Source organism: Actinokineospora sp. NPDC004072, assembly GCF_053604195.1.
The window spans coordinates 278,246-334,050 of the sequence record NZ_JBSGHB010000005.1 but is presented as its reverse complement, the minus strand read 5'-3'; the positions used below and the strand labels follow the sequence as shown (position 1 = coordinate 334,050).

Genomic DNA, 55,805 nt, shown 5'->3' with positions numbered 1-55,805 from the left:
AGCGGGGTGGTCAGGTCGACCAGCGCGCCGTCCGGATGCCGCAGGGGTCGCGTCACGATGGCCACGTGCCCGCCGGAGCGCAGCAGCGGCTCGCAGTAGAGCAGCGTCGTGGCGAGGTCGGCGAGGGCGGACTCGACCGGGTCGCGGTCCGGACCGTTCGCGCGGTCCGGCGCGGTGCGCAGGGTGGTCAGGACGAGTCCGACTCGCCCGATCAACCCGGCGGCCCGGACGGTCGCGAGCACCTTCGGTCGGGCGTCGAGGACCGAGCCGTCGCGCCACGCGCCCGCGGTCTTGGCGGCGGTGACGTTGGCGCGAGCGAGGGTCCACCACCGGGTGCGGGCGGTGAGTCCGAGCGCGTGACGGCCGGCGCGCAGCGCCTCAACGAGGACGGCGCCCGCGCCGCAGTCCGGGTCGAGAACGAGGTCGCCGGGACGGGTGTAGGTGGCGATCGCGTGGGCGGCGACGGCGGGCGGAATCCGGTCGATGTCGGTCTCGGTGCCGAACACACAGCCGGCGTCGCGCAGCTGCGCGAGCGGGTCGCGCTGGCCGGTCGGCCAGACCGACAGCGGCGGCATCGGCGGCTCCTCCCCCGGCGGCAGGGGGAGCGGCCAAGGCGACGTGGGGCGGTCATTCATCGGAGGTCTCCTCCCCGTCGGCGGCGTCGGTCAGGGCCGGCTGGCGAGTGAACACCAAGAGGTCGTCATGCACCTGGGTGTGCCGAGCGGGCGTCGCGAGCGGTCGCGCTGGCCCCTGCGATCGGGGGTGCGAGGCCGGGGTCGCGACCGCGAGGGCGCCGTCGCGGACGGGGACGCGCAGCAGGGCGATGCGATCGAGGTAGCGCAGTCCGGCGTGCTGCGCGGCGCGCACCAACGAGCCGGCGGGGTCGGTGAGCCGATCACGGGAACGGTCACCGTGAGTGATGACGGCGAGGGTGCCGGTCGGGGTGAGCAGACCGGCCCAGTCGGCCGGACGGAACCAGTCGAGGGTGCGCGGGTCGGCCGCGGTGATGACGAGGTCGTAGCGGTCCGGACCCGCGCCGGTCGCGGTCGAGTCCGGTCCGGGACGGCGGTGTGTCGACGGCCCGGCGGGCTGGTCGGTGGTCGGACTGTCGGTGCGCGGTCGGGGTCCGGACTCGGACTCGACCGACCCGTCAGCGGAGTGTTCGTCTACCGGGTCGGGGTGCGCGACGGCGGTCTGGGTTTGGACGCCGCGGCCGAGTCGGACCACCGTCCAGCCCGCTTCGTGTAGTCCGGCGTACGGGCCGGGCCGGGACTGGTTGCGGCCCCCGGTTGGCGACCACGACGAGGGTGGGGCGAGGTAGGGCGCGGGGTCGAGCAGGAGCACCCGCTGGCCGGGCTGGGTGTAGGTGGTGACGAGCTTGATGACCGCGGTCAGCAGCCAGTTGGCGAGCAGTCCGGTGCCCTCGCGGAGGTCGTCCTGAGCGCACGGCCAGACGGTGCTCGGCCGAGCGGGACGCGGGTGGCGCAGGTTGAGGCGCAGGGCGCGCAGGCGCGGTGTTCGCCGCCTCTGCGGTAGAGGGATCCGGACGGTTGGGGGGTCGGTCGGGCCGTGCTCCTGGGAGCCGTCTCCCGGTGAGTCGTGGCCGTGTGTCGGGGTCATCGCGGGTCTCCTCCGACGGATGGGTGCCGTGCGTTCTGACGCCCCTTAACTCCGTATTTCGACCCCGTTTTGGACACGCCCCGCCAAATTTCCTTGCACCGCGCCCACTCGGGTCAATCGCGACTCGACGCGATTCGAACAGTTCTGTCAAAGCCGTGACTGAGGAACCGCTTGTCCGGTCACCTCACGCCGCCGCAAGTCGCTTCCTGGACCAGTCGCGGCCAGATTTTTCAAGATTTTTTCGGCGCTGCGGCGTGGATCTTGCCGTCGGCCCGCATCGGAGCCGGCCGTGGCTACTAGCGCTGTACTAGCGAACGACTAGAGCCGCAGGTCAGCAGCTACTAGTCTCGATCAACACTCGTAGGCCGCTAAGCCCTCTTTTTGATCTTGACTCGACGCTTTCGCGGGGCGAAATAGTAGTTCGCTAGTAGCCTCGATGCGGTTCGCTAGTTGGCGCCTAGTAATGGCGTGGTATTTCCGTGGTATCGGTCGTGGCTTCCTGACGTCGTTGTTGTTCGCATCGACGCCGTGGGAGTCACGACATGGCAGCACAATCCGTTTTTCGTCGCCGTGGCGACGAGGCTGTCCCGAACTCATTGGATATCGCGCGGGACACGTTTACCTGGCTGGTGACCGGGCCGCATCCGGTGTCGCTGAACGGCCGGCTCTTCCCCGGCCTGCCCGACCGGTACATCCCGCTGGACGAGGTCCGCGACCGGCTGCTGGCGCGCCGGTGCCCGCAGGCGACGCGGGACGCGGTGTGGGCGCATCTGGTGCTGCGCTCCCGTACTGAAGGAGCGACCTGGACGGTCGCCGCGGTCGGGGTCGCACTGCCCGCGCTGACCTCGGTCGCGGCCACCCTGTCCGATCGGTTCGCCGGCGATCCGGCCGATGTTCACGCCGAGGTGTTGCGCGGCTTCCTGACCGCGTTGTCGACCATCGATCTGCGTCCGCCGCGGATCATGCTGCGACTGCGGTGGGCCGCCTACCGGTCCGGCTACGACGCGCTCGCCGAGGCGCTGGCGGGTCCGACTCCAGTCGCGCCGGGCTTCCGATCCACCCCGCCGCACACGCCGTGGGGACACCCGGATCTGGTCCTCGCTCGCGCGGTCGCGGACGGAGTCCTGACCCAGACCGAGGCCGCACTCATCGGGGCGACCCGGTTGGAAGAGGTGCCCGTCGCGGACTGGGCCGCGGCGCACCAGACCGGCGAGTGGGCGGTCTACAAGACGCGCAAACGCGCCGAGCTCCGGCTCGCCGCGTACCTGCGCGACGGTGCCGCCGAGACCGATCCGACCGACCCGCTGACCGACCAGGTAGCCACCGCGGTGGCCCTCGCGCGCCCGGTCTCGCCGGTCCGCGACTTGCCGCGGTCGTCACTTTCCGTGTCCGTTGCTGACGCGGAATCGGGGCAGAAAGTTCAGGGTCGCGTGTCCAAAACGGACGCGAAATCCGGAGTTCAGGGCTGCGGGACACACCCGCGCTCAGCCCGACCTTCGGAGGTGCCCCAATGCGCCTGATCGATCGATTCTTCCCCGCCGCGAGCGGACCGCGCAGCGCCCGCCTCGACGGCAATCCGCAGCCGCCAGCCGAGGCCCCAGCGTCGAGCACGCCGGACGAGGTCACCGGCAGCGAGCCGACCAGTGCTCCGATCATTACGCCGGAGGACTGGACCCCGGTCCGCCCCCGCCGCTGGTCGCACGTGGTGCTGATCGTCGAGCTGGCGATCCTCGCGCTGTTGGCGTCGGCGTCGGCGGCGCACGCCGACACGATGGTCGTCGCCCTCGCGGACTCGGTGACCACTGTCCTGAACAACGTCCGCAACTGGATCATGGGCATCTTGGCCGGTCTGGCCACGGTGTTCCTGTCCATCGGCGGCGTCCGCTACGTGATGGGCGGCGGCGACCCCGGCGAGGTCGAGAAGGCCAAGACCGCGTTCAAGTCCGCCGGGTGGGGCTACGGCCTTGCGGCGCTCGCGCCCCTGGTCGTGGAGATCCTCAAAGGGATCGTGGGGGCCTGACCGATGGCCGTCAGCACCCCGCCCACGGTTCGCCCGTACCGCCGGTCCGGCGGCCCGGTCGCGACCGCTGCCGCCGGACGAATCGACGGGGACCGAGCGATGCTCTCCCCGGTCTCCGACGCCAGCGCCGCGGCCGACCGGCCGCCGGCCGGTCGGCCGCGGCGCTGGCGCGCGGGCTGGATGCTGGCGCTGAGCATCGTCGTGCTCCTGGTCGGCGTCCTCGCGGTCAGCGCGTGGGCCTCGCCCACTGCTCCGCAGCAGCCCCCGCCGCAACCACCGCTCCCGATCCCGACGGTGGATCCCTGCACGCCGGGTTCGCCGCTGCCGGTCTGCCAACTGCCCGCACCGACCACCACCAAGCCGCTGCCCACCGCGCCGCTGCCACTCCCGACCGGGGTGCCCGCGCCGACGACATGCAGCTTCCCCGGCCAGGTCGGCTGCACCTCGTCCACGCCGACCACGACGCCGAGCCAGCCGTGCACGGGTGAGGACTGCATCCCGCAGCCGACCACGCCACCACCGAGCACTGGCCCGCAGCAGCCGGGCACGGGCAGCGGCGAGGGCGACTCGGACTGTGGGATCACCGACATCGGGGCCTGCATCACCGAGGCCATCAACGGCGCGTTCCGCAGCATCGTCGACGCCGCACTCTCGCCAATCCTGGAGCTGATCGGGCACACCGCACTGTCCACGCCGACGATCAGCGACCTGCCCGGCATCGGCGAGTTGTGGAACAACTCGTGGGAGCTCGTGGTCGCCGCCTACGGCCTGCTCATCCTCCTCGGCGGCATCGTCGTCATGGGCCACGAGAGCGTCCAGGCGCGCTACTCAATCAAGGAGATCGGGCCCAGGATCCCGCTCGCGTTCATGGCCTCGGCGCTGTCGCTGTTCTTCACCGACAAGCTCATCCGACTGGCCAACGGCCTGACCCTGGGCATCCTCGGCGACGGGGTCAACGCGCCCTCGCTGGGCAACACCCTCAAGGACGCCGTCGCCGGCATCCAGACCGGCGGACTGTTCATCATCCTGGTCGGCCTCGTGCTCGTCGTGGTCGGCCTGGGCCTACTGGTCGTCTACGTGGTCCGGATCGTCATCACCCTCGTCCTGATCATCTCGGGCCCCTTGTTCCTGATGTTCCACGCGCTGCCGCACACCGACCCGCTGGCCCGCTGGTGGTGGAAGGCGCTCACCGCGACGCTGTCGATCCAGGTCGCTCAGGCGCTGGTGCTGATCACCGCGGTCCGCACGTTCCTGTCCGGCGGCGTGAATCTGTTCGGCTCGACGCTGTCCGCGCTCGGCACGCTGGTCGCCGCGATCGCGCTCTTTTTCATCCTGTTCAAGATCCCGTTCTGGCTCTTGAAGGCGGTCAAGGTCAGCTCGGGCCGCTCGTTCCTCGGCGGCTTGGCCCGCGCCTACATCGCGGCGAAGACCTTCGGCATGGTCGCCGGGAAGACCGGCGCGCTCGGCAAGGTCGGCGGCGCCGTCGGCGCGAAGAGCGGCGGCGGCGGAGGCGGGGGCGGCGGAGGTGGCCGCGGTGGCGGATCGGCAGACCCGCCGTGGCCCGCCCAGCCGCGCCTCGCACCCACCCCGGAGATGGTCAACAAGCGGCTCAAAGCGGCCCATGACGCCGAGCGCGCCCGCGCGGCCCGCCGGTCCCGGCTGCCCTCGCAGGCACCGCAGTTCCTGCAGCCCTCGCCCCAAGACACCACCCACGACCCCGCCGTCACCCCGGCGAACCAGGGACCAGCCATGCCTCCTGAGTTCAGTTCCGCACCCACGCCCGCCACGCCGATCTCCCCGCCGAGGCGGGGACCTCGGCCCGGATCTGCGCCGCAGTTCCAAGCCGCCGGAGGGCCGCGTCGACGCGGCGCCACCCCACCCCCGGCCCGCCCAATCCGGACTGCGGCGGTGCCCCCGCAGTTGCAGTTCCGGCCCGCCACGCCACCCGCGCCGCGGCCGTCCTCGCCACCCAGGCCGGCGTCCGCTCCTACCGCGCCGGTGTTCCGGCAAGCCCAACCCGAGCCGCGCATCGGAGACGCCTACCGGCGCACCCAGTCCGTTCCGCCACCGGTGTTCCGCGCACCGAAACCGGCCCCAGGAGGTGAAGGGAAATGAGTCAGCCGGTAAGGATTCCCGCCGACGTCGATCGCGAGGACCGCGTCATCGGCCCGCTGACCGCACGGCAGCTGCTCATCCTCGCCGTCACCGGGATCGTGCTGTACGGGGCGTACACGATCACCCGCGAGTTCGTGCCGCTGGTGGCGTTCCTCATCGTCGCCATCCCGATCGGGGTGACCGCCGCGTTCCTCGCGCTGGGTCAGCGCGACGGCGTCACCATGGACCGGTTGGTGCTGGCGGCTTTGCGGCAGCGGATGAGCCCACAGCACCGAGTAGCCGCACCGGAAGGCATCCGCCCCGTCCCCGAGTGGCTGGGCAGCCAGGTCGCGAACACCAGCAGCAAGGGCCGTGCCAAGGGGAAGGACAGCGCGGGCGGCACGGATGCCGCGGCATCGACGGTCTCGCCGGCCGCGCTGCGGCTGCCCGCCGAAGCGGTCACCGACACCGGTGTCATCGACCTCGGTAAAGACGGCGTCGCCGTGGTCGCGGTCTGCTCCACGATCAACTTCGGGCTGCGCACCCCGGCCGAGCAGGAGTCCCTCGTCGCCTCCTTCGGACGCTACCTGCACAGCTTGACGGCACCGGTGCAGGTGCTGGTGCGGGCGGAACGGCTGGACCTGTCCGGGCAGATCGCCGAGCTCCGTGAACAGGCCGGCGGCCTGCCGCACCCGGCGCTGGAACGGGCGGCGCGCGAGCACGCCGAGTACCTCGACCAGCTTGGCCGCGCCACCGACCTGCTGCGCCGTCAGGTGTTGTTGATCCTGCGCGAACCGCTGCTGACCACGGGTCCGACCGATGGGCTCGGTGGCGCCTCGCCGCTGGCGGCGTTGACGGCGAAACGCCGGGCCGCCAAGCAAGCCGCCTTGGTTGACGACGCCACCCGCCGCGCGGCCGAAGCCCGGCTGGTCCGCCGGCTCGGCGAGGCGGTCGAGCTGCTGTCCCCTTCGGGAATCGTGGTCACCCCGCTGGACGCCGGACAGGCCACCGCGGTGCTCGCCGCGGCCTGCAACCCCGACAGCGTGATCCCGCCGAACTCCGGTCTCGCCGGCTCGGACGAGGTCATTACCACCGCCCCGGACGAGGGCTGGGACGCGGGCGCGTTCGGCCGCGCCGCGTTCCCCACCGACGACGAGTTCGGCGAGGCCGAGGACGCCTGGGACGACGACGCCGAGGACCCCGACGACTACGCCAATTCCGCGGGGAGGTACCGCTGATGAAGACCAAGGACAAGCGCCGCGGCCGGAAGGCCCAGGCCGTGCAGCCGCCGCTCGGGCGGGCCAGCGCGTTCACCCCGGACGCCATCTCCGTGCGCCCCCGCGCGCTGGAAGTCGGTGGCGAATGGGTCGCGAGCTTCGCCGTCGTCGGCTACCCGCGCGAGGTCCACCCCGGCTGGTTGCAGCCGCTGCTGACCTACCCCGGACGCGTCGACGTCTCGCTGCACATCGAGCCGATCGACCCGGTCACCGCGGCCAACCGCCTCAAGAAACAGCTGTCGAAATTGGAGTCCGGCAGGCGGCACACGAGCGAGAAAGGCCGGCTGGTCGACCCGCACGTCGAAGCAGCCACTGAGGACGCCTACGACCTGTCCGCACGGGTCGCCCGCGGCGAGGGCAAGCTCTACCGGCTCGGGCTGTACCTGACCGTGCACGCCCCCACCGAGGAAGCCCTCAGCGACGAAGTCGCCGCGATCCGATCGCTGGCAGCGTCGCTGCTACTGGACTGCAAACCCACCACCTACCGCAGCCTGCAGGGCTGGATCACCAGCCTGCCCCTGGGCCTCGATCTCGTGGGCATGAGGAGGACGTTCGACACCAGCGCGCTGTCCGCGGCGTTCCCGTTCACCTCGCCGGACCTGCCGCCGCCGGACCCGACCTCGGTCGGCGCACCGAGCGGCGTGCTCTACGGCTTCAACGTCGGCAGCCAGGGCCTCGTGCACCATGACCGGTTCTCTCTGGACAACCACAACAGCGTGATCCTGGGCCGCTCCGGCGCGGGCAAGAGCTACCTGGTGAAGCTGGAGTTGCTGCGGTCGCTGTACCGCGGGATCGAGATCCACGTCATCGACCCCGAGGACGAGTACGCCCGGCTCGCCGCTGCGGTCGGCGGGACGTATGTCCACCTCGGCGCCGAGCAGGTCCGGCTCAACCCGATGGACTTGCCAATCCACACCCGTCCGGACGGGCGCCGCACCGCGCCGCGCGACGCGCTGATTCGCCGGTCGCTGTTCCTGCACACCGTGATCTCGGTGCTGCTGGGCAGCGAGCTCGAAGCGACCGAACGCGCAGCGCTGGACCGGGCGATCACCGCCACCTACCAACGCGTCGGGATCACCTCCGACCCGCGGACCTGGACCCGCCCGGCACCACTGCTGGCCGACCTCGCTGAGGTCCTCGCCGACGCCGGTGATCCCGCCGGGGTCGAACTCGCGGCCCGGCTGCACCCGTACGTCACCGGCGCGTTCTCCGGGCTGTTCTCCGGCCCGACCTCGACCCGCCCGGAGGGACACCTGGTGGTGTTCTCGCTGCGGGATCTCGCCGACGAGCTCAAGCCGATCGGCACGCTGCTGACGCTCGACGCGGTCTGGCGGCAGGTCTCCAACCCGGCCATTCGCAAGCCGCGGTTGGTCGTCGTGGACGAGGCATGGCTGCTGATGAAGGAGCCCGCCGGTGCCGAGTTCTTGTTCCGGATGGCCAAGGCGAGCCGCAAGCAGTGGGCGGGCCTCACAGTCGCCACGCAGGACACCGCGGACGTTCTGGGTTCGGACCTGGGCAAGGCGGTTGTCGCGAACGCGGCGACGCAGATCCTGCTGCGGCAAGCCTCGCAGGCGATCGACGAGATCACCCGCACCTTCGACCTCTCGATGGGTGAGCGCCAGTTCCTGCTCTCCGCCGACCGTGGTCAGGGACTCTTGTCGACCGGAACGCAGCGGGTGGCATTCCAGTCCATCGCCTCACCGGTCGAGCACGAATTGGTCACGTCCAACCCCGCAGAAATCGCCGGATATTCCGACACCGCGTCGGGAATCGAGTCCTCCTTCGTCGAACTCGGCGGAGACGACGACGCCGCAGGAATCGCGGACTCGTTCGACGACGGCGAGGCGTCGCAGATCGAACTCGACGCCGCCTGACCACCCCAATCGCAAGCACTAATCCGTTCACGCCGAATCGCACCCAGGGGATACCCATGTCTACGTCACTGCCCATTTCCGCCACTGTCCACCGACCCGCTCGGCTCCTGACGCAAAACAGCGAAATGCGCCAGATCGGCGTGTGGAACTGGTCGCTGCCCGCCTGGGCCGGACGACTGCCCGACGGCCGCACCTACAACACGTGCCCGAGCGCCGGAATCTGTGCACAGGCGTGCTACGCCCGGCACGGCGCCTACACCTGGCCGGTCGTCCGCGCCAAGCACCAGTCAAATCTGATGTACGTCCTCGACGACCCGACCGGCTGGCGGCAAGCGATGGTCGCCGAACTCGGCGCGGCGAAGTTCCGCGGCGCTTGGATCAGAATTCACGACTCCGGCGATTTCTTTTCCGACTCATATCTTCAGGCTTGGCTGGACATCTGCCGGGCTCGCCCGGACACGAATTTCTATGCCTATACAAAAGAGGTGTCTCGGTTCCGGGCGCTCGTCGAGCCTGACCCGCCGCCAAATTTTCTGTGGGTCTATTCCTACGGCGGGACACAGGACGCCGCGCTGAATCCCGCCGCCGATCGGGTCGCTGATGTGTTTCCCGACGAGTCCGCGATCGCCGAGGCGGGCTGGGCCTCGCAGGAAGCCAGCGACCTGCTCGCGGTCCTGGGCCCGCGGCTGGTCGGTGTGCCGGCCAACCGCATTCCCGCCTACCTCAAGCGGCTGGCCGGGCGCCGGTTCTCCGAGTGGCAAGCCGAGGTCGACGTCGAACGCGCTGCCCGCCGGGACCGCCGGCATCTGCGGCTCGTGGTCGACAACACCCGCCCTGACCGCAGCCAGCAGCCCACGGGCGAGCCGGCTGACCAGTCACGGGCGGCCTGACCGCTGCTCACACCCGTCCCGTCGACCGCTTCCGTGGGGAGGTCCCCAATGTCCTGGCCAATCACCGCCACACCCCTGTCGACCCTCGTCCCTCCGCGGGTCGAGCAGGCCGCGGACGTGCTTGCCTCACCGGTCGGCGACTACCTGCGTGACCCGCTCGGCGCGTTCCAGAACGTGCTGGCGCACCTGCGCGACCTCGCCCTCACGTGGGGCCCGATCGTCGGGCCGGTGCTCGCGGTCGCTGTCACCGCCGCGGTCGTCGCGCGCCGCCGGTGGCGCCGCCGCTACCACCAGCGCCTGGCCACCGATGCCCGCCTGGTCACCGTGCTCGCGCCACCGACGGTCGACCCGTCCGGGGCGATCACCGTGTGGTCCAATCTCGTCGGCTTGCTGCGGCCGGGCTGGCTGCGCCGCTTCGGCGGGCAGCCGCACCTGAGCTTCGAGCTGACCTTCACCGACGACGGCGTGCAGATCCGGCTGTGGGTGCCCGGCCTGGTGCCGCCCGGCATGGTCGAGCGCGCGATCGAGGCCGCCTGGCCCGGCGCGCACACCCGCACCACCCCCGCCAAGCCCCCGATCCCGACCACCGCAGCAGCAGGCCGGCGGGTCGAAGCGGTCGGCGGCGAGCTGCGGCTGGCGCGCTCGGAGGCGCTGCCGATCCGCACCGAGCACCCGGCCGACCCGATTCGCGCGATGCTCGGCGCGCCGGTCGGGCTCGGCCCGCACGAACGGGCCTGCGTGCAGATCCTCGCCCGCCCCGTCGCCGGCCACCGGGTGACCAAGGCACGGCGCGCGGCCCGGCGGGTGCACGCGGGCGGCTCGGTCCACCTGGTCGGCCGGCTGCTCGACGCCATCACGCCGGGCAAGACGCCCAAGCCGTCGACCAGCACGCGGACGCCGGGACTGGATCGGCAGACCAGCCTGGAGTACGCCGCCCAGGACCGTGCTGTGGTCGAGAAGCTGCGGGCGAACCAGTTCGAGACCCGCATCCGCTACGCCGTGGCCACCACCGTCCCCGAGGACGCCACGTCGGGCGAGGTCCAGGCGGTGCGGGAGGTGCTGCGGGGCCGTGGGCACGCGATCGCCTCGGCGTTCGCCGCCTACTCCGAGCACAACTACTACCGCCGGGTCCGGCTGCGCCGCGACCCGGTCGCCGTGTTGGCCGAACGCCGCCTGGGCAAGGGCGACCTGCTCTCGATCCCGGAGCTGGCCGCGATCGCGCACCTGCCAATCGACGAGTCCACCCCCGGCCTGCAGCGGGCCGGCGCGAAGGCCGTGCCGCCCCCGCCGGGCATCGCCACGGTCGGCGAGCAGATCAAGCCCCTGGGGCTGTCGGACTCCGGGCACTCCCGCCCGGTCGGCCTGCATGTCGCCGACGCCCGCCACCACCTGCACATCCTCGGCGCCACCGGTAGCGGCAAGTCCGAGCTGATGGCCCGGATGATCCTGGCCGACGCCGAGGCCGGTCGAGGTGTCGTCGTGGTCGACCCGAAAGGCGACCTGGTCAGCGACATCCTGATGCGCCTGCCCGAGGAGCTCGGCGAGAAGGTCGTGCTGTTCGACGCCGACTCCCGAGCCCGTCCGCCGGTGCTCAACCCGCTGGAGGGAGCGGACAAGGCCCGCGCGGTCGACAACCTCGTCAGCATCTTCTCCCGGATCTACGCCTCCTCGTGGGGGCCGCGCACCGACGACATCCTGCGCGCCGGGCTGCTCACCCTGACCGCGATGCCCGGCACCCCGACCCTGGTCGACCTGCCCAAGCTGTTGACCGTGCCGGCGTACCGAGCTCGGGCCTGCGACCAGATCGACGACGAGGTCCTCAAGGGCTTCTGGTCCTGGTACGACGACCTGTCCGAAGCCAGCCGCGCACAAGTGATCGCACCGCTGATGAACAAGATCCGCGGCTTCCTGCTGCGCCCGTTTGTCCGCGCCGCCATCGCAGGCGGCACGTCCACTGTGGACATGGACGAGGTGCTCAACACCGGCGGCATCTGCCTGGTGCGCATCGCCCGCGACGCGCTCGGCATGGAAACCGCGCGACTGGTCGGCTCCATCGTCGTGGCCCGCACCTGGCAAGCCGCCACCCGCCGGGCCCGTGTCCCGCAGCGTCAACGCCGCGATTGCGGGCTGTACGTGGACGAGTGCCACAACTTCTTGAACTTGGCCTACCCGTTGGAGGACATGCTCGCCGAGGCCCGCGGCTACCGGCTCTCCATGGCGTTGGCGCACCAGTACCTCGGACAGCTACCGAAGGAGCTCGAAGAGGGCATCAGCACCAACGCCCGCAGCAAGATCTTCTTCAACGCCTCGCCCGAGGACGCGAAGCGGCTGGCCCGGCACACCATGCCGCGCCTTTCTGATCACGACCTGTCCAATCTCGGCGTCTACCACGTCGCCGCCCGGCTCGTCCTGGGCGGCGAGGAAGCACCGCCATTCACTGCGGTCACCGAGAAGCTCCCGCCCCCGATTCCCGGACGTGCCAAGGCAATCCGCAAAGCAGCCAGAGTCAACACCCGCCCGCCCGTCACCGACGCCGACCTCGCCGCGGGCGGATCCGGGCAGCCCACTGTGGACCCACGCCGCGCGGCCTGACCCGTCAGTTCTCGTTCTCCCGCAACGCATGCGGGCTCACCCATCGCGCACGGTCCGCTCCCGGTGATCCCGCGTGCGTTGCCTTCGCCTTCCCCCATTCCGGCCAACGCCTGGGAGGTGCCTACCCATGATTTCGAATCCCACGCCTCAGAGGGCATTGCGCGGGCACATGCCCCAACGCCCCACGCCACGGTCGGCCACCACCGGGGAACACCACGCCCAGCTCGCCGGACGGCTCACCCTCCGGGACCGCTGGCTGGCCCGGATGCTGCACGAGCACAAGGTCTTCACCACCCAGCAGATCGTCGAACTCTGCTACCCGACCATGCGTGCGGCCAACCACCGCCTGCTCGACCTGTTCAAGTGGCGCGTCGTCGACCGCTTCCAGCCGTTCGTCAGCGCCGGCACCGCACCGATGCACTACGTGCTCGACATCGCCGGAGCGGTCGCCCTGGCCTACGAGGACGGCCTCGACCCCAAGCAACTCGGCTACCGCCACGAGGACGCCATCGGCATCGCCCACTCCCTGCTCCTCGCGCACACCGTGGGCGTCAACGGCTTCTTCACCACCCTCGTCGCACTCAGCCGACGGCCCGGCGCCCGCGGACGGCTGACGGCGTGGTGGTCCGAGCTGCGCTGCGGCCGGCTCTTCGGCGACATGGTCCGCCCCGACGCCTACGGCCGCTGGCGCGAAGACGGCCACCAGATCGAGTTCTTCCTCGAATTCGACTTCGGCACCGAGGACCTCGGCAAGCTCGGCCGCAAGCTGCACGGCTACGAAAAACTCGCCACCGCAACGGGAATCACCACCCCCGTCCTGGTGTGGCTGCCCACCAACCGCCGCGAAACCACCGCGCGCAGGGCGCTCGCCGACGCCCTGTCCCAGTTGGACCGCCCCGCGCTCGTGCCCGTAGCCACCAGCGCCGCAGATGTCGCGGGCGTGGCCGGCGAGGACAACCCCGCCGCCGCGCGGTGGTTGCCGATCTCCGGCCCGGCGTCGCGACGGCCCGGCCGGCTGCGCCTTGTCGAGCTCGCGCGGCTCTGGCCCCACGTCGAGCCGCCCTCCGCGGTGCCGTCCTCGACATCGGCCCAGGCGCAGCAGGCGCCCGCGGAACTGGCCGCGCCGGACCCGCTCCCTCCACCCCTCCCCACCAGCCGCTTTCGGAGGTGACCCATGAAGATCGCCGTTGCAGCTGTCGCGGCCATCATCGCTATCCCCATTCTCATCGGGGGTGTCGGCAAAGCCATCGTCAGTGCGCTGTTCGGCACCGGTGGCAGCGAGCCGAGCCAGGCCGCGATCGCCGAGATCCCCAACGACTACTTGTCGCTCTACCGAGCCGCAGCCTCCGTGTGCCCAGGGCTGGACTGGACAATCCTCGCCGCGATCGGCGACGCCGAATCCAAGCACGGCCGCGGTTCCGGCGAGGGCATCAAGGAAGGCGAGAACTACATGGGGGCCGGCGGTCCCATGCAGTTCCTCAAGCCCACATTCGACGGCGTGGTCGCGCGGCACACGATCCCGCCCGGTGGCTCGAATCCGCCGTCACGCTACAACCCGCACGACGCCATCTACGCCGCCGCGTTCTATCTGTGCGATTCCGGGGCACAGAAGGACATCCGCAAGGCACTGTTCGCCTACAACCACTCCGAGGAGTACGTCAACGGCGTTCTGGCACAAGCAAAACGCTACGGCACCGCCACCGTCGGAACCGGCGACTGCAACAAGATCCAGGCACCCAACCCGGCCGCGATCATGGCGATCAACTTCGCCTGCGGCCAACTCGGCCTCCCGTACGTCTGGGGCGGCAACGGACCAGCCGGCGGACACGCCGGCTTCGACTGCTCCGGCCTCACCAAAGCCGCCTACAACGCAGCCGGAATCAACCTGCCTCGCACTGCGCAGACGCAGTACAACGCGGGGCCACTGGTGCCTGCCGGCCAACCGCTGCTTCCGGGTGACCTGGTTTTCTACGGAACACCCGGCAACGTCCACCACGTCGGCCTGTACATCGGCGCGGGAAAAATGGTGCACGCCCCGACCTTCGGCCAGCCGGTCCAGGTCAGCAACTACCGATGGAACGGAGACGACTACCTTGCGGCGAGCCGTCCCACGGGCGATTCTCGTGTCTAAAGTGGACATTGTTAGTGCTGGTCTTCTTCCATGGGACGTTCAGAAGCGACTACCCGGCGGTTGCGAACTGTGGTCATGAGGTTGGTTAGCGCCGTGACGAGCGCGAGCAGGTTGCCAGCCGCTTGAACAAGATCGAACCACTGCGTCATCACGTTCTCCCAGATGTCGAGTGAGCCCCTGTCGGGCTCGGCTTCAACTCGGGACGAGTCCAGCAGCCGGGGCGGTCGTCCGACCATGCCGACGGAGGGAACTCGGAGGAACGTCCGTTCGTCGCCCTGCCGATGACCTGCGGCTGCTCGTGCGAAGACGCCAGCTTCTACTCTGGTCGTCGGAGGCTTTAGCAGGCGTCGGAGGGCGGCGGGAGGATCGGGGGCAGGATGGCAGAGCGGGAGACGCTGGTTGTCGACGATCCGGTACGTGTCAACACAGCCGCCGAGCTCGCCGGTTGCCTCGAAGGACTGCGCCGCAGGCGTAGGCTGTCGTACGAGGCCATGGAGCAGGCTGCGAGAAAGCTGCGTCCTCGACCGGGTGAGCCTCGGTATGAACACCTAGGCAAGTCCACCGTCGGCGAAATCGTGACGGGTCGACGGCTGCCGACCGAGGGCAAGCTCCGAACCTTCTTGACGATCTGTCAAATACCTCTCGTGGACCAGGTCCAGTGGCGCGCCGCGTGGGAACGCGCCCGTGCCGCTGACCTGGCGAGGCCAGATCGTGCAGTGCGAGTACAGGATGCTCGGCCACGGCATATCGGCGTGCACGCGGCGATACAAGTCGGCGGAACTACCGGTGACCTGCCGACCTACATCCCCCGCGAAATCGACGACGCTCTCCGAGCCAATCTGCTCGCCGGCACTGCCAGCGGCTGCTTCCTGTTGTTGATCGGGGGCTCGTCGGTAGGCAAAACGCGGACCCTGTACGAGGCTGTGCTCGCCGTAATACCTGACTGGTGGCTAGTCCAGCCGGCGGACGCTCAGGAGATCGCAGGCACTGCTGCCGCGCCGACCGCTCGTACCGTGCTGTGGCTGGACGAGTTGCAGCGCTACCTCGGTGGCGAGAACGGCTTGACAGCAGCCTGCGTCCGGACCCTCGTCCGCGCTGGGGTGGTCGTGGTCGGCACGCTCTGGCCCGACGAATACGCGGCTAGGACCGCGCTGCGTTCCGATGGCATGGAAGATCCGCATGCTCGCGATCGGGAACTGCTCGACATGGCACGCGTGATCGACGTCGCCGACGCCTTCACCGCGGTGGAGAACCAGAACGCCCGATCCGCGGCAGAGTTGGATCTGCGCATCCAGGCTGCGCTGGATAGCCGCGACGGCGGCGTCACCCAGGTGTTGGCCGCCGGCCCGGAGATGGTCAGGCGTTGGGAACAGGCTCCTGATCCATACGGCCGCGCGGTGCTCACCGCGGCGATAGACGCCCGACGTGTCGGAGTGACCTCTCCACTCACCGAAGACGTCGTGGCCGCGGCCGTACCGGGCTACCTGACCCCGGCCCAACGTGCCACGGCCCCAGCCGATTGGCTGCAACGCGCGCTCACCTACGCCACGACACACCTCCATGGCGCGGCGGCTGCCCTCAGCCCCGTGCCCGGAGACACCATGGGCCAGACGGCTGGATACCGGGCGTCCGACTTCCTATTCCAGCACGCGCGACGGGTTCGTCGAACCTCCCCGATCCCCACGACGGCGTGGCAAAGCCTCGTCGGCTACGTCACCGACTTCGACGACATGTATCGCCTGGCGGACAGCGCCTACGAGCGCGGGCTTTACCGCTATGCCGAACCGGTCTACCGACGGATAGTCGATGGTCGTCCGTGGTTTGCGACTGCGGCCCACCGGCTGACCAAGATGTTGGACCGGCAGGGCCGGGTGGACGAGGCAGCCACGCTCTTGCGTGCACTCGGCGGCTACGATGCCGCGCAGGCGCTAGCGCACGTGCTCAGCGCACACGGCCGGACTGATGACGCCATCAAGGTCCTCAGTCCCTGGGTCGATGCTGAGGAGGAAGGCCGCTACGCGGCGTGGGTCCTCGCGGAGCTGTATGCCGAACAAGGCCGTGACGTAGAAGCTATTGAGCTCCTTCTACCGGTCGGCTACTTCGACAGCGACGAGGATCCCGACCGACTCTCCGATACCCTGCGCGCCCGGCTGCTGGCCAAAATGGGTCGGCTCGACGAACTCCGTGAATGCGCCGAAGAGGACAGCATCGCCGCGGAGCACCTCATTCAAACGCTTGTCAGCCAGGGAGATCTCGAAGGGGCACTCAGCTTCCTGCGTGACGTCATACGATCACCTCTGAGTGACGGCTGGGTCATCGACAGGCATGCACAGTTGCTGGCTGAACACGGCCGTGCCGACGAGGCCCTCGACTCGGACGACTGGGAGTTCTGGCCGTCTCTGGAGGTGCAAGTCGAGCTCTATGCCGAGCAGGGCAGGTTCGATCAAGTCGACCTTCTGGTCGACATCGTCAGGGAACACGCAGATTCCCCACTCAGCGATCTACCTGGTTTGCTGGCCTCCCTCGGCAGATTCGACGAGTTGTACGCCAGAGCCCAGGCGGGAGAGGACAGGGCGGCGACGAAGTTGGCTGACGTCCTTCAGGACAAGGAACACACAGCCAACGCTGCCGTCTTCCTTCGTTCTCACGGCACCGATGTACTGCGCGATCTCGCGGAACTGCTAGGGCGCAGCGACTACGTCGCCGAAGGCATCGACCTCTTACAACACCAAGCCACTGCAGCCGGAATGCTCGGCACTGAGGAGCATGCGCAGACTTTGGTTGGCTTCGCCGAGCGCTACGCCGAGCTCAACAAACTTCGTGCGGAGGCTGACGCCGGTGACCATCAAGCAGCTGCCGAGCTCACCAGAATCCTGCTGGCATTGCGTGATGTCGACGGTTTGCGTGCCGAGTCGCGCGCAGGAACGGAATGGTCATTCCTGCGTTTGATCGATGCTCTGGTGGCCCTGGGACGACACGAGGAAGCTGACCAGGTGCGTAGATTCGGCTTCCCCACTGACGAATGACCGCGCTGGGGCCACCAGCCTTCGCTGCGGCACTTAGGATTCGTCGCTGTCGTCGCCTTCGAGCAGTTTGTACACGTTGCTGCGCTGCATGCCGACTTCCTTGGAAATCCGCAAACGGGGCACCCCGGCAGCATCCGCGGCGAGCACAGCCTTGCGGCGCTTCTTGCGGGCCTCTCGCTGCTTTGCGAGCAGCCCGTTGATCTTCTCTTCAAGCTCGGCCTGCTGAGTGCGGGCGGCTTCCAGTTCCTTCTTGATCCCCTCGACCTCGGCCCGGCTGGCCCGAAGCTGAAGGACTTCCTCGGGGTCGCTCATCAGGGAGCCTCTCTCGCGTGGCGTCGTTGTGTCGTACGCGACGACACGGCGTGGTCTGGGTATGTCTATCACACATGTCTATCATTCCGTTTGTGAGGACATAGCGAGGGCGACGTCGGGTGAGGCTGACGTCGCCCTCGCCGAGGTTTGAGCCTGGGCTGGAAGGTAGGGAGCGATCGGCTAGCAGCCGGCGCGCTCCTGGTGGTCCCCGAGCCAGGCGTGCCTGCCGACCTCCGCAAGCTCGGCCTTGCGGTGCTGCCAGTCGGGCATCCACAGGTACATCTGCCGTTTCCAGGGCGCGGCCATGAGCTGCTCCGTTGGGCTGGGTGGCGTGGGCCTGTTCGTGGACGAGCACATACTCGATCAACCGGAGCGGCAGGCCGAACACGGCCCAGTGCAGCGTCGTCGTGTGCTTCGACGGTCCCTCGTAGATGCCCCATCGGCGCCGGCCGAGGTCGCGAACTGCGTAGCTCAGGCCGGTGATGTGGCCGTCCAGTTCGTACTGGCGTCCCTCGCGGCGCAACCAGGCGAGCCCGACCTGCTGGTACAGCCCGATCACTGCCCGGCGGACCAGCTCTGTCCGCTGTCTCCGCACGGACAGGATGCCGTCGGACGTGATCAGAGGTAGCTGTGCGGTGCCCGCGGGCGCGGCGTCGACGAGCTGGAGTCGGTAGCGCCGGCCGAGCAGGTCGAACTCCTCGCCGTCGACGAACTGCTTGACCGCGTGATTCGGGGCCAACCGCGTGGCGCTCTCGACCTTCTCGGTGATCCATCGACGATGGCTGCCGACAAACCGCGCAACCTGCTCCGGGGCGGCCGTCGGTGGGATCAGCACGGCGACACCTCCTCCCGGATTGACCTGGAGGCCGGTCTTGCGCCGTCGTGGACGGATGGCCACCTCGACCTGCCACTCGGGCGGCAGGTCGAGGGCGGCCAGGGCGGCCCGGAAGGCGTCCGGGCCGGTCATCGCACTCCCTCCTGGTAGTTGATGTGCTCGGCCGAGCTGGCCGCCGTGGCCGCGCCGGTGCGCAGCAACTCGTTCACGCCCTTCGACGTCACGGAGTGGATCGAGCCCGGCACGCCGTAGACCCGGCGGCCGAGTTCTCCAGCGGCACGGGCGACGGCGAGGGCACCGCTGCGCTGTCCTGCCTCGACGATGACGGTTGCCGCGGCGAGAGCCGCCAGCAGGCGGCACCGTGCGTGGAACCGGATGCGGGCCGGTGGTGTGCCGATCGGGTACTCGCTGACCAGCAATCCGCCCTGCTCGATCACGGTCTGGTAGAGCCGAGCGTGCTGGTGCGGACGGGTCAGGTCGACACCGTTGGCGAGCACAACGATCGTCCGACCGTCAGCAGCCAGCGCGCTGCGGTGCGCCTCCTCGTCCACGCCGAGGCCGCCGCCGCTGACGACGGTCACTCCGGCGCGGGCGAACTCGTAGCCTAGGTCCGCGGCGACCGTGTTTCCGTACACCGAGGACGCACGTGAGCCCGTGACCGTGACTGCTGGCCTGGTGAGCTCGGCCAACGAGCCGCTGCCGCGCACCCAGAGCGCGAGCGGTACGCCGTGGCTGGCCGCCAGGCTGGTCAGCCGGCCGAATGGCCAGTCGTCGTCTTCGGGTGTGAGCAGACGCGCCGTGTCGCCGTCGAGGGCCCGTAGGTCGTTATCGATCTCGGCCTCGGGCCGGGTGATCTCGCTGAGGACGGCGGCGGGGGCGGTGCCGTGCCGGATGCGCGCGACGGCGTCGACCGGCCCGTGGACGGCGACATACTGGTGGATGGCGGGTGCTGGTGGTTCGGCTGCGCGCAGCAGGAACAGCCTGGCGTGCAGTTCATCGCGTGAAGGCATGGTCACACTCCTGGATGTGTTGGGATTGATGAGTCGGGGAGGTTCCGAGCCTTGACCGGCGCTGGTCTGGTTAGGGCTCGGTGCGGTCGTGCAGTGGGATCGGCAGGCGGTGACCGATCAGCTCGCGCCAGCGGGAATCGCCGGTGTGGATGTGAGCACCGGAGGCCATGAACCACTTGCCGGGCGGGGCATCGGCCGGGCGCGCAACGAAGCGGCCGTACTGGAACAGCAGGTAGACGCCCGGCGCGTCGTCCGAGGGTTCGGAGATCCGGGCGAAGGCGGGCAGGCTCCGGTCCTCCCCGACGCCGAGGATGGTCACGTAGCGGACGCGGGAGGACAGACCGTTGTTCGGGCAGTGGATCGGGCCGGTCAGGATTTCCGCGCGCAGTCCCTTGCGGATGACCGGGACCTCGATGACGCTGTCCCCGAGTTCGGGGATCTGGTCGAGTTCCGTGATGCCCCAGGGTGTTTCGGTGTACGCCGCGAGAAGCCGGTAGGCCGGGACTTTGTCGGCGCCATGGCGCACAGTGGCTTTGGCCTCGGCGGGTAGCCGGCTCAGCACCGTCTCGCGCAGGCGCTGAGTCCAGGCGTGCGCCTCGCTGGTGCGCCAGCCGATCGTGCCGCTGGTCTGGTACTCGTAGCACTCCAGCAGGCACAGCACCGCGATCGGATGCAGCGCGCGGTCGGTCACCGTCGCGGTGTAGTCCGGCGGCTCACCGTCCTCCTGCTCGGTGTCGCGGTGAGGTTGGTGCTGCTGGAGCAGCATCTGGCCGACCGGGGTGAGATCGTCGAAGACGCCGATCAGGCCGAATTGCAGGCCAGCGTTGACGAGTCCGTCGATGTGCGCAGGGTGCAGGTCGAACCGAGACATGGCGATATCCCTTCAAAGAGAACAGAAATTTCGGTGAGGGGTTCAGGCCGCGTTGCTGCGGCACTGGCCCTCGACGAGGGCTTGCTGCACGACGGCGACGGCCGTGTCGACGCGGCGTTCCAACCGGGCCAGTGCCTCGTCGGTGTGGTCGGTCCAGGCGTCGGCGAAGCTGTCGAGCTCCTTGTCCTGCGCCTGGGCGGGAGCGACCGTGTAGAACTCCTCCTGGGTCGGGTAGATCCCGTCGGAGCGCCTGCGGAGCCACAGCCGGCGGTGGGTATCGCGATCGCCATCGCGGGCCGGTGCCCCGGCGATCTCCTCGTTCTTCGTCAGCGGGATGTCGACGAGCCGGCTGACTTCGGTCAGCGCGGTGTGGACGGTGCGGTGTCCGCCGAGCAGGACGCTGTCCACGGATCGGGCAGCGTTGGCCGGCGCGTAGTAGAGCCGGCGGACGCGGTAGATGGCCCACGGCATCGTCTTCATGCGGTTGACGGCGAGGGTGATGGGCTCGGGCACCTGGTCACGGCGCAGTCGGGTGATCAGTGACTTGCCGGGCCCGAACAGGCCGGATCGAGGGTTGAGCGCCAGATTATGTGGCGGATTTACAAGTGTTCGGTGTTCGCGTCGGTGACCTTACTTCACTTCGACCCGGCCGACGCTTCCGGCGCGGACGCTGTCGGTACCGGTGGCTAAGGTGCGGGTCATGGTCCAAGCCGCTGTGCTCGTGTTGGCCAGGCCCGAGCGGGCGGTGGCCGGGCACGGCCACAGTGTTGGACTGGCTGGGGCAGACCAGGGACCTGGCGTGCGACAAACGTTCCGGAACAAACTGAAGGGCCCGAGATGCTGGTCGCGCATGACTCGACCGGAACACGCGTCGAAGCCTCCCGGCGTATGGTGCCAGCCAAGTACTTCTGCCCTTCGTGCGGGTCGCCGGTGATCGCGAAGCCGGGCCGCGTGAAGGTCGCCCACTTCGCGCATGTCGTGAGGTCGGATTGTCCGTCGGCCGGTGAAAGTGTCGAGCACTTGTATGCCAAGAAGGTCTTGGCGGAGGGGTTCCGGGCGGTCGGCTACGAGGTCGCTCTGGAGGAGCCACATCCGCGGGAGCGGCGGGTGGATGTTGCAGTCACGCTTCCGCACCCATTGCGACCGCTGCGCTATGCGGTAGAGGTGCAGAACTCCGCGATCGACCCGCGTGAGATGTTTCGGCGCCTTCTCGCTGATCTCGAATCCGGGTTCTGGTACACGGCATGGGTGTTTACCGGCGCTCGCGCCGCTCGGCTGCTGGCAGCAGATGTTGGTGCGGACGTGCGAGTACCGGCCGACGTGCTTTCCGAGGAACATATCTTGACGTTTCCGGAAGGCGTGAAATCCCGGCGGCAGTTGACCGATCTCATAGGTATGGAAGCGGGCGGCTGGCTTGGAGATCGACTCGCATCGGGTTCCTACGGTTGCATTGGAGGGCTCTATGGTGTCAAGTGCCTGGACGCCGACGGCCTCTTGTGGTTGGTACAGCTCGACAAGGTCGCTCGGCGTGAGCGTGCCACAGGCGGGCGCGGAACACCACTTCAGTCAACTCGACGAATTAGCCGCAAACGACCAATGTCGTTTGACATGTTCGGTCCCGTGTGGGGGCCAGGTGACGAGCAGCGACTTGCCCTCGCCGCGGCTCTCGCTGAATCATTTATCGACGACTTAGCCCCCATTGACCTCGACATAATTCATCAGCTTGCGGCGCGGGTGCTCAAGACACCGCGCACCGCCGCATTGGACGAGTGGGTCCGTAGAACCCTCGAAAGCATCTTCGGCTATCCGCTGCGCCCAGGGCTTACCGAGGGCGGCGTCAGGCGCATGGGCCGGATTTTCGTCGAATCACATGAACAGCCAACGAGAGTTCCACCATGTGGCTGGCCGGCAGCTCCGGGATCTTGCAGGACGACCTGCGGGTGAAAGTCGCGGATCTCGCCGGGCAGACCCCGGACCTATCCACCCAACCCGGTCGCCTCCGCGGTCTTGACCACAGTGGGCCATCAGCCGCGGTACTGGTTCGGCACGATTGCCATCGTCGGCGCCGAGGACGCCGGCGGCTTCACCGCCTCCCTTACCGCGGACCAACTGGACATCATCACCAAGGCACACCAGCTGGCCACGTCGTCTTGACCCAGCCGCCATACCGCTGACTCGACCCGTTCCACGACGACACGACACGGCAAACTGATCGCCATGAGCGTTCCCGACCACTCCCGCAACCACACCGTCCGGCCCGGTCACGCACTGCACGACGCGGTCGACCTGGCCGGCTGGGAACACCAGAGCATCTGGGGCTGGGACGAGGGCACCGGCAGCTTCTACGCCCAGCTCTGGCGCAACGGCTCCGCCTCCGACGCGCCGGAGATCTGGCTGACCGGCGCCCGCAAGCCCTACCCCTGGCCCGGCTGCATCGCCCTGGAGATCGTCGAACACACCGGCGCCGACGCGCTGGCGGTCGTCCAGGCGATGGGCATCGCGCACCCGCAGCCGACGCTGCGCACGGACGACGAGATCGATCAGCGGGCCGACGAGCTGCACAAGCTCCGCGACGACGGCGACTACGTCGGCGGCCAGATCCACGCCCTGGCCTGGACCCAAGGACTGGCCGAGTTCACCCCCGGCACCCGCACCGAGTGGGGCAAGGACCGTCGCCCGACGGCCGAGCAGGCCGACGCCGAACACCACATGATCACCGGCCGCGTCTATCTCGGCGGCGACAAGTTCCACGGCCGCGACTTCTTCAGCGGCGCCGACGAAGCACTGTGGTGGGTACTGGGCCGGTGACCAGACCCCGACCCCGCCCGAACATCAGGGGTTCGGCCGCTTCCCCGCAGTCTCGATTCGCTGGTCGGCGAGTCGCTTGTCGGCTACCTGCTGCGGCTTGCCTACCGGCTCGATCTCTCACGTCGGCGGGGTAACACGGGTCGAATTGCCGACGACAGTAGGATTGCCACGCTTGTGCGTTCTCGTGACCTGGGCCTTCGCTCCCGACGGTCCGGGGGCTCCGCGGCGAAGGGAACGGGAACATGAGCACGATGGACCCACCTGCGGCAGTGGCGCCCGTGCCCGTGCCCGATCGTGATCTGGATGCCAGCGCGTTGACGGTGCGTGCAGCGGGCGACTTGGCCGATGCCGCGAGCGCCGAGACGCTGATCGCGCCGGTGCTGGACACGCCGGTTGAGCTGGCGGTGGTTGTGGATCTGTCGGCGGTGACCTACTTGACGATGGAAGCGGTCGTGCCGCTGGCGAAGCTGGCGCGCCGTTGTGCTGCCGAGGGGCAGGTGCTGCGGATAGTGGCCTCCCCGGCGGTCCGACGGAAGGTGGAGACGATGGGCATGTCCACGATCATTCCGATGGAACCGTCGCACACGACGACCCAGGGCGGCGACTAGCGGCAGGCGCCGGAACCGTCGGCGCAGGCGATCAGGGCCGGCCAACTGGCCACGTGCTGCTCGATCTCGTCGAGCTGGCCGGCCAGGTCAGTCAGCCCGGTGGTGTCCAGCGGGAACGTCCGCGGAGGCGGTGCGGCGTGCTCGGGGCAGGCCGGGCCGGGATCGCGACCGGCGAGGTCTACGTGGATCTCGAAGTCCCGCAGGAAGCCGTCCGCGTTGCTGGAGTGGGCGCAGACGAGCACCGTGGCCGGGTGGATGCCGTCCGGGTCGGACGCGCCCTTCGGCGCGAAGTCGGTCAGCGTGTCGGGGAACTCGAACCACAGCTGCGACAGCACGCCGTCCGGCGGCTGCTCGACCCACCCCCGGTCCAGCAGCATCGACCGCAGCGCCGCGACCGGGTTCGCTCCGTCCGCCGGCGCGCTGGCTTCCCGCGGTCGCGGTGTCACGACGCGCTCGGGCGCCGCCAGAGGGGCGCGCTGTGTCTGGATGGTTCGCCGTTGCTTCTTCAGCCTGCTTGCCTTGCCCATCGCGCCACGATGGCCGCTGCCCGGCCACGCTGGTGGATCGACACGCCACGATCACTCGCCTGGGTGACGTCGCCCTGCCTGCCTGGTTCGCGCAGGTCACGGCTGGTGTCGATGCGCGGTGGTCCGGCGTGGGGGTACGGTGCTGGGTGAAGCCGGTCGGTCCGCGGACGCGGCCGGAAGTCGTGCGCCGGGGAACGTGCCCGATGGAATCGGGACCCCCGGCGTCGCGCTCCCCGACGAGCGTCGCCGCTTGTCGGTCTCGGCGACTACCGTGCCGTCATGGCCCGCACCATGCTGTCCACGCCCGAACCTCCAGGCGGCCAGGGCATCGCCGAACTCGTCGGCCGGCACACGGCGCTGCACCCCAGCGGGCCAGGCCGACTCCGCGGCACCTGCCCGTTCTGCGGCTCCAGGGCGTTCGTCGTGCGCCCCGTGCACGGCACCTTCCACTGCTTCCGGTGCGGGGAGGGCGGCGACGGCCCCGCCTTCACCACCAAGATCGGCGCGACCGGCTGACCTGCCGAGCCGTCGCCGGGCTCGCCGTGGCATCCCGAGCGCGGCCTATCCTCACCGGCGTGGAGCCACCGGAGCGCGAGCACGACCCGGCGCTGAACGAGTTCGGCACCGCGATGGACCGGACGCGGGCGGCGTTCGCCGAGACGGCCACCGCGCTCCGCCGGCTGGAGGAGACCTGGGACCGGGGGCTGCGGGACACCCTGGAGCGGCTGGACGAGCTTCAGCAGGGCGTTGAGGAGGCGCTGCGGCTGACCCGCGTCCTCGCCCACCGCCGCACGGTCCGGCCGCGGTGACCTCGGCCGCGTCGGCGGTCCCCACTCGCGTCCGGCGCGGGGACGTGGTTCAGGGGATGGCGTGCCAGCGGGCGGACCGGTCGCCGGTGCGCAGCGACCGGATGCGGTGATGTAGTTCGGCGGCGGCGGCCGGTTTGCTGGGGGCCAGGCGGATGTAGGCGCCGAGGGCGTGCAGTTCGGTGATGTCGCGCAGCAGGGTCCAGCCGGGCCAGCCGAGGATGTCGTAGCCGTAGGCGGTCAGGAACCGCCGCCGGTCGGCTTCGGGTTCGTGGAAGTGGTCGGGGATGCCGGTGAGCAGGTCCAGCTCCCGCGGGCCGAGGCAGGCCCCGTCCCAGTCGATGAGCAGCCAGTGCCCGTCGGGGTCGCGGACCAGGTTCTCGCTGTGCGCGTCGGCGTGGACGAGCCCTTCTCCGAGCGGGAACGCGGTCGTGGTGAAGGCGTCGACGAGACCGTGGGCGCGGTCGAGCAGCCAGCCGCGGTCGTCCGCGTCGACGGCCGGGTGCGGGCGGTGCTGGTCGAGGTCCACGGCCTCGAACAGCCGCTGCAACGGCTGGTAGCGGGGCACCGGGAACGGCGGGGCGGGCAGCGCGTGCAGGTGCCGCAGCGGCACCGCCAGATCCTCCAGCGACGGCGCCGGGGTGGTGGGCCGGAGGGGCCAAAACGTGGCCACCGCCCCGGCGGCGAGGACCGGCTGCTCGCCGGGCGCGGGGGCCAGCGCGATCGGCTCGGGCTGGGTGGCCAGCCAGCGGGTGACCTCGATGCAGGTCTGGGCGCGGCGGCGGCGCAGCGGGGTGTCCGGGGCCAGCCGGACGACGAGATTGTCCTGGGGCAGCAGGTAGACGGCGTTGGACCGCTGGTGCAGCAGGCGGGCGCTAGTGGGGTCGGCGCCGACGATCCGGCAGACCTCCCGCAGCGTGGGCAGGCCGGGCAGACCGGAGTCCTGGGGGTCGGGCAGGGCCATCGGCGGTTACGCCGCCGTGCCGGCCAGTGTCTTGCGGATGTGTTCGCGCAGGTCGGCGACCTCGGGCTGGCCGGCGTGCGGGGCGGCCACGGTGTCCAGCACGCGCAGCCGGGCGTAGCCGCGGGTGGAGGACAGTCCGGTGATCGCGTCCACCGCGTCGTAGCCGGTGGCCACGGCGGCGTCGAGGGCACCGGCCTGGAACTGCACCGAGGCCAGCGGGGGCAGGATCACCGCGCGGCTGCGCTCGTACTCCGCGCCGTACCCGCTGGCCGCCGTGGTGAGCTTGTCGATCGCCTCCGGGGCGAACTCCGGGCGGTGCAGGGACAGCAGGTACAGCGAGTGGCCCTGCTGGGCGGTGATCTCGGCGTCGTTGACGAACCACGCCCACGGCGGGGTGGTGGCCGGGTCGGCGGCGGCGTAGGTGTCCTGGGCGTTGCCGATGGCGCGGCGGGTGGGGTCCGGTTCGCCGAGCGCGGCCCGGCACCACCCGAGTACGGCGGAGATGTAGCCGGAGGTGATTGTGGAGACCGGGTGGCGGCGGTTGGCGGCGGTGGCCGAGGCGAGCTGCACCAGGTGCAGCGCCTCACCGGCCCGGTCGGCGTGCTTGATGGGGTCGAGTCCGTGCAGGTGCAGGGCTTGGTGGGCCATGTCCAGCAGCACGTCCACGGCGAGGTCGGGGGCGCGGGGGTGGTCGTCGGCGCGGCGGGCGGTGTCCAGGGCGTAGGTCCACAGGCGGCGGGCGGCGTCGTGGTCGTCGACGTCGTAGGCCATCCACCCGGCCATGCTGGCCAGCTCGGCGACCGCGACCAGCAGCCGGGTGCGGACCTGCGGGGTGCACACGGCGTCCTCCAGCCGGCGGACCTGGTGCAGTTGCGTGATCGCCGCCGCACGGCACAGGCCGCCGCCGTGGGCGAAATCCGAGCGGCGGAACCCGTCGGTGATCGCCTCGATCGCGTCGACATCGGCCGCGCCGATGCGCGGCCGGGTCACCGGCTCGACCTGATCCGGCAGCAGCGAGCCCAGCCGGGCCAGCTCGGGATGCAGGCTCGATCCCAACGTGGCGGCCGTGACCAGGGCGAGAAAGTCCCTGCGCTCCAACCAACTCACCTCCTCCTGTGCCGCCACGCTACCGCCGGTCTCGGCGGGGAAGCCGAGCAATCTCGGTGGGATGCGCAGGAGGGTGGCCAGCCGGGCGGCCAGCTTGACGTGGGTCAGCCGCCGCTCGCCCCGCTCGACGGCCGAGATCCGCGACTGGGACAGATCCAGCAGGTCGGCGAGCTGGAGCTGGGACAGCCCGGTGTGAGCCCGGACCGCGGCGAACACCGCGCCGAAGTCGTAGCGGGCCAGCGCGGCACGCAGGTCCGCGTCGTCGTAGAACCCGTCCGGGATCGGCTTGCGGAACCCGGCGGCCCGCGCGCACGAGCCGCACATCGCGTCGGTGACAGTGGCCAGCGCGGTGCCGCAGAACCGACAGCGTTGTCGTCCCGGACCAGTCATGGCTCGCCTTCCGATGCCGAACGGTGTTCGCGCAGGTTCACAGCGTAGACCCCCGCTGGTACCAGCCAGTCGTGTCGAGCCGGTGAAGTCAAGCCCCAATGGGGCTAGCACCGCTGGGGATCGGCAAGGCCGGTGCGGACCAGGACGGTGGACGACATGGCCACGCCGATATCCATGACCGAGCAGGACGCGATTCCCGCTGCTCCCCGCCCCAACGGCGTGGGCGGGGCGGACGGGGCGACGGCGGCGGCCGACGCGAGCCCCCGGTGGCCCGACGCGGACCCCCGACCCGGGTCGGGCCACTGGGTACCCACCTCCGTGGCGCCGGACGCGCGCCCGGCGCTGACCTTCCCCACCGGCGGCCACCGCTGCCGCCAGTACCGGCTGGTGTGCGGGTTTTACGAGTGCGTGCACGGCCACGTCCGCCGGATCGGTGCCCGTGCTGGGGCAGGTGCGCGGTGAGCGCCCTGGACCCGGCCCTGGTCCGCGGCGTTCTTGCGCGGGTCGCGCGAGGACATATCGTGGCCGTGGACGGGGTGTTGCGGCACCGCAGCGACGTGCTGCCGCCGCACGCGCTGTCCCTGCTCCAGGCCCTGCACCAGCACGGCTATCTCACCCTCCAGCCCGCCTCGGTCGACTCGGCTGGCCCGCGGGTCGCGGCGCTGAGCGTCGCCGGGACGCAGTTGCTGGACTGGTCGATCCGCCAGCCGAACACGCCGTGCCCGCTGGCCCTGCTGAGCGGCCAGGACAGCGGCGCCCCGGCGGGGACGGTGGCCGAGCCGCCCCGTGCCCGGCAGGCGTGATCGGCGGTGCGGTCACTGATGCAGGACAGGACAACGGCGCAGCCCACGGGGCCAGCGAGCTGGTGGTGGGGCACCAACCGGCCCGGCGGCACCTTCTACGCCGGACGCGCTCATGTCGTGGACCCCGCCTGGCCGACGGCCGGGTTGTGTGGCCTGCCGGTGGACGACGTGTGGGAGCGGCGCCCGCCGACGCCCGAGCACCTGTGCCCGGACTGCTGCGTGCTGGCGATGGCCGCCTCCTACCCGCCGTGTCCACCCGCCCCCGCGCCGCCGCTGCCCAGGAGGACAACCAGCCCGGACCGGCTGGTTCCGGCCGAGCAGACCGCCGTCATACCCGTGATCGGCGAGGACGACGACCCATGAACCCACCCGCAGACCAGGCGCCCACCGTGGTGCTGGCCGCCGCCCGCGACCCCGACGACCCGACCGACGAGTTGACCGCGGTACCCGACGACGCGACCGGCGAACGCGCCGCCGCCGTGAACGCCTTGCGCAACCCTCGCCGGATCGACCCGGCGCTGCTGCAACGCGTGCTCAACGGGCTTCGGCGGCTGTGACCAGGAACGGAGAACGTGCAGGTGCCCGAGGACGACCCTCGTCGCGCGATCCACGCCACCTCGACCAGCGCGCTGCGGGCGGTCGCCGTCGCGCTGGCGGTCGTGCTGCTGCTGGCCGCCGCCCTGGCGATCCTCGACGCGCTGTCCCCGCCCGGTTCACCCGGTGCCGTCACCGGCCCGCACACCCAGCGGCCGGTCCGGCACCTCGTCCTGATCGATTCCTCTCCCGCCCAAGGAAGAAACCGGCATTGACCCCACCATCCCAGCCTGCTCGGCCGAGGACGCTGCTGGACCGCATGGGACGCCTCTGGCAGTGGAACCCGGCCCTGTCGCGGCGTCCCGGTGATCCGCCGGGCGTGTTCTGCCATCGCGGGCACCGGCGCACCGAACGAGAGTTGGAGAACGAGGCCGAGCCGATCATCGAGGTCCGTGACCCGCGCGTGTTGGCCGTGGCCCTCGAACCGGTGCCCGCCAGCCAGATCCGCCTCCACGACCTCGTGGTGCTGCCCGGTCGCGGGGAACTGTCCCCGGTGATCGGCGTGTGGCCGTGCACCGACCGGTACGCGCGCCTGCTGTACGTGTGCACCGACAACGGCGACTGGGCACACCGGCGGGCGGACAGCCCGCTGCTGCGCGCGAACATCCGCACCCCAGGACGTCCCCCTCTCCTGGCCGCCGCCCAGTCGGCCACGGCCCCGAGAACCCGTCCGCACGCCCCGCACTACCACCGACCGCAGGACGAGGAGCCCCGTGATGGATGAGATCCTGGCCGCCACCTTCCGCCGCGCGGTGCATGACCGCCTGGACAAGCTGGCCGCCGACGGCGACCTGCGGTCCCGCGCCGCGCTGGCCAGCACCGAGATCGCCCGGCTGACCTCAGCGTGGCGCAGCCTGCTGGACGCCCACCACCCCAACGAGCACCGCCGCTGTCCGCAGTGCTCGGGATGGCTTCGGCGCCGCGCCCACCCCTGCACGGTCTGGACCATCGCCCACCAGCACCTCATGGCCGCTGACGGTCTTCCCGCAGCCGAGAACGGCAGGCACGCGCGGGCCGCCGACCGGCTGGCCGTCGCGCCGCTGGGGGCCTCCTGAGCCGGGGAACGCGCCCACGGCCCTCGACGTGGCGCGTTTCCCCGGCATCCGCCCATACCCGAGCACCACGAACTCACCCCCGTGCAGCCGGCGATCGTGCCCGGCGCAACGAAGCTCCTGGCCGCCGAAAGCCTTGCTCCACACGGGCTTCGGTGACCAGGTTGAGAGGGAACACCCGTCCACCAAAGAGAAGAGAGGCACATGTCCGCACCAACCATCGTCGAGACCCCGGTCGAGACGACGACCGCCGTCGAGGACCCGTTCGCCCTCGACGTGCAGATCATCACCGACGTTCCGCCCGGCCATCCGCTCATGGGCTGCAAGGGCAACACCGACGACGGCTGCGACCCCACCTGCGCGTCCGCGTGCGTCACCGGCGGCGTCTGACCTTCCCCGCCCGACCGTGAAGCGCCGGGGCCGGAGACGACGTTCTCCGGCCCCGGCGCCTGCCCACCCGCTCGCTCTCGACGGCCTGGAGGACTGCTGGATGCGTGCCCGCGACCGGAAACCGCTCTACCGACACGTCGACGTCGCGCTGCTGCGCGCCGCCGCCGCACCGCTGACCGACACCTGGCACCACTGGCCCGACCTGACCGACCTCGACGGGTGCCGACGCTGGCTGGAGCAGATGTGGTCCCGACCCGATCTCGCCGACGCCGTACGCCAAGCCAGCCCGTCCCTGGGCGAAGGCGTGGACGCCATCCGCGCCGGACACACCGTGAGCCACAAGCAGATCCGCAGCGCCACCCTGTCCACCGCGCGGTACCTACTGCGCAGCATCGGCCGCCCCACCCCGTTCGGCTTGTTCGCCGGTGTGGCCCCTGCGGTCCTGACCAGGACGGCGGAGGCGACCTGGGGTGAGGACCATCGGGGCGTGGCCCGCGCCAACACCGGATGGCTGGCCGACATCATCACGCGCCTGGAACGCTGCCCCGACCTGCTGGAACGGCTGCACGTGGTGGTCACCGACCTCGCCGTGCGCCGCGGCGGGCGACTCGAAGTGCCGCAAGGACCGAACCGGGTGACCATCCGCTACACCCGCGCGGTCGCGGCCGTGGCCGACCTGGCGGTGACCCCGGTCCGGTTCGGGGCGTTGATCGACATGCTGGCCGAGGACTTCACCACCGAGCGGTCGCGGGTCCGGGACATGCTCACCGAACTCGTGCGACAGGGCTACCTGCTGACCAGCCTGCGCGCCCCGTTCACCGTCACCGACCCGTTCGCGCACCTGATAGACCGGCTGCGTGAGGTCGACGCGGCCTCCATCACCGACATCGCGGCGCTGATCGGCGACCTCGACGCCATCCTGGCCGAGCTGCGCCGCCACAATCACGAGGCGACCCCGCGGGCCGAGCAGAGCCGTATCCGCGCCACGCTCACCCGCCGGATGCGGGAGTTGTCCCCGGAGGGCCGCACCCCGCTGGCGGTGGACCTGCTGCTGGACTGCGCGGTGGCGCTGCCCATCCAGGTCGCCCAGGAGATGGAGCGGGCCGCCAGCGCCCTGCTGCGCCTGACCCGGCAGCCGACCGGCGAAGCCGTCTGGCGCGACTACCACGCGGCTTTCCTCGACAGGTACGGCACGGGCACGTTGGTGCCGCTGGCCGACGTCCTCGACCCGGACGCCGGCCTGGGGTATCCGGCGGGGTACCGCGGCAGCGTGCTGCGCGCCCCGGCATCGGAGACGTCCGAGCGGGACGAGCGGCTGCTGGCGCTGGCCTGGCAGGCGATGGCCGACGGTAGCCGCGAGATCGTCCTCACCGACGAGATGATCGGCCAGTTGACCGGCGAGGGTTTCGACGACCGGTACATCCCGCCGCACGTGGAGCTGTCCGCCCGCATCCACGCGGCTACCACGCAGGCACTGGAGCGCGGCGACTTCCTGCTCACCGTCGCGCCCGCCCGCTCGGCCGGCACCCTCACCAGCCGGTTCACCCCGACGGCCACCGGTACCGGCCTGGCGCAGGCGTACCGGGCGCTGCCCGCGGCCACCGACGGGGCACTGCGGGTGCAGATGTCGTTCGGTCCGCTGTACCCGCACGCGGAGAACGTCTGCCGCGTCCCGGCCTACCTCGACCACCTCCTCCCGCTGGGCGAACACCGCCAGCCCGAGCTCGGCGACGAGCGCCTGCTCACGATGGACGACCTGGCCATCACCGCGACCGGTGACCGGCTGCACCTGGTCAGCCTCTCGCACCGGCAGGTCGTGGAGCCGCAGGTGTTCCACGCGCTCGCGCTGGACAAACAGCCCCCGCCGCTGGCCCGGTTCCTGGCGCACCTGCCCAGGGCGTTCTCCGCCGCCTGGTACCAGTTCGACTGGGGACCGCACCTGCGGCTCCCGTTCCTGCCGCGCGTGCGCTACCGCCGCACCGTGCTGTCCCCGGCCCAGTGGCGGCTGGCCCCCGACGACCTCCCACCCGGTGGGGCCGGTCCCGACCAGTGGCGGCAGGTGCTCGACCGGTGGCGGCGCCGCTGGGGCTGCCCCAGGGTGGTCGAACTCCGCGACGCCGACCGCACGCTGCGCCTGACCCTCGACGAGCCGACCCACACCACCCTCCTGCACGCCCACCTCACCCGGCACGGCCAGGCGATCCTGTACGCGGCCACCCCGGCCACCGACTACGGCTGGATCGGCGGCCACGCCCACGAGATCGCGCTGCCCCTGGTCACCACCCGGCCGGCGGCACCCAACCCGCTGCGCGGCCCTCTACCGGCGGTGACCAACACCCACGGGCACCTGCCCGCCACCCTGGAGGCCGCGTGGATCTCGGCGAAGCTGTTCACCCACCCCGAACGGATCGGCGAGATCATCACCGCCCACCTGTCCAGCCTGCTGACCTCGCTCGATGAGCCCACGTGCTGGTGGCTGCGCTACCGCAGCCCGCAGGAAACAGACCACCTGCGCCTACGGCTGCGCACCACACCCGGCCGCTACGCTGAGTGCTCGACAGCGGTCGGGGAGTGGACAGCACGGATGCGGCAAGAGGGACTGGTCGGGCGGCTGGTGTTCGACACCTACTCCCCGGAAGTCGGCCGCTATGGAGACGGCGAGGTGCTTGCGGCCGCGGAGAACGTCTTCGTCGCCGACTCGACCACCGTGGCCGCGCTGCTGCGGCACCTGCCCGCGGCGGAGCCGGATCTCGCGCTGGTCGTGGCGAACCTGGTGGGCATCGTCGGCGGCATCGTCGGCGACACCGACGAGGCGATGGACTGGCTGGCCACCCGGCCGGCCTCGGCCGCCACCGTCGACCGGACGGTGGCCGAACGAGCGATCCGGCTCGCCACCGAACCGGCCGCGGTGCGGTCGCTGCCCGGCTGGAACGCCGACATCGAGCAGGCGTGGGACCACCGCGCCGAGGCGCTGGCCGGCTACCGCAAGGCGCTGCCGCCGGAGGCGAACACCGACGTGGTGCTGGAGTCGCTGCTGCACCTGCACCACAACCGGCTGATCGGCATCGACCGGGATAGCGAGCGCGCCTGCCGCCGCCTGGCCCGTCACGCCGCGCTCGCCTGGCGACACCGTCCCGGCGGAGCGGCCCGGTGACGATCTACACCGACCCATACACGCCGCCGCCCGAGCGCGATCCCGAGCCCGGCTGGGGCCAGTCACTGGCGAACGGGGCCGCCGGGCTGGCGCTGCTGCACATCGCCTACGCCCACGCCGGGATCGGGGACTGGGCCACCGCCCACCAGTGGGTCAAGGCCATGACCCGCAGCCCCGTTGCCGCCGACCGGGACGCCAGTCTGTTCCGGGGCGCCCCGGCGGTCGCCTACGTGCTGCGCACCGCCGGCCTGCCCGCCTACCACGGCGTGCTGCGCGACCTCGACGCGCACATCGCGGCGATCACCCGCACCCGCCTGGACCGCGCGCACGCACGGATCGACCGCGGCGACCTGCCCGCGCTGGCCGAGTTCGACCTGATCAACGGGCTGACCGGGCTCGGCGTGTACCTGCTGCACGCCGCGCAGACCGACCCGCACCATCCCGACCATGCCGTGCTGCACGACGTGCTGACCTACCTGGTCCGGCTGACCGGCGAGATCACCGTGGACGGTGTTCGGCTGCCCGGCTGGTGGACCGCGGACGGGCCGTCCGGCCGACGCGATCCGCGCTGGCCCGGCGGCCACGCCAACCTGGGCATGGCGCACGGCATCGCCGGGCCGCTGGCGCTGCTGTCCGTCGCGATGATCAGCGGCATCACCGTGCCCGGGCAGGCTGAGGCGATCGAGCTCACCGACTGGTGGCTCAGCTCCTGGCGCTGCGGCCCGGAAACCAGACCGTGGTGGCCCGGCATGATCTCCGCCCGCGAATGGGCCAACGCCGCCGTCGCGGCGCCGGGGCCGCAACGGCCGTCCTGGTGCTACGGCACCCCCGGCCTGGCCCGCGCCCTGCACCTGGCCGCCCAGGCCCTCGACGCCCCCACCAGGGCGGCTGAGGTCAGGGCCGCGCTGGTCGCGTGCATCACCGACGACGCCCAGCTCGACCAGCTCGGCGACGACACGCTCTGCCACGGCTGGGCCGGGCTGGTGCACACCGCCCGCCGGATGCTCGCCGACACCGAACCCGGCAGCGACGCCGCCGAGGCCCTGGCCCGGCTGGAACACCGCTGGCACAACCGCCGCGTGCACGCGGCCCGGAAACTGTCGGACGCCTGCGGGATGCTGGAAGGCGGCGCCGGAGTCGCGCTCACCGACCTGTCCGCGGGCACCGGCTGGGACGCCTGCCTGCTCACCGCCCCGCCCACGGGCGCGCACCTCAGCTCGCTCGACTCGGAAACACCACACGGAAGGAACCGAATGACCAGCTCCACCGACGCCGCCACCAGTACCCGCCCCGAGGACCTGCGCGAGCAGATGATCAGCCACATCCGCACCGCCGGTCACCTGCGCTCCGAGCGCATCGAGCAGGCGTTCCGGGCCGTGCCCCGGCACCGGTTCGTGCCCGCGGCCTCGGTCGAGGAGGCGTACGCCAACAAGGCGATCACCATCAAGCCCGGCGAGGACCGGCCGGCCAGCTGCATCTCTGTGCCGACCGTGGTGGCGATGATGCTCGGCCAGCTCGACCCGCAGCCCGGCGACCGTGTGCTGGAGATCGGCGCCGGAACCGGCTACAACGCCGCCCTGCTGGCCGAACTCGTCGGGGACACCGGCAGCGTCACCACCGTCGACATCCACCCCGACGTCACCGACCACGCCCGCGCCACCCTGGCCGAGACCGGCTACGACCGGGTCCGGGTGGTCACCGGCGACGGCGCCCTTGGCGACCTGGACCACGCCCCCTACGACAAGATCATCGTCACGGTCGGGCCGTGGGACCTGCCCCCGGCCTGGTTCGACCAGCTCGCCCCCGGCGGCACCCTGGTGGTCCCGCTGCACTGGCGCGGCCAGGCCCGCAGCGTCGCCTTCGTCCGCCACGACACGCACCTGCGGGCGGAGAACAGCCAGCTCTGCGGGTTCATCCCCATGATCGGCATCGTGCCGACCGGCGAGCAGACCGCCACCATCACCGAGCACGTCGCGCTGCACTGGGACACCGACCAGAACATCGACCCGGCCGCCCTGGCCGAGGTGTTCACCGGACCCGAGACCACCGTGTGGTCCGGCGCCTCCGTGGTCGCCAACGAGCCCTTCGACCACATCTGGCTGTGGCTGACCGCCACCGAACCCGGCACCTGCCGCCTCGACGCCGAAGACGAGGCCATCGAGGCCGGTGTGTGCCGCCCCGCGTTCTCCTACCGCACGCCTGCGATCGTCGAGAACGGCTCCCTGGCCTACCTCACCAAGCCCCGCCCGGTGGACGGTCCCGACGGCGAACGCCGCTACGAACTCGGCGCCACCGGCCACGGCCCCGCCGCCGCCCAGCTCGCGGAGCGGCTGGTCGAGCAGGTCCGCCGTTTCGACCGCGACCGCGCCGCCCAGCCCGTCATCACCGCCTACCCCGCCGGAACGGCCGACGAGGACCTGCCCACGGGTGTGGTCGTCGACAAGCACCACGTCCGCATGGTGATCATGCCCTGACGACGCTCGGCGGTACTGGGTTTGGCGAGTGCCCCTGAGTGGACCCCCGCTCTCCTGGGTCCGCTCAGGGGCGCCGTCATCCTGGCAGCGTCCGGCGCGTGAGGCCGTTCTGCTCGGGCCGGCTCGGGCGATGCTGGTGTGATGTCAGGGTTTCCGCGCGGCGCGGGCGCGTCGTCGCTCGGCGGCGTCGCGGTCCCACTGGTCCCGCTGCGCCTTCAGCGTGGGCAGCCGCTCCTGCGCACCCCAGGTGGCTCGGGCCGCGATCGTCTCCACCAGGCCCTCGTGCTCGATGACCCCGGCACTCAGGTCGGACACGACGCGGGAGATGCTCGCTGCCTGCACGACCGGCACCCACTGCGACAGCAGTTGCATCACCTGGGGCAAGGTGTCGATCTTCAGGAACGGCGACCCGATCTGCTCACCCCACACCGACAGAAGGTACTGCGGGTGGCCGGTTCCGTCTCGACGCTGGTAGACGGTGATCTCGACACCGACGTCCTCACCCGAGCCCAGACACAGGAACGACTCCCAGCCCCGCGCTTCCAGCATCTGCTCCATGTCCCCGCCGTCGTCGTCGGCAGGCAGAATCGCGCAGGGTTCCCACGTCCCGTCGGCGCTGAGCTGCAAGTCCTGACCGTCATCGGCCATCGTCTGGTTCCTCCACGTTGTTCGTTCCCTTGCGGGCTTCGGTATCCGGACACATCATCCTGGCCGTTGTGTGCCCGAGGGTGGTCCGAACGGGCGGCGGGGCCGGTGTAAGTAGTCAGCGTTTCCTGCGCGGCACCAGGATGTCGAGCAGCCGTTGGCCCACGGCGATGCCGATGCCGGTGGCCACCCCGGCGAGCAACCCGACCGCCATGCTCGCCTCGCCTTGGCCCGGACCCGCCGCTGGGGCGGTCAAGGCCGGGGTGTCCGGTGGTTCGTGCTCGTCCTGTGCGGCGGCATCGTCGGTGGGCGTGCCGGTCGGGCGGGTGAGGCGATGCACGTGGTGGGCGAGGTCGGCCAGCCGGGTGGCGACGGGCTGGCCCTCCCAGACCAGCAGTTCGACGCGGCCCAGCCCGGCGAGTTCGGCGAAGCGGCCATCCGCGCTGCCGACGAGGAAGATCCGGCCGCCTTCGGCGTGGACGTGCCGGGCGTGCGCCAGCAGCGCCACCTCAGCGGCGTCAGCGCCGGGCGGCACGCGCAGCGGTGCGATGCGCAACTCGGCCAGCAGCGACGCCAGCGGGTCGGCGTCCTCGCCGGTGGGCAGGGCGTAGGCGGCGACGGCGTGGTGGATCTCGCCGGCGGCGGCGAGCAGCGTCTCCAGCCGCGCCCGCAGCGGCCGTGGCCGCAGCCGCACGGTGCCGAGGTTTTCCAGATCCAGCAGCAGGACGCGATCGTCGGCGTTCACGACGCCTCCGCTAGGGGGAGCAGGTCGGGGCTGTGTATGGTCGTCGTCCCGCCGGGCTACGAGCCGTAGGGCTGGTAAGGCAGCACGCGCGGTTCGCGCGACGGAGCGACGAGATTGTCGCCCGGCCAGAACGGGCCTTCCGCAGCGAACCGGCGGACGTGGCCGGTCAGCTCGTCCAGGTGCTGCTGCCGCTCGACGGGGCCTGCCTGCGAGCGGGAGCCGTCCGGGTGGTGCAGCTCGTGCACGGTGTTCGGGCCGCCGCCCACCAGCACGACCGCGACCTGCGGCAGGCCCAGCGGCATCGCGTCGCAGCCCTGGTGGCGGGCGATCTGCACCACGGCGTGGACGACTCGCTCCCAGTCGGCGACCTGCGACCACAACTGTCCGCCGCCCAGCTCGAAGGTCAGCGTCGACAACGGCACCACCTCGCCCGGCACGCGGCCGGGGAACTCGGTCAGGCACCGGTACATCCGGCCGCCGTCCGGCTGCGGCACCGCCGGGTGCAGCAGCGTCAGGGCGTGCACGATCGTCGCGTTGATCGGCGTCGGGTGCTGCGGAGACTGGTAAGGCTCGTGCAGGGCGAGCAGGTACACGTCCTGGACCGTCACGGGTTCCCTTCTCCTTGGCGTCGGTGTCGGCTGCGCCCACCCGGCGGGCAGACTGGACGAGCTGTCCATCGCCCATCCTGTCGCATCCCGGATGCGACCGATCACCAAGGGTGAGTTCGGCGGCGTCTCGGCAACAGCACATTCGCTTGGCCGCCACGCCCGGACCAACCGCCGAACAGCCGATGCCCCGCCGAGGTTGTCACCAGGTCGGAACGGGCCCTGTGCGGCGACGACATGACCGTGTCCGGCGGGTTCGTCACGTTTATCGCCGATGTGGTCTCGGCGGAGCCGGAGCCGTGCGGCTGTGCCAGCGCGTCGACCCGTGTTCGGGCCACCGCCAACCAGGGGCGGCGGCCAGTGGCCCAGGTCCATCGGCAGAACCCGTGTTGATCAGTGAGCTTCGGTGGTCGGTGGGCGCCTACCCGCCAGGTCGGTCACCCCGGCCTGGCGCTGGAGTTGGTCTCGCAGACGGGCGTTCTCGGTGGCGAGCATCCGCAGGTGCTCTTCGTAGATCTCTACGTGCTTGCGCAGGTTGTCGTTCTCGTCGCGCAGGCGCCGCAGGGCCCGGTCTCGGTCGTCGTCGGATCGGACCGGCCGGCGTCGTTTCCGCTCGTCGGTGTGCTGTTGCTGCGCGGCGTCCAGCATGGCCTCCGCGGCTGGGGCGAAGTGCCGGTAGAAGGTGGTGCGGTTGAGGTCGAACCGTTTGGCCAGGGCGGTGACCGTCGGGTAAGCCCCACCCTCGCGATGGGCGGCCAGCAGTTCCTCGGCCGCCGCGCGGACCTGGTCTTCGCTGGGCAGTGACCCGGTGCTCACCGAACCTCCCCGGAGCCGCGGACGGCGTCGACAGCCTTGTGCTGCCCCGAAACGCGGCGCTGATCGGGATCCCGCTGAGGATCGTGGCCGGCCGCGGCCAGCAGCGCCACCAGGTCGCAACGCTGCTGTTGCAGCCGGTGCGCGACGTAGGGCGCCAGCACCTCCGACGACTTCAGAATGCTGTCCAGAGTGGACAACTGGGTGGCGAGGGCGACCAGGTTGTCCGGTGTCAACGCGACGTTGCGGCACCGCAACGGCTGACAATCACCGAGGTCGGGCAGCGCGGTCGTTCCATCCAGGGCGAGCTTGCGTCGGCACAGCGCCTTGGCGGGGTTGTGCACGCAGGTGACGAACTGTCCGAAATAGATTTTCGGGTCGTCCCGTTTCATGATCTTGGCGAGGCGTTTCGGGTCGGTGACCACGGAGCCGGCGTAGGCGACCTTGCGGCCGAACTCGGCCAGTCGGGCCTGCGCTTCTGCGGCGGCGGGACCGCGCAGGTCGTGGTGTTCGTGGCCGTCGATCATCGCCAGCAGACGCTCGCCGCGTTCGAGGGTCTGCTCGGCCTCGACCTCGGCTCGGAACCCGGAGTCGGAGGTTCCGGCGTAGCCCTCGAACATCTGGATGCTGTGGTGTCGGTACTGGATCGCTCCGGCGATGGACCCACCGGGACGGCGGGCGATGAACCACGCCAGCGTGCGACGGAACTGGCTGGTGGACAGCATCCAGCGTTGCTTGCGCACCAACGGGATAATGTCGGGCAGGTCGTGGGCGCCGCAGTAGGTATTGATCCAGTCGACGAACGCGTTGAGCACCCGGTTCGTCGCGGTCGTGGTCTGCGGATTGCCGGCGTCGCCGTAGCGGTACCCGGCGGAGCCGGGCAGGGCTGCGAACAGATAGTCCACCTCGGGTGGCTGGAGATGTTCGAGCACGGTGACAGCGTGCTCGACCGTCTCGGAGACCACCCAGGTCGCCCGGACCCCGGTCGGCGTGCCCTCGCCCTTGAACGCCTGGCTGGTGACCACGCGGCGCACGACGGCGCCGTCGCGGTCGCGCTTGCGGGTCAGGCAGCCGCGGCGCATGTGCTTGACCTCGCTGTCCCGCATCCCAGACAGGTAGGCGATCACCACGTAGCAGGCGGCGGCCAGCATCCGAGTCAGCGTCGGGACGTCGGCGAACCGGATACGGGCCAGCCACGGCCGACCGTACACCTGGGCGCGGACCGGGGTGATGAGGTAGGTGTCGTCGGCGATCCCCAGTTCGGCCACTGCCTGGCTGATCATCGCGCTGGTGGTGGGATAGCGAAACGCGGAGCGGTACCGGCCGATCTGGCGGGCCAGGTGGTGCTCGTTGACCTGCCCGTCGGCGTTACCGGGCAACGGCCGACCGGCGGCGCGGTAGTCGGCCAGCAGCGTGCGCAGCCGTTCACGCGTCTCGGCCCGCTTGGCCCGGTCGATGATCGGTGGTTGACCGCGGCGTCCCAGTGCGCTGCGCCGCCGCCCCTCGACGTACAGCGGCCACCATTCGGCACGGGCGGCCAGCACGTCCGGGGCGAAGTCGCTGACCCACCGCAGCGCCCACACCAGCAGCGGGCTGATCATCTGCTCGGGGATACGGTCGGTGCGGTTCTCGCTGCGACGGGCCGGTTTGGAGTTGTCGCTGCTCCACTCCTCGATCCGCGACGGATCCACCGGCAGAGCGTCGCTGTGCAGGGCAAGACGGTAGAGCCAGAACAGCCGCACCGCGCCTCGGTGCGCGCCGCGCTGGCTGGGACCGAGGTCTTGAGCCTGGAGCCAGTGGTGGTAGGCCAGCAGGTCGTCGGCCGTGACGTCGGCCAAGGCCGGAATGCCGCGCCGGTCGGCCCACCAGAGGAACTTCTTCACGTGGGTGAACCGTCCGCGGATCGAGCCCAGCGAGCTGCGGGTCTCCCCAGGTGGGGGTTCGCCGGCCAGCAGGGCGTAGAACAGTTCCTTGGCGACCGGGCGGAACGCCGCCGGCAGGGTGGGGAAGTTCAGGATCCACCGTCGGGTGTGGACCTGATGGTTGGCCGCGTCGAGGTCCCACACGTCGTCAGCGAACCGGGACGTGCCGTCCAGGTCGGCGCCTGGGCGCAGGGGGCGGGTGGCCAGGACCGGGGCATCCGGGGGCACCGGCCCGCCGCGACGGGGCGCGGCTGCGGCGCTGGTCACGTGTTCTCCTTCGGTCCGTCGATGACGTCCAGCAGGGCGGCCAGGCCCACGCTGGGTGGGGCCTGCTCCCATTCGGCGGGGCTGAACTTGGGGCGGATGTGCTGGGTGATGGCCAGCCAGGTAAGGCCGTGCCGCTGCCACCAGGTCGCCAACTCCATCGCCTCGCGCCGCGCCAGCAGCCAGTCCAGCAGGGCCTTCAGCCGCGGGATGTGCGCGTGAGTGACCAGCGCGTTCTCACAGGCCAGGCAGGTCAGAAACGACACCGAGCACCGCTTGCCGCCGTCGAACGGGCCGTGCTCGATGTCCGCGCAGGCCGCGACCACGGTGTCCAGCCGCCCCGCCAGCAGGAGCTCGGCGGTCTCCTGCGAGACCCCCAATCGGTGGGCGGCCTCGGCCGGTTCGGGCACCTGACCCTGCGCGGTGGCCAGCACACGGGCGTGCGCGGCCCTGGCGTCCCGCTCGGCGTCGGCCAGCGCCGCGGTGACCACCTCGCCGGCCCACTCCCGAACCGAGGCGTCACCCCGCAGGTAGTTGGAGAACAGCACCGGGAAGGTGTTGCTGCGTGTCGAGGAGGGCAGGTGGCCACCCGCGGCGCGGGTGTTGCGCACGTCCACCGTCTTCTTCAACAGCGGCAGGTTGATCCGCAAGCGGTCGCCGTTGTCGTCGACGAGGTTGTGTTGGTGCCGGGCCTGCCATTTCTTGAACGAGTTGCCGCGGTGCAGCCGCCGGTCATACGCGCCGATGTGGCCGTTGCGCCACACCCAGATCGACCACAACGAGTCGGTGCCGGAAACGACCGGCCCAGCCGGGTCATCTCCTCGATCAACAGATACAGCCCGCCGGAGGTCTGCAACCGCGCGCTGGGCTTGCCGATCTCCCAATGCCCGGTGTCGAACATGCGGCTGGGCCCGCGACGCCGCTTGACCAGCCCGATCCGCACCGCCTTGCCCTCCAGGACCTCGTGTACGGCCGACAGGTCCTTGATGGTCTCGGCGTTGCGGCCCGACAACCCGACCGCCAGCGTCAGCAACGGCGGGATGTCGCGGTCGAGCAGGAACAGGTACCCGGCCAGCTCCAGCATCGCCGCGCGGTCCCGCAACCCGGAATTCGGGTGCGGCATCCGGATGATCGGCACCTCTCCGGTCACCCTGATCTGCGCCAAGGTGGCGGCCAGCTTCTGCTGCTCGACATCCAGCGAGTCCGGATCCTGCTCGTAGTCGGTGAGCAGCCGCCGACCGGTGGCCAGGCGCTCGCGGATGGCCGCGACGTCTGACCGGGCCGTGGCCATGATCAGGTCGAACTCGCGGTCGGAGTACCCGCTGGGCGGTGGCGGTTTCGGGGTCGTCAGGGGCCGACGCTGGTTCAACCAGGCGTGGACCTCCTCGCTGATCAGCTCTGGCGGGAGCACCTCGCGCAGCACCTTGCGGATCTGCCAGATCTCCAAGGTCAGCGTCCGCTCGTTGACAGAACCAAGCCGGTCCATCCGGTAGCGGTCCAGGTGCCGCGCGGTCAGCTCGGCCAGGGTGGCGGGCGGCTGGGCCATGCGCTCCAGCGACCGCAGAAACTGCTTGAGCGCGCTCCACGCCCCCTCCGCGGTGGACCGCGTGCGACAGCTTCCCTGCGGGCCACAGACCACGGCGAACGCCTCCGCCAGCGGCGGATGCAGCTGTGGCATCGGCCAGTCGGCGAACCGGAACACGTCGTTGCGGCCGTCCTCGCCCTCGAACAGCACCTCCAATCCCGAGCCGGGCGCGCTGCGCACCAACGGCTCCGGCTCGTAGGCGCCCTCCGGACGCGCGGCAAACCGGCTCCGGCCCGTGGTCGGCCGCCGGCGGCTCCCGCTCACCGGACCACCAGCCCGGCCTGGCCGTACGCCTCGTCTGCAGCCTCACGCTCCAGCTCGCCGGAATCCAGTCCGGCCGGCTCCCACTCATCGGGCACCAGCGCCAGCCGGGTCTCCATCTCCAACTCCTGCAACGTGTGCAGGTAGGTGAAGGTCGACTCCAACGACCGGTGACCGAGCCGGCGTCGCACCCAGTCCTGCGGGTCACCGAAGACCTGCTCGTAGGACGTTCGCTGGGCGGGGCTCATCGCGGCCAACTCACGGATGTGCTCTCGCTGCAACTGCTCCAGCGTGACCACCGCGAACGTGTGCCGCAGCAGGTGCGGATGACACCGCAACGCGATCCCGTGCCGCACGCACCGGTCGTTGGCGTCCTGGAACATCGACTTCCACGTGCCCGGCATGACCGGCAGCCCGTCCTCGGTCAGCCACAACGCCGCCGGTTCCAGCAGCCCGTCCTCACCTCGGATGAACAACAGGCGCCGCTCGCGGTGCCCAAGCGATTCCACCGCGACCCGCCGGCCACCTGACCGGCGCGGCGGCAGCGACGCCCGCTGCGGGTCCTCGACCACGAGCGGATCGGCCACCCGGTCATAGATCCCGCGTGCCCGTGCCCGCTCCACCACCTCGGCCCGATCGAACCGGACGTAGTCCCACACATCCCGCAGCACCGAAGCCGCGATGTAGATCCGGCGGCCCGACCCGCCCTTGGCGATCGCGACCGGCAACCGGGTCGGCACGTACGCCCGCCCCAGATCCACCTCCGGTACCTCGAACAACGACAGGCTCGACTGTTCCGACAACCGCAGCCCTGTACGCACCATCAGGTCACAGAACGTCGCATTCCGGGAGGCAAGCCGGCCCTTGAACGACCCGTCCCGCACTCCCGTCGGCAGATAACCGCGCACCCCCACATCCCGCCAGCGTCGATACGACGTCGGCGGCAACCAGCCCGCCTCCGCCCTGCGGCCATCGCGCGGCGCCTCCGCCGGCGTCTCCTCCCCAGACCGTGCCCGGCCCGGCCGCGACCGCGCCGGACGCTGCACGATCGGGTTCTGCTCGACCAGCCCCCGGCGCACCGCCCACTTGTAGAACTGGTTCACCGTGGCCACGCATCGCCCCCACGTCGACCCCGCCACGCGTGGCCCGTTCGGATCGGTCCGGCGCCACCGCTTGTACGCCGCCCGATCCTCCGGCGTGGCGTCCGTCCACGTCCGACTGCCGACAGGTTTTCGGTGGCACCACAAGAAAGTCAGGAAGTCCGCCAGGTCGTAGGCGATCGCCGCCAAGGTGTGCTCCGAGGCGTCCACCATGTCCGCCTGCAGGAAGTACCGGTTCAACGCGAGGTCGTAGTGACCGTCCGGCGCGATCAGGCACGGCACCCGATCCGGGATGTCCTCATCATCCAGCCACCGGTCCACCACCTCCACCGGGGCCAAACCTTGAAGCACCTCCCGCGGCTCCCGCGGCACAGGCAAGTTCCGACACGTGAAGTGCACTCTCCAGCCCAAGATCGGCATCGACCCACCCTACTATGAACAGTGTTCGGCCCTACATAAGCGGTGCAGACGTACTCGTCGATGAGGTGCTGTGCCGCTTCGGTTGGGAGCGCGGCGAACCGTGCGAGTTGCTCGGGCCAGCCGGATTTGTTGCCAGCGTAGGGACAGTGTCGGCAGCAACTTTTCGGCCACGCTAAGCCGAGTTTGCGGTACAGGTAGTCGAGGCAGTCCTGTCGGCTCCAGCCCCATTCATAGATCGGGTACGTCGGGATGCGTTGTCCGCCCATGGAATACGCGGAGTCACGCGCGTGATCCTGGTTCCTTCGTGGACGTTGAACCCGATCGCGTGGATGTAGGGCCTACCGCCGAACTCGTTGGCCCGCCACGCATCCTGCGGTGCACCCTTCGCCTTTTGGCTGCACTTGCGGACTCCGCCGAGCTGCGGCATGGTGCCGGTGACGCGGTTCTCGCGGGAAAGCTTGTACACCCCGTCGAGGTGCAGCCGGTACGGTTGCCGGGTGTCCTGGAGTACGGCGCGCCGTCCTTTTTGGCCGGACCCTTGCGGGCGACTTCAACCAGTCGAACGTTGTGCTTGCGGAGCAAGGGAAGAATGTAGTGCTGGACAAGGCTTCCGGTGGTGCTCCACTCGTCTCCGGTCTGGGCGATGACGACGACCAGGTTCGAGAAGTCCGGAGCGATCGTGTCAGGTCGAGCGGCCGGATCGGTGAGCATGCGCAGGATTCCGGCTGTTGATTCCGCGCCCATCCCGTACGACCAAACGTAGGGCATCAGATCGAGGGATTCGGTTGTTCGTGTCCTCCTTTGCATGTTGTCCTCCGTGTGGATGTCGTTGCCGGACAGGCGATCCGCGTGAGTTGCCTGCGGGGGTTAGAAGATGTTCGGCAGACGCCAGGTGATGGGCCGGATACGCAGGGGCCGCGTGCCGGCGTACGAGGCGGCGAGGTTGCCGTGGTCGGTGATGACTCGGTAGCCAATGAGCCACACGGCGAACCACGGCTCGGCAGCAGCACCTTGGCGGGCCGTCACATCGGGTGCCGACAGCATGTTCGTGTCCAGCCGCGGCAGGGACGAACGGTAGTGATCCAGCCGTCCGCCGATCATCGGGCAGGACTCGCTCGTGTACGCGGCGCACCACGGGTGCAGCGCTGGCTCGCTCGTGCACTGCCGTGGCAGGTCGGACAAGCGCATCATCAGCACGGCGCGGTGCTCCAGCGGCCGACCGCACACTCCGCACCACCGGTTCAGCAGGGCCCGCCCCATCCGATCGCGATCGACCGAGCCGAACAGGTATCGCCCGTCGGCCGTGCGGGGCGTGATCCAGGGCACGACCAGGCCGCCCACGGTCGGAAGGTGCTGTAGCGACAACGGAATTGGGGGAACGAGGGCGTCGGTCATGGTCCTTTCTCCTGTCTCCATGGGGTTGTCGTGTCGCGCACGCACGCGAAGGCCCGTGCGCGACGCTGAAGGTGGGTGAATTGCGGCCCACGCGACTTGCCCGCGTCGGATTCGACTGTCGGGCTGTCAGGCTGCGTGTGACGTGGTGTCGCGTGCGTGCCCGTTGGTGTGGCTGTCGATGCGGAGTTCGAGCCGCACGGTTTGGTTGTGGCAGCGGTACAAGGCGCGTGGGTCGAGCCAGTCGGAGTCCCGGTTGTCGTCCGGCGCGAGACCAACGGCGGTGGGCACGCCGAGATCGGCGTCCGTGTCGGTGAACAACGTGCCGGCGCCGAGCGTGATCTCCTCGCCGACCGAGGGCGTGACGGGCGCGAGGGACCGCGCTATGTCGCCACAGTGCTCGGAGCGACGGGTCTCGACCACGATGGCGACGAGTCGTCCAGGTTGGCCGACGGGTGCGTTCTCGAACGAGACGTAGTCCTCGGCGTCCGGACCGGTGAGCAGGAAGACGGTGCCGTAACGGTCGAACTGGCGTTCGAACCTCGGCCACCACAGTTGGCCCTGGCCGAGCTCGATCGCGGCGGTCTCCTCGGTGTATTCCGCGGTTGTGGCTTGCTCAGCGGTGGCGATGATCTCGGCCATGGACAGGTCGTTGCGGAACCGGTGCCCGATCTCGGCTTCCAGTTCGGCGTACTCGGCGGCCAGTTCCGGGCGTAGTTGTGCGGCGCGGACGAGATCCGTGCGGCTGCCGAGCACGCAGAGGGAGCACGAGAGGCGGGTCATGCCCTGGTCGTAGGCCGGGTGGTACGGCACGCCGGACGCCCGGATGCGTTGCCACACCTGGGTTTCGGTCCATTCGTGGATTGGAAGCCAGGTGTCGACGGTGCGCCGGCCGCTGCTGGCGGCCTCGTCACGACTCAGGCGAGCCTTCTTCAGCCGTGCCCGCGATTCCTCGGCGCGCAGGCCCATGCAGTTCAGCACGCGGGCCGGACGGCCCAGATCGCCGAGCTCGGCGACCAGTTGCGTGATGAGTTTCCTTGCGGGGCCTCGCTTCTGGTCCGAAGTGCAGTAGCGAGCCGAGGCAGAAGGCCAGCGCCCGCGGCGGCGAACTTGGTCAAGGAGCAGTCCTTGCTCGCGGTGGCGCTGTTCGTAGCGTACCCCGTAGTGCTCAGCCTGCTTGCGGGCGAGTTCACTGGTGCCGGGCCACTCGACGTGGCCGAGCGCGCAGTGCAGGACGGTGATGCGATCGAGGACTCTCGCGGCCTCGGCGAGGGTACAGACTTCGTCGAGCATTGCTTGTGAGTCCTTGCCGCCGCTGCTGTTGACGAGGATGACGTCATAGGTGGCGAGGTTCGGCATTTCGGTGGTTGTTGTGTGCATGAGTCACCCCTTCATCACGTGACGCGATTGGATGTCCTGAGTGGACGAACGGTGGCGCTGTACGGTGGCGTGCGATTGGCGCGAGCGCGGGCTGACGTTCGCGCGATGGGGTTGTCAGCCCTCGAAGGTGACGTCGCCCTGGACGCAGATGCGCAGTGGGACCGTGCTGTCCTTGTCGTTGCGCAGTAGCCACGGTTCGGTGTCGTCGAGATCGATCGAGACTCGGACCTGACGGCTGGCCGGGTCGACGTAAAGCGCGACGTGGACCCCGGCGACGGTGATCGTCGGCCGTTCGTCCTCGTTCGTCATCGGTTCGAAGGTGGCTGCACGGTTGGCCGTATCGGCGATGGTGGGCAGATCGGTGTTGCCGGTGCTGTGCATGGTGATCTCCTCGGACGGCGGGTGGCCGTCATCACCGGCCCGCGCGGACGCGGGCCGGTGTGGCGTGGGTGCGGGTGGGGTGGTCCGGCCGCGTGGCCGGGGAACTGCGGCGCCTGGTGCTAGCGGGCGGCGTCTGGGCCGCGCTGCGCCGTGGTGATGTCGCGGTGGTCCGTGCTGCGGTAGCTGGTGTCGCGGTCGGTCGTGGGCGTCCAGCCCAGTGCGGCCAGCAGCGGCCGGACGCCGGCCCACCAGCCACCAGGAAACCGCCGGAAGAGCCATTCCTCTGCGGTGTAACGGTCTAGGTCGGCAGTGGGCCGCGGGATCACGATTGAGGTGGGACGTAAGGTGAACATGTCGATCGTGATCACGAGAGCGCGGAAGGTGCCGCCGGACGCGGTGCCGACCATGGTGGCGCTGGGTGCTGCGTTGATCAGCGTGGCGTGGTAGCGGGTGGCGTCACCGGGGGCCCACCACGCCCAGCGCGGGCGTTCCGTGGGGACGTTGATCTCAGCGATGAGTTGCCGGGCATCGTGAATGTCGTTGGTAGTCATGGCGGTTCGAGGTCCTTCGGATGTGTATCAGTCCATGCAGGGCGATGCCTCCCCTGGTGAGCTGGTGTTGGGGAGGGCATCGCGCCGATGTGGCGTAGCTGGTTGAGGGAGTGGTCAGGAGTGGCGGTGTCGCCGGAGGGCGTGCTCGACGGCGTTGGTGATCGTGTCGCCGTTGGTCTGCGCGCTCGTGTGCTGGTAGAGCGGCCAGGACCAGACGCAGTCGCGGCCGTCGCAGTAGATGCGGACGTGTCCGTCGTCGTTTTCCTGGAGGACCAAGGGAAGGCGGTGCCGCTCGGGCTCCGGCCGCTGGTGCGCGCTTCCCGACAGGGTTAGGCGTGAGCCGTCCTGAAATCCCACGTCGACCCCGCGCTCGGCGAGGTGCTGCACGACGTGGCTGACCAGGTCTTGCGCGTTGACCTTGCCGACGGCCGAGCCGGGCCTGGCGGGATCTTCGAGGTAGTGGTAAACCAGGTCTTCCAGCGTTTCGACCAGAATCATCGGTTGGGCCTTTCGTAAGAGCCAAATTGGTGTGCGGGAAAGGAGTCGCGCGCCAGCCGGACGCGGGCGACAGTTGGGGTGCTACTTGTATTCGCGCTTCCACCTGGCTTCGACCTTGGGCGCCAGCTCGGCGCGCAGGTCGTCCTCGGTGCGCCCGTGCTTTGCGGCCAGGGCGGCGAGGATGAGCCGTGCGTCCTCCTGGTACTCGGCGATGGTGTCTCGGTGGTGGGCGACGCTTGCCCTGGTCAGGTGTCGGGCGTAGGCCAAGGCGTCCGCGTAGGAGCGACGGGCCGTGAACTCGGTGTCGATCTGCCCATACCCCTTGGTGTGCAAGGGTGTTCCGTCTGGTGAGGTGATCGCTTTCGCGGCTTTGGCCTTGGCGCGTTCGGCTTTCTCCGCTTCCCGTGCGAGTTGCTCGGGGGTCTTGATCCGGCTGGGCCGGTTGCGGACGTCGACCGGCGCGCTGGGGTAGCACTCGGTGCACGCGGCCTTGCCGGCCTGCTCGACGATCTCGGTCTCGTCGTGCCCGGAGAGCTGGGTGAGCCAGGCGAACCGGGTGGACGGAAAGCAGGTGCGGCACGCCATGGTGCGGTGCACGTGCCCACCGGTGTTGAGGACCAGCCAGGCGCGGGTCCAGCCGCCCCGACGCTCGAACTCCGCATCGAGAGGGCGCGTTGCTGCCTCGCACTCGGCCATGGTCTGGCGGGCCTGCTCGATCCGAGGCTGCAACTCGGTCGCGTACTCGGCCATGCCGTCGTTCACCAGACGCTGGACGCGGGCGGTGAGCTTGTTGACGGTGTCGGTGGCCTTGGCGTGTTCGATGCCGAGCCGGGCGAGCTCTTCGTCGATCTCGGACGGGGTTGCGGTGGTGGGGTCGTCGATGGTCATGGTGTTCACCTCGGAACGGGTTCGGGCCAGGCCGTGTCGGCCAGGCGGGGGTGTGGGAAGGCGTCGCCGGTGCGCCAGGCGCGGATGGCGGGGGCGAATTCGCTGGTGACGGCGCGGTCGAGGTCGCGGATGTCGATCGCGGTCCGGCCGTTGCGGCGGGCGTCGGCCCACAGGTCGAGGACCTTGGTGAGGTTGTCCGCCAGTAGCGCGGTCAGCGCGGTGGGCGGGTAGTCCTCGGCGATCGCGGCCAGCAGGCCGGCCGTCTCGGTCAGCGGCATGCCGGGAGTGGTGTAGTGGTCGAGCTGGCGGACCGGCAGCGTGACCACGTGCTCGGGTCCGGGCTGAGCGCCGGCCAAGGTGACCGTGCCGAGCTGGACATCGGCGCCGAGCTGGAAGACGTAGACCCAGAAGCCCATGCGGTTGGTCGCGCGGGTGAGCGACTGGCGCGGCAGGTGGCGTCCCCGTGCCACGTCGAGCGCCTTGGCGCGGTTCGTGGGCACGGTGAGCACGTCGTCCAGGCACGCCCGTGACAGGTCGAGGCGGTCGTAGAACTTCACGAACACGAAGCGCTCCTTTCGGTGTGGTGGCGTGGTTTCACGCGCGGGTATGGGCGAGCGCGCGGGGTGGCAGGGCGGTGGTGGTCCAGCCGTAGAGGTCGAAGACCTGGCGGGCGTGGGTGCGGCAGTAGAGGTCGAAGGCGCCGCCCTGGCCGGCGTGGGTGGCGCGGCGGTGGCAGTAGCGCGGGAGCCGGCCGCTGCCGAACTCGGTTTGCCAGGTGCACACGCGCAGCCGGTGGACGCGGATGACGAGGCCAGGGCCGCCGTTGACGCCTGCCCAGCGGCCTCCGTCGACGTCGGTGGCGTGCCAGACGTAGCGGGTCCACCGTCCGCCGGACGGGGTGTAGGTGCGCCGGCCGAGCTGATGGGCATCGGCGGGGTCAATCGTGGCCAGGTGTCCGCCGGGCCAGGTGGTCAGCGCGTGACCGGTCGAGGACACGTAGGCGACGAACGTGTTCGCGCGGGTCATGGCCTCGCGTTCGCGTTCGTTCGAGCACGGAAAGCAGCTCGTGGCGCCGGTGGCCGGGTCGAGCGCGCGGCCGGTGCCGATCCCGCCGGGGTCCGGGGTGGGCGGGTGGCCGCAGTCGAGGACGTCCGCCACGGGGGCGGTGGAGGAGGTGGTCATGGCGGTATCGGTCCCTTCGGGCCGGAGGTGAGCGGAATCGGGAAGGCGCAGGCCGGCCGTTCGGCCACCGGAGGGCGACCGAACGGCCGGAGGTGATCAAGAGAGGTGTCCGAACGTGGCCAGCAGCCGGGCGAACTCGGCCACCCGGTCGGCCCGTGGGTGTGGACGGGCTGAAGTCAGCGGTACTGGCCGGTGATCTGGACCAGGTGGGCCATGTCGACCACGGGCCCGGCCCAGTAGCGGACGTGGGCCGGTTCGTTGCCGATTCCCCAGACGTAGAGCCGGAAATCGGGGTCGCTCGGGCAGGCCCACACGGAGCGCTTAGCGGGCCCGTCGGGAGAGGGGGCGCCGTGTTCGTCGCACCGATCATCGACGACCAGGCCCCCGCCCCAGGACGACCGCAGGTGCGCGAACACCCGGACGTACGAGGCATCGAACGGCACCGTGTGCGCCTTCTGCCGGGCCGCGACCCACTTGGTCAGCGCGTCCGCGGACAACGGCCGGCGGGAGGTGATCACGGCGCGCACGGTGTCGACGTCGGTGAGCCGGCCGTGGTCGCTGCTGTCCGCGTAGGCTAGTGCGCCCGGACCGGTGAACCACAACGTGATCCACTGCGGCCCCCGGTGCCAGCCGCGCGCGTAGCCTCGCCGGTCGCCCAGCTCGGTGATCGGGATCGGCGGCAACACGCCGTTCAGGCCCCGGTCCGGTCGGGGCGTCCACCCGTGCGCGCTGAGGTCGTCGTCCACGGTCGGGTAGATCATGTCCGTGGTTCGGGCGCCGGAGTAGCCGCGTGCCGCGCGGCTCAAGGTGTCGGCCAAGCCGTTCATGCGGCCGGTGACGTTGCGCAGGCCCTGCACCTGCATCGGGCGCGAGCTCAACGCGTCGTCGTGCAGGTCGGCAACCTGGCAGCGCAGTTCTTCCGCGAGCCGGGCCAGGCCGGTCAGGCTCGCGGCCTGCACACGGTTCACCGTCTCCAGAGACTCGGCCCGTGCGCGTTCCCGGTCGAGCTCCGCGCGCAGAGCGTCCAGCGTGGTCGGGTGGTCGGTGGTCATCGTTGTGCTCGCTTTCGTCGGTCGGATGGCGTGACGGGCCAGAGGCGGAAAGGGGGTCACTGTTCGGCGAGCACGCGGTCGAGCTGATCAAGGAAGTAGTCGACGTCCGTGTTCGGGCGCATCGCGTCGCCGGACGGCATCCAGTCGAAGTCGTCGACGTAGCCGGCGCGATCGAAGGTGTCGACGTAGTCCGTGTGGTCACATTCGCAGCAGTCCGGCGCGGTGACCGGGTACAACTGGCTTCCGACGTTCCGGGACGCGGTGGCCAGAGCGCGCTCACGGAACGTGGGCGCGGTGTAGGTGGCGATCGCGGTGACCACACGGGCGGCCGGGAATCGGGCGAACAATTCGGCCAGCACGTCGTAGTGGGCGTGCCAGCACGCGGAAATGGTGCGGCGCCTGCCGTTCGGGCCGGTGCCCTTGCCGCATGCGGACGCGCTGCCCTTGGCGCCGCAACCGGCCGTGTCGGTGGCGCGGAGGGTGAACGTGGCGCGGGGGCCGGCGCGGTTGCTGCGATCCTCACCCGTGCGCACGGTGATGTTTCCGTCGTAGAGCGCGCTGGACACGTCGCGTACGACGTGGTGAATATCGGTGAGGGACACGCCGTACACGAACATGGTTGAACTCCTTCGCTCATTCGGGAAACGGTGGTGATGACGTGCGCGCGGATGAGTCGAACAATCCGCAACGGAAAGCCGAGCCGTTGCAACCGTTGCGCGCGGGTGAGAGCTGCGCGGCGCCCGTCATGAACGGGCGCCGAGACACGCGGCTGACCATCGGTGACATGTCCGGATAAGTCGGACTGTTTATTGCTAGATCCAGGAATCGACGCGGAGGACGGTAGCGCCGCATTTCTTGGCGACGTAGTTCGCAGCGTCCGCCAGAGATGAAAATCGGTAGCGGTAGGCGGACAACGGCACCGGAACGGGTGCCCCGTCGGTCGAATCGATGCGCCAGCGTCCGCGCGGTGCGCGTTCGCACGCGACGAAAGCGCACCCATCACGAGTGAACGCGACCGCGCTATCGGCGTCCTGTTCGCCGTAGGTGTCGTCAGTCATGACGTCGCCGTTTTGGGCGTACTGAAAGTGGAGCTCAACGACGTTGTCCGTGTCGGTGGACATGTGGTCTCCCTTGGCGTTGGCTGGTCGAACGTGGAAACGAGCGCGGGTTTCAGGCCCAGCGCGGTTGGGATTCCTCGCGCAGTCCGTCAAAGGTCCACACACCGAAAATTCGGAACTGTCCACAACGCACGCGCACATGTGCGCGCGGAACACAACCGCTCGGGCTGAACGTGGTGTGTTCGCCACGTCGGTACGCACCCCGAGTCGCGGTGACCAAAACGGAGATTTCGCCGCGCGGGGTGTACCCGGTCACCTTGGCGGGTACGAGTCCGGAGAAGCTGTCCAGAAAGATTAGGTCGCCGACCCGAATAACAGTTGTCGGAATCGAACGGTTTTGCGTGTCAGTCATCGTGAGACCTCACTTAGGCAGCCGACTGGTAACCCGTACCGGGGCACGTGGCCAGATCAGGCAGGTAGACGGTCCGGAATTCGTTCCACGCGCGTTCGGAATTCGCGCGGGCATGGTTGCGTCCCCGGTCCAGCCGGTTAGGACCGCGCCGTTGCTCGGCTTCCTGGTTGAGCCGTTGACGGACCAACCAGGTCACTGCCTGAACCTGGTGCGCCGAAACCTGTTCTCCCGCACGTGCGGAGACCAGCTCCGCGGCACGGCGGTACAGGCTGACCACGTGGTCGTACTGCCGACGGGAAACCGATCCGTCCTTACGGCGGAACCCGTTGACCGGTGCCGAGCCGTACTCCTCGGAGGTGAGCGCGCGACCGTGCGCCACTGACAGCGCGTGCCGATCGATCACCACGCGCGGGTCATCCGGATCTTGATCTCCGCCGAACTCGATCAGGTGGGCAAAGTCGCGGATTTTCGGACCGTTCAGAATGTCCTCATACCGCTCACCGGCGAGCAGCCGATCCGCCGCGCGTTTCTGGCCGGTCGTGGCGAACATTCCGGAACCTGGCCCGCCGATTCCCTTACCCTCGCGCAGTACGCGAGCCGCATTAAGGACGTTGCCGATCCATCCCTGTTGTGGCGAGTAAATCGCGAGCATTCCGGCGCCGAGATGGGCGTCACCGTTCGCGATGGCGGTTGCCACGTGGTGCGCGTCGGCATACCAGCGCATTCCTTGCGCGATTTCGTCGGGTGTGGCCTGTTCCCAGTGCCACACGATGTTTTCGTGGCTCACCGGGTGTGCCCGGAACCATGGGTGATCGCTGGGGGCAGGCATGACAATTCAATCCTTTTAGGTGTGATTCACGGTCACCGGCGAGTCGTCCCACAAGCGGGACCATCCCGATTGCACGGGACGTGCGCCGGCCGTTCGTACGTATTTGTCCAGGGCGAGCAATTCGCGTCGTACTTCTCCGACGTCCAATTGCCACAGCTCACGGGAGATCTCACTCCGGACGCGGTCAAGGTCAACCGCACCCGATGACGCGAGGGAATACAGAGCGGACGACATACCGCCGTGCCAATCGGACGCGATGCGGCGCGCTTGTCCGTCGCTGATCATGACGATAACTGCACTCATGGTCTTCACTCCTGACTCACGCCGCGGCCGTGACCGGAATGGATTCCATGGCGGAAAAATCGAAAATTGCGAGCTGCGCGGTTTCTCGCGCGAGGGTCATTGCCTCGGCCAGGTCCGCAGTCACGACGGAAACGTCCAGGTAGACGCGACCGGTCGCAGGGTCGCGCCATCCGCCGAGAACGCGACCGGGCAGCGAAAGCGCGTCTTTCGCTTGCCCGATGTATTCGTGTAGGTCGTTGCTGGTCACTGGACCGTCGAAAACGCGTTCATGTTCCGGGTGTACGGCGACTGCAAAGCCGGTACGGACGTCGGAACCGTCGTCAGGCTTGACGGAAAAGCCGCCGTCGGGAACGGACAGAGCGTCCGCCATGGCGTTAATTCGGGCGGACCAATCGATCAGAGTCATAGTCATGGCGGTACTCCGTTTCGTGTGCGAAAGTGGTTGACTGGCAGCGATTCAGGCCAGTTGTGAACTGGCACCGAAACGCGCAACCCTCGCCGTTGTGAGATCTCCGCAAAGGGGACACATCCTGTATCCGGGCAATACGGCGCACTACTCACGGGTGAGGGTTGCGCGTTCCGATGGCACATTCCCTGAATCTCTAAAACACTGTTGGGATAAGCCGTTACGTCTAGCGCGCAATGCAAGGAACCATGCCCGTAGGGTTTGGCGTGCTATGAGCAGGCGAGAGCGACGCTCTCAAGCCAGAGAAACCCAATGTCGGCAACCGCCTAAGACAACCCCGAACGCCTACACATTGCGACGTTTTTCGGTGCTAGACCACCATTGACTTATCTTGGGGACACACCTGTGGCAGGCATGCCATTTATGCGCGCTACTCCGCTCTATAGCAAGAGCTATACAAATGGTGCTGCAAGCGCAGTTACTACACATTCCCTCTCGGAAATGAGCGTTTGGCTACGCGTCGTTCACCATTCCGCTCTGCACGGATTCGCTGCTGACCGCACGGCCCAAGCCGTTGCCCGCGCTATACGGGACTTAAGGTTGTTGTCGTTAGGAAGTTGCCGTGGTGATCGACTCGCAGGGACGCCGTGCCCTGGTCCTCGTCGCCTCCTCGGTAGCTGTCCTGCTGACATGTCTATTAGACACTCAAGTAGGACACTTCGCAAGAGGCGAGACCCCTGTCGTGACCTTGCCGTGACCTGATCTTGTAGATGTCCTGGTCAACCCGAATGCACGCGTGACAGCAACATCCGTAGCCCTTTTGGTTCAGGGACTGCACAGGAAGGGAATAGCCGGCACGGCGGAGCCCAGCGGACGCGACCGGC

Annotated in this window: 58 protein-coding genes and 1 pseudogene (1 of these 59 cut by a window edge); 26 read left to right on the top strand and 33 right to left on the bottom strand. The window is 69.8% G+C overall.

Annotation, left to right across the window (positions count from 1 at the left end; genetic code table 11):
• Both ACWEPX_RS10560 and ACWEPX_RS10555 read right to left on the bottom strand, forming a co-directional pair.
• Positions 1 to 575: the 5' portion of a DNA methyltransferase gene (locus ACWEPX_RS10560; protein ID WP_451896848.1), read on the bottom strand. Its footprint begins 307 nt before the window's first position; 575 of the gene's 882 nt are visible here — the first part of the coding sequence; the start codon lies at positions 573 to 575; the stop codon falls past the left edge of the window.
• A 52-nt stretch (positions 576 to 627) separates the two neighbouring features.
• Complete coding sequence (locus tag ACWEPX_RS10555) at positions 628 to 1,620, bottom strand: hypothetical protein (RefSeq protein ID WP_451896847.1); 993 nt, start codon at positions 1,618 to 1,620, stop codon at positions 628 to 630.
• A gap of 542 nt (positions 1,621 to 2,162) precedes the next feature.
• Here ACWEPX_RS10555 and ACWEPX_RS10550 point away from each other — a divergent pair.
• The 9 genes from ACWEPX_RS10550 (at position 2,163) to ACWEPX_RS10510 (ending at position 14,498) form a co-directional block, all read left to right on the top strand.
• Positions 2,163 to 3,140 (top strand): hypothetical protein, encoded by a 978-nt coding sequence (locus ACWEPX_RS10550; RefSeq protein WP_451896846.1) that lies wholly within the window; start codon positions 2,163 to 2,165, stop codon positions 3,138 to 3,140.
• A 182-nt stretch (positions 3,141 to 3,322) separates the two neighbouring features.
• Positions 3,323 to 3,640, top strand: coding sequence for a pilin (locus ACWEPX_RS10545; RefSeq protein WP_110341604.1), 318 nt, complete (start codon positions 3,323 to 3,325; stop codon positions 3,638 to 3,640).
• A gap of 99 nt (positions 3,641 to 3,739) precedes the next feature.
• Complete coding sequence (locus ACWEPX_RS10540) at positions 3,740 to 5,755, top strand: hypothetical protein (protein ID WP_451896845.1); 2,016 nt, start codon at positions 3,740 to 3,742, stop codon at positions 5,753 to 5,755.
• Complete coding sequence (locus tag ACWEPX_RS10535; RefSeq protein ID WP_451896844.1) at positions 5,752 to 6,972, top strand: PrgI family protein; 1,221 nt, start codon at positions 5,752 to 5,754, stop codon at positions 6,970 to 6,972. The genes ACWEPX_RS10540 and ACWEPX_RS10535 overlap by 4 nt, the downstream gene beginning before the upstream one ends.
• Entirely contained in the window at positions 6,972 to 8,885 is a 1,914-nt protein-coding gene (locus ACWEPX_RS10530) for a VirB4 family type IV secretion system protein (RefSeq protein WP_451896843.1), read from the top strand. The genes ACWEPX_RS10535 and ACWEPX_RS10530 overlap by 1 nt, the downstream gene beginning before the upstream one ends.
• A gap of 56 nt (positions 8,886 to 8,941) precedes the next feature.
• A complete protein-coding gene (locus ACWEPX_RS10525; RefSeq protein ID WP_451896842.1) occupies positions 8,942 to 9,775 on the top strand; it encodes a GP88 family protein in 834 nt (277 codons plus the stop codon).
• Positions 9,776 to 9,823: 48 nt separating this feature from the next.
• Complete coding sequence (locus ACWEPX_RS10520) at positions 9,824 to 12,367, top strand: type IV secretory system conjugative DNA transfer family protein (protein WP_451896841.1); 2,544 nt, start codon at positions 9,824 to 9,826, stop codon at positions 12,365 to 12,367.
• A gap of 127 nt (positions 12,368 to 12,494) precedes the next feature.
• Positions 12,495 to 13,538: a replication-relaxation family protein gene (locus tag ACWEPX_RS10515; protein ID WP_451896840.1), complete on the top strand. Its 1,044-nt coding sequence runs from the start codon at positions 12,495 to 12,497 to the stop codon at positions 13,536 to 13,538.
• Positions 13,539 to 13,541: 3 nt separating this feature from the next.
• Positions 13,542 to 14,498, top strand: a complete 957-nt coding sequence (locus tag ACWEPX_RS10510) for a C40 family peptidase (protein WP_451896839.1) — start codon at positions 13,542 to 13,544, stop codon at positions 14,496 to 14,498.
• A gap of 11 nt (positions 14,499 to 14,509) precedes the next feature.
• Here ACWEPX_RS10510 and ACWEPX_RS10505 read toward each other — a convergent pair whose 3' ends face one another.
• Positions 14,510 to 14,647 carry a hypothetical protein gene (locus ACWEPX_RS10505; protein ID WP_451896838.1) on the bottom strand — a complete coding sequence of 46 codons (138 nt, stop codon included), beginning with the start codon at positions 14,645 to 14,647 and terminating at the stop codon, positions 14,510 to 14,512.
• Between the two features lie 228 nt (positions 14,648 to 14,875).
• On the opposite strand from ACWEPX_RS10505, the gene ACWEPX_RS10500 reads away from it, so the two are divergent.
• On the top strand, positions 14,876 to 17,524 hold the full coding sequence (locus tag ACWEPX_RS10500; protein ID WP_451896837.1) for a tetratricopeptide repeat protein: 2,649 nt from the start codon (positions 14,876 to 14,878) through the stop codon (positions 17,522 to 17,524).
• 33 nt (positions 17,525 to 17,557) lie between these two features.
• Here the strand turns inward: ACWEPX_RS10500 and ACWEPX_RS10495 are convergent, their stop codons facing one another.
• From ACWEPX_RS10495 to ACWEPX_RS10470, 6 genes and pseudogenes are all read right to left on the bottom strand, one after another.
• Positions 17,558 to 17,836, bottom strand: coding sequence for a hypothetical protein (locus tag ACWEPX_RS10495; protein ID WP_030472504.1), 279 nt, complete (start codon positions 17,834 to 17,836; stop codon positions 17,558 to 17,560).
• Positions 17,837 to 18,016: 180 nt separating this feature from the next.
• The gene (locus ACWEPX_RS10490; RefSeq protein WP_451896892.1) at positions 18,017 to 18,142 is read right to left on the bottom strand and encodes a hypothetical protein; all 126 of its coding nucleotides are present in this window, start codon (positions 18,140 to 18,142) and stop codon (positions 18,017 to 18,019) included.
• Between the two features lie 22 nt (positions 18,143 to 18,164).
• A pseudogene (locus ACWEPX_RS10485) lies at positions 18,165 to 18,803 on the bottom strand (M48 family metallopeptidase); the annotation flags it as partial.
• Positions 18,800 to 19,681 (bottom strand): DNA-processing protein DprA, encoded by an 882-nt coding sequence (gene dprA / locus ACWEPX_RS10480; RefSeq protein ID WP_451896836.1) that lies wholly within the window; start codon positions 19,679 to 19,681, stop codon positions 18,800 to 18,802. The gene dprA and the pseudogene ACWEPX_RS10485, both read right to left, overlap by 4 nt.
• Before the next feature lie 70 nt (positions 19,682 to 19,751).
• Positions 19,752 to 20,552, bottom strand: coding sequence for a hypothetical protein (locus tag ACWEPX_RS10475; protein WP_451896835.1), 801 nt, complete (start codon positions 20,550 to 20,552; stop codon positions 19,752 to 19,754).
• Between the two features lie 42 nt (positions 20,553 to 20,594).
• Positions 20,595 to 21,065 (bottom strand): hypothetical protein, encoded by a 471-nt coding sequence (locus tag ACWEPX_RS10470; protein WP_451896834.1) that lies wholly within the window; start codon positions 21,063 to 21,065, stop codon positions 20,595 to 20,597.
• Positions 21,066 to 21,389: 324 nt separating this feature from the next.
• On the opposite strand from ACWEPX_RS10470, the gene ACWEPX_RS10465 reads away from it, so the two are divergent.
• The 4 genes from ACWEPX_RS10465 to ACWEPX_RS10450 all read left to right on the top strand — a co-directional run bounded on the left by ACWEPX_RS10465 (position 21,390) and on the right by ACWEPX_RS10450 (position 23,968).
• Positions 21,390 to 22,496, top strand: a complete 1,107-nt coding sequence (locus ACWEPX_RS10465; RefSeq protein ID WP_451896833.1) for a competence protein CoiA — start codon at positions 21,390 to 21,392, stop codon at positions 22,494 to 22,496.
• Positions 22,497 to 22,559: 63 nt separating this feature from the next.
• On the top strand, positions 22,560 to 22,706 hold the full coding sequence (locus ACWEPX_RS10460) for a hypothetical protein (protein WP_451896832.1): 147 nt from the start codon (positions 22,560 to 22,562) through the stop codon (positions 22,704 to 22,706).
• A 63-nt stretch (positions 22,707 to 22,769) separates the two neighbouring features.
• A complete protein-coding gene (locus ACWEPX_RS10455; RefSeq protein WP_451896831.1) occupies positions 22,770 to 23,360 on the top strand; it encodes a hypothetical protein in 591 nt (196 codons plus the stop codon).
• Positions 23,361 to 23,602: 242 nt separating this feature from the next.
• The gene (locus tag ACWEPX_RS10450; RefSeq protein WP_451896830.1) at positions 23,603 to 23,968 is read left to right on the top strand and encodes an STAS domain-containing protein; all 366 of its coding nucleotides are present in this window, start codon (positions 23,603 to 23,605) and stop codon (positions 23,966 to 23,968) included.
• On the opposite strand, the gene ACWEPX_RS10445 is transcribed toward ACWEPX_RS10450, so the two are convergent.
• Positions 23,965 to 24,495, bottom strand: coding sequence for a hypothetical protein (locus ACWEPX_RS10445; protein ID WP_451896829.1), 531 nt, complete (start codon positions 24,493 to 24,495; stop codon positions 23,965 to 23,967). The genes ACWEPX_RS10450 and ACWEPX_RS10445 overlap by 4 nt on opposite strands.
• Before the next feature lie 279 nt (positions 24,496 to 24,774).
• On the opposite strand from ACWEPX_RS10445, the gene ACWEPX_RS10440 reads away from it, so the two are divergent.
• Both ACWEPX_RS10440 and ACWEPX_RS10435 read left to right on the top strand, forming a co-directional pair.
• Positions 24,775 to 25,011 carry a CHC2 zinc finger domain-containing protein gene (locus tag ACWEPX_RS10440; RefSeq protein WP_451896828.1) on the top strand — a complete coding sequence of 79 codons (237 nt, stop codon included), beginning with the start codon at positions 24,775 to 24,777 and terminating at the stop codon, positions 25,009 to 25,011.
• Between the two features lie 59 nt (positions 25,012 to 25,070).
• Positions 25,071 to 25,304 (top strand): hypothetical protein, encoded by a 234-nt coding sequence (locus tag ACWEPX_RS10435; RefSeq protein WP_451896827.1) that lies wholly within the window; start codon positions 25,071 to 25,073, stop codon positions 25,302 to 25,304.
• Between the two features lie 49 nt (positions 25,305 to 25,353).
• On the opposite strand, the gene ACWEPX_RS10430 is transcribed toward ACWEPX_RS10435, so the two are convergent.
• Together ACWEPX_RS10430 and ACWEPX_RS10425 are read right to left on the bottom strand one after the other, a co-directional pair.
• Positions 25,354 to 26,265 (bottom strand): phosphotransferase family protein, encoded by a 912-nt coding sequence (locus tag ACWEPX_RS10430; protein WP_451896826.1) that lies wholly within the window; start codon positions 26,263 to 26,265, stop codon positions 25,354 to 25,356.
• Between the two features lie 6 nt (positions 26,266 to 26,271).
• On the bottom strand, positions 26,272 to 27,762 hold the full coding sequence (locus ACWEPX_RS10425; RefSeq protein ID WP_451896825.1) for a helix-turn-helix domain-containing protein: 1,491 nt from the start codon (positions 27,760 to 27,762) through the stop codon (positions 26,272 to 26,274).
• Positions 27,763 to 27,918: 156 nt separating this feature from the next.
• Here ACWEPX_RS10425 and ACWEPX_RS10420 point away from each other — a divergent pair, with 156 nt between their 5' ends.
• From ACWEPX_RS10420 to fxlM, 10 genes are all read left to right on the top strand, one after another.
• The gene (locus ACWEPX_RS10420; protein ID WP_451896824.1) at positions 27,919 to 28,224 is read left to right on the top strand and encodes a hypothetical protein; all 306 of its coding nucleotides are present in this window, start codon (positions 27,919 to 27,921) and stop codon (positions 28,222 to 28,224) included.
• Positions 28,221 to 28,565, top strand: a complete 345-nt coding sequence (locus ACWEPX_RS10415; protein WP_451896823.1) for a hypothetical protein — start codon at positions 28,221 to 28,223, stop codon at positions 28,563 to 28,565. The genes ACWEPX_RS10420 and ACWEPX_RS10415 overlap by 4 nt, the downstream gene beginning before the upstream one ends.
• An 18-nt stretch (positions 28,566 to 28,583) precedes the next feature.
• Positions 28,584 to 28,928, top strand: a complete 345-nt coding sequence (locus ACWEPX_RS10410) for a hypothetical protein (protein WP_451896822.1) — start codon at positions 28,584 to 28,586, stop codon at positions 28,926 to 28,928.
• The gene (locus ACWEPX_RS10405; protein ID WP_451896821.1) at positions 28,925 to 29,122 is read left to right on the top strand and encodes a hypothetical protein; all 198 of its coding nucleotides are present in this window, start codon (positions 28,925 to 28,927) and stop codon (positions 29,120 to 29,122) included. Before ACWEPX_RS10410 ends, ACWEPX_RS10405 begins: the two co-directional genes overlap by 4 nt.
• A gap of 21 nt (positions 29,123 to 29,143) precedes the next feature.
• Complete coding sequence (locus tag ACWEPX_RS10400) at positions 29,144 to 29,374, top strand: hypothetical protein (protein WP_451896820.1); 231 nt, start codon at positions 29,144 to 29,146, stop codon at positions 29,372 to 29,374.
• Positions 29,375 to 29,418: 44 nt separating this feature from the next.
• Positions 29,419 to 29,883, top strand: coding sequence for a hypothetical protein (locus ACWEPX_RS10395; RefSeq protein ID WP_451896819.1), 465 nt, complete (start codon positions 29,419 to 29,421; stop codon positions 29,881 to 29,883).
• A complete protein-coding gene (locus ACWEPX_RS10390) occupies positions 29,876 to 30,214 on the top strand; it encodes a hypothetical protein (RefSeq protein WP_451896818.1) in 339 nt (112 codons plus the stop codon). Before ACWEPX_RS10395 ends, ACWEPX_RS10390 begins: the two co-directional genes overlap by 8 nt.
• Positions 30,215 to 30,415: 201 nt before the next feature.
• On the top strand, positions 30,416 to 30,601 hold the full coding sequence (locus tag ACWEPX_RS10385) for an FxLD family lanthipeptide (RefSeq protein ID WP_451896817.1): 186 nt from the start codon (positions 30,416 to 30,418) through the stop codon (positions 30,599 to 30,601).
• Positions 30,602 to 30,701: 100 nt separating this feature from the next.
• On the top strand, positions 30,702 to 33,755 hold the full coding sequence (locus ACWEPX_RS10380; protein ID WP_451896816.1) for a lantibiotic dehydratase: 3,054 nt from the start codon (positions 30,702 to 30,704) through the stop codon (positions 33,753 to 33,755).
• Entirely contained in the window at positions 33,752 to 36,229 is a 2,478-nt protein-coding gene (fxlM, locus tag ACWEPX_RS10375; protein WP_451896815.1) for a methyltransferase, FxLD system, read from the top strand. Before ACWEPX_RS10380 ends, fxlM begins: the two co-directional genes overlap by 4 nt.
• Before the next feature lie 144 nt (positions 36,230 to 36,373).
• Here fxlM and ACWEPX_RS10370 read toward each other — a convergent pair whose 3' ends face one another.
• The 21 genes from ACWEPX_RS10370 to ACWEPX_RS10270 form a co-directional block, all read right to left on the bottom strand.
• Positions 36,374 to 36,877: a hypothetical protein gene (locus ACWEPX_RS10370; protein ID WP_451896814.1), complete on the bottom strand. Its 504-nt coding sequence runs from the start codon at positions 36,875 to 36,877 to the stop codon at positions 36,374 to 36,376.
• A 115-nt stretch (positions 36,878 to 36,992) separates the two neighbouring features.
• The gene (locus ACWEPX_RS10365; protein ID WP_451896813.1) at positions 36,993 to 37,619 is read right to left on the bottom strand and encodes a hypothetical protein; all 627 of its coding nucleotides are present in this window, start codon (positions 37,617 to 37,619) and stop codon (positions 36,993 to 36,995) included.
• Between the two features lie 56 nt (positions 37,620 to 37,675).
• A complete protein-coding gene (locus ACWEPX_RS10360; RefSeq protein WP_451896812.1) occupies positions 37,676 to 38,227 on the bottom strand; it encodes a hypothetical protein in 552 nt (183 codons plus the stop codon).
• Between the two features lie 390 nt (positions 38,228 to 38,617).
• A complete protein-coding gene (locus tag ACWEPX_RS10355; protein WP_451896811.1) occupies positions 38,618 to 39,040 on the bottom strand; it encodes a hypothetical protein in 423 nt (140 codons plus the stop codon).
• Positions 39,037 to 41,226 (bottom strand): hypothetical protein, encoded by a 2,190-nt coding sequence (locus ACWEPX_RS10350; RefSeq protein ID WP_451896810.1) that lies wholly within the window; start codon positions 41,224 to 41,226, stop codon positions 39,037 to 39,039. Before ACWEPX_RS10350 ends, ACWEPX_RS10355 begins: the two co-directional genes overlap by 4 nt.
• Positions 41,223 to 41,852, bottom strand: a complete 630-nt coding sequence (locus tag ACWEPX_RS10345) for a hypothetical protein (protein WP_451896809.1) — start codon at positions 41,850 to 41,852, stop codon at positions 41,223 to 41,225. The genes ACWEPX_RS10350 and ACWEPX_RS10345 overlap by 4 nt, the downstream gene beginning before the upstream one ends.
• Complete coding sequence (locus tag ACWEPX_RS10340; protein ID WP_451896808.1) at positions 41,849 to 43,072, bottom strand: hypothetical protein; 1,224 nt, start codon at positions 43,070 to 43,072, stop codon at positions 41,849 to 41,851. Before ACWEPX_RS10340 ends, ACWEPX_RS10345 begins: the two co-directional genes overlap by 4 nt.
• Positions 43,069 to 44,499 (bottom strand): tyrosine-type recombinase/integrase, encoded by a 1,431-nt coding sequence (locus ACWEPX_RS10335; protein ID WP_451896807.1) that lies wholly within the window; start codon positions 44,497 to 44,499, stop codon positions 43,069 to 43,071. The genes ACWEPX_RS10340 and ACWEPX_RS10335 overlap by 4 nt, the downstream gene beginning before the upstream one ends.
• A gap of 957 nt (positions 44,500 to 45,456) precedes the next feature.
• A complete protein-coding gene (locus ACWEPX_RS10330) occupies positions 45,457 to 45,984 on the bottom strand; it encodes a hypothetical protein (protein WP_451896806.1) in 528 nt (175 codons plus the stop codon).
• Between the two features lie 126 nt (positions 45,985 to 46,110).
• On the bottom strand, positions 46,111 to 47,361 hold the full coding sequence (locus ACWEPX_RS10325) for a phosphoadenosine phosphosulfate reductase domain-containing protein (protein WP_451896805.1): 1,251 nt from the start codon (positions 47,359 to 47,361) through the stop codon (positions 46,111 to 46,113).
• Positions 47,362 to 47,475: 114 nt separating this feature from the next.
• Positions 47,476 to 47,742 (bottom strand): hypothetical protein, encoded by a 267-nt coding sequence (locus ACWEPX_RS10320; RefSeq protein WP_451896804.1) that lies wholly within the window; start codon positions 47,740 to 47,742, stop codon positions 47,476 to 47,478.
• A 119-nt stretch (positions 47,743 to 47,861) separates the two neighbouring features.
• A complete protein-coding gene (locus ACWEPX_RS10315) occupies positions 47,862 to 48,293 on the bottom strand; it encodes a hypothetical protein (protein ID WP_451896803.1) in 432 nt (143 codons plus the stop codon).
• A 114-nt stretch (positions 48,294 to 48,407) separates the two neighbouring features.
• Positions 48,408 to 48,791 (bottom strand): hypothetical protein, encoded by a 384-nt coding sequence (locus ACWEPX_RS10310; protein ID WP_451896802.1) that lies wholly within the window; start codon positions 48,789 to 48,791, stop codon positions 48,408 to 48,410.
• 81 nt (positions 48,792 to 48,872) lie between these two features.
• Positions 48,873 to 49,679 carry a hypothetical protein gene (locus tag ACWEPX_RS10305; RefSeq protein WP_451896801.1) on the bottom strand — a complete coding sequence of 269 codons (807 nt, stop codon included), beginning with the start codon at positions 49,677 to 49,679 and terminating at the stop codon, positions 48,873 to 48,875.
• 5 nt (positions 49,680 to 49,684) lie between these two features.
• Positions 49,685 to 50,242 (bottom strand): hypothetical protein, encoded by a 558-nt coding sequence (locus ACWEPX_RS10300; RefSeq protein WP_451896800.1) that lies wholly within the window; start codon positions 50,240 to 50,242, stop codon positions 49,685 to 49,687.
• 31 nt (positions 50,243 to 50,273) lie between these two features.
• Entirely contained in the window at positions 50,274 to 50,861 is a 588-nt protein-coding gene (locus tag ACWEPX_RS10295) for a hypothetical protein (protein WP_451896799.1), read from the bottom strand.
• Positions 50,862 to 51,037: 176 nt separating this feature from the next.
• A complete protein-coding gene (locus tag ACWEPX_RS10290) occupies positions 51,038 to 51,913 on the bottom strand; it encodes a hypothetical protein (protein ID WP_451896798.1) in 876 nt (291 codons plus the stop codon).
• A gap of 56 nt (positions 51,914 to 51,969) precedes the next feature.
• Positions 51,970 to 52,530, bottom strand: a complete 561-nt coding sequence (locus tag ACWEPX_RS10285) for a hypothetical protein (RefSeq protein ID WP_451896797.1) — start codon at positions 52,528 to 52,530, stop codon at positions 51,970 to 51,972.
• A gap of 195 nt (positions 52,531 to 52,725) precedes the next feature.
• Positions 52,726 to 53,034 (bottom strand): hypothetical protein, encoded by a 309-nt coding sequence (locus tag ACWEPX_RS10280; protein ID WP_451896796.1) that lies wholly within the window; start codon positions 53,032 to 53,034, stop codon positions 52,726 to 52,728.
• A 362-nt stretch (positions 53,035 to 53,396) separates the two neighbouring features.
• Positions 53,397 to 54,170, bottom strand: a complete 774-nt coding sequence (locus ACWEPX_RS10275) for a DUF7178 family protein (RefSeq protein WP_451896795.1) — start codon at positions 54,168 to 54,170, stop codon at positions 53,397 to 53,399.
• A gap of 361 nt (positions 54,171 to 54,531) precedes the next feature.
• Positions 54,532 to 54,921, bottom strand: a complete 390-nt coding sequence (locus ACWEPX_RS10270; protein WP_451896794.1) for a hypothetical protein — start codon at positions 54,919 to 54,921, stop codon at positions 54,532 to 54,534.
• Positions 54,922 to 55,805 lie beyond the last annotated feature (884 nt).

Bases quoted from the DNA above. Each gene is read 5' to 3' on its own strand.
- ACWEPX_RS10555 (WP_451896847.1), bottom strand. From the start codon at position 1,620: ATGACCCCGACACACGGCCACGACTCACCGGGAGACGGCTCCCAGGAG.
- ACWEPX_RS10550 (WP_451896846.1), top strand. From the start codon at position 2,163: ATGGCAGCACAATCCGTTTTTCGTCGCCGTGGCGACGAGGCTGTCCCG.
- ACWEPX_RS10540 (WP_451896845.1), top strand. From the start codon at position 3,740: ATGCTCTCCCCGGTCTCCGACGCCAGCGCCGCGGCCGACCGGCCGCCG.
- ACWEPX_RS10535 (WP_451896844.1), top strand. From the start codon at position 5,752: ATGAGTCAGCCGGTAAGGATTCCCGCCGACGTCGATCGCGAGGACCGC.
- ACWEPX_RS10530 (WP_451896843.1), top strand. From the start codon at position 6,972: ATGAAGACCAAGGACAAGCGCCGCGGCCGGAAGGCCCAGGCCGTGCAG.
- ACWEPX_RS10525 (WP_451896842.1), top strand. From the start codon at position 8,942: ATGTCTACGTCACTGCCCATTTCCGCCACTGTCCACCGACCCGCTCGG.
- ACWEPX_RS10520 (WP_451896841.1), top strand. From the start codon at position 9,824: ATGTCCTGGCCAATCACCGCCACACCCCTGTCGACCCTCGTCCCTCCG.
- ACWEPX_RS10515 (WP_451896840.1), top strand. From the start codon at position 12,495: ATGATTTCGAATCCCACGCCTCAGAGGGCATTGCGCGGGCACATGCCC.
- ACWEPX_RS10510 (WP_451896839.1), top strand. From the start codon at position 13,542: ATGAAGATCGCCGTTGCAGCTGTCGCGGCCATCATCGCTATCCCCATT.
- ACWEPX_RS10505 (WP_451896838.1), bottom strand. From the start codon at position 14,647: ATGACGCAGTGGTTCGATCTTGTTCAAGCGGCTGGCAACCTGCTCGCG.
- ACWEPX_RS10500 (WP_451896837.1), top strand. From the start codon at position 14,876: ATGGCAGAGCGGGAGACGCTGGTTGTCGACGATCCGGTACGTGTCAAC.
- ACWEPX_RS10495 (WP_030472504.1), bottom strand. From the start codon at position 17,836: ATGAGCGACCCCGAGGAAGTCCTTCAGCTTCGGGCCAGCCGGGCCGAG.
- ACWEPX_RS10490 (WP_451896892.1), bottom strand. From the start codon at position 18,142: ATGGCCGCGCCCTGGAAACGGCAGATGTACCTGTGGATGCCCGACTGG.
- dprA (WP_451896836.1), bottom strand. From the start codon at position 19,681: ATGCCTTCACGCGATGAACTGCACGCCAGGCTGTTCCTGCTGCGCGCA.
- ACWEPX_RS10475 (WP_451896835.1), bottom strand. From the start codon at position 20,552: ATGTCTCGGTTCGACCTGCACCCTGCGCACATCGACGGACTCGTCAAC.
- ACWEPX_RS10465 (WP_451896833.1), top strand. From the start codon at position 21,390: ATGCTGGTCGCGCATGACTCGACCGGAACACGCGTCGAAGCCTCCCGG.
- ACWEPX_RS10455 (WP_451896831.1), top strand. From the start codon at position 22,770: ATGAGCGTTCCCGACCACTCCCGCAACCACACCGTCCGGCCCGGTCAC.
- ACWEPX_RS10450 (WP_451896830.1), top strand. From the start codon at position 23,603: ATGAGCACGATGGACCCACCTGCGGCAGTGGCGCCCGTGCCCGTGCCC.
- ACWEPX_RS10445 (WP_451896829.1), bottom strand. From the start codon at position 24,495: ATGGGCAAGGCAAGCAGGCTGAAGAAGCAACGGCGAACCATCCAGACA.
- ACWEPX_RS10440 (WP_451896828.1), top strand. From the start codon at position 24,775: ATGGCCCGCACCATGCTGTCCACGCCCGAACCTCCAGGCGGCCAGGGC.
- ACWEPX_RS10430 (WP_451896826.1), bottom strand. From the start codon at position 26,265: ATGGCCCTGCCCGACCCCCAGGACTCCGGTCTGCCCGGCCTGCCCACG.
- ACWEPX_RS10425 (WP_451896825.1), bottom strand. From the start codon at position 27,762: ATGACTGGTCCGGGACGACAACGCTGTCGGTTCTGCGGCACCGCGCTG.
- ACWEPX_RS10420 (WP_451896824.1), top strand. From the start codon at position 27,919: ATGGCCACGCCGATATCCATGACCGAGCAGGACGCGATTCCCGCTGCT.
- ACWEPX_RS10410 (WP_451896822.1), top strand. From the start codon at position 28,584: ATGCAGGACAGGACAACGGCGCAGCCCACGGGGCCAGCGAGCTGGTGG.
- ACWEPX_RS10405 (WP_451896821.1), top strand. From the start codon at position 28,925: ATGAACCCACCCGCAGACCAGGCGCCCACCGTGGTGCTGGCCGCCGCC.
- ACWEPX_RS10395 (WP_451896819.1), top strand. From the start codon at position 29,419: ATGGGACGCCTCTGGCAGTGGAACCCGGCCCTGTCGCGGCGTCCCGGT.
- ACWEPX_RS10390 (WP_451896818.1), top strand. From the start codon at position 29,876: ATGGATGAGATCCTGGCCGCCACCTTCCGCCGCGCGGTGCATGACCGC.
- ACWEPX_RS10385 (WP_451896817.1), top strand. From the start codon at position 30,416: ATGTCCGCACCAACCATCGTCGAGACCCCGGTCGAGACGACGACCGCC.
- ACWEPX_RS10380 (WP_451896816.1), top strand. From the start codon at position 30,702: ATGCGTGCCCGCGACCGGAAACCGCTCTACCGACACGTCGACGTCGCG.
- ACWEPX_RS10370 (WP_451896814.1), bottom strand. From the start codon at position 36,877: ATGGCCGATGACGGTCAGGACTTGCAGCTCAGCGCCGACGGGACGTGG.
- ACWEPX_RS10330 (WP_451896806.1), bottom strand. From the start codon at position 45,984: ATGACCGACGCCCTCGTTCCCCCAATTCCGTTGTCGCTACAGCACCTT.
- ACWEPX_RS10325 (WP_451896805.1), bottom strand. From the start codon at position 47,361: ATGCACACAACAACCACCGAAATGCCGAACCTCGCCACCTATGACGTC.
- ACWEPX_RS10320 (WP_451896804.1), bottom strand. From the start codon at position 47,742: ATGCACAGCACCGGCAACACCGATCTGCCCACCATCGCCGATACGGCC.
- ACWEPX_RS10315 (WP_451896803.1), bottom strand. From the start codon at position 48,293: ATGACTACCAACGACATTCACGATGCCCGGCAACTCATCGCTGAGATC.
- ACWEPX_RS10310 (WP_451896802.1), bottom strand. From the start codon at position 48,791: ATGATTCTGGTCGAAACGCTGGAAGACCTGGTTTACCACTACCTCGAA.
- ACWEPX_RS10305 (WP_451896801.1), bottom strand. From the start codon at position 49,679: ATGACCATCGACGACCCCACCACCGCAACCCCGTCCGAGATCGACGAA.
- ACWEPX_RS10295 (WP_451896799.1), bottom strand. From the start codon at position 50,861: ATGACCACCTCCTCCACCGCCCCCGTGGCGGACGTCCTCGACTGCGGC.
- ACWEPX_RS10290 (WP_451896798.1), bottom strand. From the start codon at position 51,913: ATGACCACCGACCACCCGACCACGCTGGACGCTCTGCGCGCGGAGCTC.
- ACWEPX_RS10285 (WP_451896797.1), bottom strand. From the start codon at position 52,530: ATGTTCGTGTACGGCGTGTCCCTCACCGATATTCACCACGTCGTACGC.
- ACWEPX_RS10280 (WP_451896796.1), bottom strand. From the start codon at position 53,034: ATGTCCACCGACACGGACAACGTCGTTGAGCTCCACTTTCAGTACGCC.
- ACWEPX_RS10270 (WP_451896794.1), bottom strand. From the start codon at position 54,921: ATGACTCTGATCGATTGGTCCGCCCGAATTAACGCCATGGCGGACGCT.